This is a genomic window from Leisingera sp. ANG-Vp (assembly GCF_000813725.1).
Lineage (GTDB): Bacteria > Pseudomonadota > Alphaproteobacteria > Rhodobacterales > Rhodobacteraceae > Leisingera.
This window is the reverse complement of the sequence record NZ_JWLD01000085.1, coordinates 1-47,435: the sequence shown is the minus strand read 5'-3', so window position 1 is coordinate 47,435 and position 47,435 is coordinate 1. Positions and strand designations below refer to the sequence as shown.

Sequence of the window (47,435 nt, the reverse complement as noted above, 5' to 3'; positions counted from 1 at the left end):
CCGCCGCAACCTGCGCCGCGCAATGAAACTGCTGGATGAGGCGGGCTGGACCGTCGGCGATGACGGCTTGCGCCGCAACGCGGAGGGCGAGGTGTTCAAGCTGGAGTTTCTGGTCGATAGACCGACCATCGAACGCATCGTGCAGCCCTATGTCACCAATCTGAAAACCATGGGGCTGGATGCTGTGGTGAACCGGGTGGATTCTGCACAGTTCGCCAGCCGTCGCCGGGAAAAGCAGTTCGACATGATTTCTTCTGCATATCCGATGTCCCTGGAACCTTCGACCGGTCTCAAGCAGCAGTTTGGCTCCGAAGCGCATGAGTATTCAGTGTTCAACCCCGCAGGTCTGGCTGACCCGGCGGTCGACGCGTTGATCGACGGCGTCATTGAAGCCAAGACACTGGAAGATCTGCGCGCCAATGCCCGCGCCCTGGACCGTGTGCTGCGCGCCAAACGATTTGCGGTGCCGACTTGGTATCTGGACGTGAACTGGATCGCCTATTGGGACATGTACAGCCAGCCGGAGAACCTGCCGCCCTATAGCCCGGGCTTCCTGGACTTGTGGTGGATCGACCAGGCCCGCGAGGCTGAACTCAAAGCCTCCGGCGCGCTGCGGTAAGCCCGCCCGATGGCAGCCTATATCCTCCGCCGCCTGCTGCTGGTGATTCCGACGCTGTTCGGCATCCTGCTGGTGAACTTTGCCCTGGTGCAGTTTGTGCCCGGCGGCCCGGTTGAGCAGATCATCGCCCAGATCGAAGGCGGCGGCGACGTGTTCGAGGGCTTTGCCGGCGGCGGCGGCGACACCGGCACCGAGGCCATCAGCGCCAACGAAAGCTATGCCGGCCGCCAGGGCCTGCCGCCTGAGCTGATCGAGGAACTGCAGCAGCAGTTCGGCCTCGACAAGCCGCCGCTGGAGCGCTTTCTGACCATGCTGTGGAACTATCTGCAGTTCGATTTCGGCGAGAGCTACTTCCGCAAGATCGACGTGACCGATCTGGTGCTGGAGAAAATGCCGGTCTCGATCTCGCTCGGCCTTTGGTCGACGCTGATTGCCTATCTGATCTCAATCCCGATGGGCATCCGCAAGGCGTTGGGCGACGGCTCGCGTTTTGACACCTGGACCAGCGGCGTGATCATTGCGGCCTATGCGATCCCGTCTTTCCTGTTTGCCATCATGCTGCTGGTGCTGTTTGCCGGCGGCTCCTACTGGCAGATCTTCCCGCTCCGGGGGCTCACTTCGGACAATTGGGAGAACCTCAGCCTCCTGGGCAAGATCGGCGATTATTTCTGGCACATCGCGCTGCCGGTCGTGGCCTCGACCATCGGCGCCTTTGCAACGCTGACGCTTTTGACCAAGAACTCCTTCCTGGATGAGATCAAGAAGCACTATGTGATGACTGCCCGCGCTAAGGGCCTCAGCGAGAACCGGGTGCTTTACGGCCATGTGTTCCGCAACGCGATGCTGATCGTGATCGCGGGCTTCCCCTCGGTCTTCATCGGCATTTTCTTTTCCGGCTCGCTGATCATCGAGACGATCTTCTCGCTCGACGGCCTGGGCCGGCTGGGGTTTGAGGCCGCGGTGGCGCGCGACTACCCGGTGATCTTCGGCACTTTGTTCATCTTTGGCCTGATGAGCCTGGTGGTCGGCATCATCTCGGACCTGATGTATGTGCTGGTCGACCCGCGCATCGATTTTGAAAAGCGGGAGGGCTGAGGGATGTCCTTCATCATTGAGCGCAAAGGGTCGCAGAGACCCGCGGGGTGGCGCAATCGCGCCGCCCCATGGGGGCGGGTCGGCGCGGCCCGGCTTGCAGCCGGGCAGGACCTTATCAGGAGCTTGGACTGATGGCGCTTTCTCCTCTGAACCAGCGCCGCTGGAGCAATTTCCGCAAGAACAAGCGCGCCTTCTGGTCGCTGATCATCTTCTCAGTGCTGTTCACGCTGTCGCTGTTTGCCGAGTTCATCGCCAACGACAAGCCGATCCTGGTGAGCTACCGCGGCGAAATTTATGCGCCGGTGTTCAAGTTCTACCCGGAGACCAGATTCGGCGGCGATTTTCAGACCGAGGCGATCTACAGCGACCCCGAGGTGGAATGCCTGATCCGCTCCGGCGGCATTGAGGACTGCTTTGACGACCCCGAAGGCATCATCGGGGAGATCGACGCAGGTTCTTATACGGCGGAGGGGTTTGAGGAAGGCTGGACCCTCTGGCCGCCGATCCCCTACAGCTACAACACCACCGTCGACCGTCCAGGCGCGGCACCGCTGCCGCCCAACGGCCAGAACCTGCTGGGCACCGACGACACCAAGCGCGACGTGCTGGCGCGGGTGATCCACGGCTTCCGCCTGTCGATCCTGTTCACCCTGATCGTGACGGGGGCCGCTACGGTGCTGGGCATCCTGGCCGGCGCCGTGCAGGGCTATTTCGGCGGCTGGGTGGATCTGGTGTTCCAGCGCATCATCGAGATCTGGAGCTCGACGCCGACGCTTTATGTGATCATCATCATGTTTGCGATCCTGGGCCGCAGTTTCTGGCTCTTGGTGTTCCTGATGATCCTGTTCGGCTGGACGGCACTGGTCGGGGTGGTGCGGGCCGAGTTCCTGCGGGCCCGCAACCTGGAGTACGTCCGTGCGGCCAAGGCGCTTGGGGTCGGCAACATGACCATCATGTTCCGCCACATGCTGCCCAATGCGATGGTGGCGACCCTGACCATGCTGCCCTTCATTGTGACCGGCACCATTTCGGCGCTGGCGGGGCTGGATTTCCTGGGTTTCGGCCTGCCGTCCTCGGCGCCTTCGCTGGGCGAGCTGACCCTGCAGGCAAAGCAGAACCTTGAAGCGCCCTGGCTGGCCTTCACCGCCTTTTTCACTTTCGCCGTGATGCTGTCGCTTCTGGTTTTCATCTTTGAGGGCGTGCGCGATGCCTTTGATCCGAGGAAGACGTTTTCATGAGAGGGCTAGGCGATACTGAAGTGTTCCGCCTGGCCGCAGGCCAGGCAGCGCCCGGCCGCCCCCGTCAAACCGAAGGTTTGCCTCCGGCAAAACGGCGGGTGCTATGCTTCCGCCCGCGGCCGGGCGCTGCTCTCAGCAAGAGAACGCAAGGGAAAGAGTTATGACCGAGCTGATGGCCCCTCTCCTGGACGTCAAAAACCTCCGCGTCTCCTTCCGCCAGGACGGCAGGATCAGCCCGGCCGTGCGCGGCGTCTCCTTCTCCGTGGACCGCGGCGAGACGGTGGCGCTGGTAGGCGAGTCCGGCTCCGGCAAATCGGTCTCGGCGCTCTCCACCGTGTCCTTGCTGGGTGACAGCGCCATCGTCGAGGGCTCGGTCGCTTACAACGGCACCGAGATGGTCGGCGCCAGCGAAAAGCACCTGATGGAGGTGCGTGGCAATGACATCAGCTTCATCTTCCAGGAGCCGATGACCTCATTGAACCCGCTGCACACCATCGAACGCCAGCTGGCGGAATCGCTGGCGCTGCATCAGGGGCTGACCGGGCAGGCGGCGCAGGACCGGATCCTGGAGCTTTTGAACAAGGTCGGCATCCGCGACGCCGAAAACCGTCTGACCTCTTATCCGCATCAGCTGTCGGGCGGGCAGCGGCAGCGGGTGATGATCGCCATGGCGCTGGCCAACAAGCCGGACATCCTGATTGCGGACGAACCCACAACTGCGCTGGATGTGACGATCCAGGCGCAGATCCTCGATCTGCTGGCAGAGCTGAAGGCAAGCGAGGGCATGGGGCTCTTGTTCATCACCCATGACCTCGGCATCGTACGCCGCATCGCCGACCGGGTCTGCGTGATGAAAGACGGCGAGATTGTCGAGGAAGGCCCGGCGGCAGAGATTTTTGCCAATCCGCAGCACCCTTATACCCGGAAACTGCTGGCGGCAGAGCCTTCGGGCCAGCCCCAGCCGGTGGAGGCAGGCGCAGAAGAGCTGGTTGCGGCCAGGGACCTCAAGGTCTGGTTCCCGATCCAGCGCGGCCTCTTGAAACGCACCGTCGGCCATGTGAAGGCGGTAAACCCGATGTCGGTCTCTGTGCGGGCAGGGGAGACGCTGGGGATTGTGGGCGAGAGCGGCTCTGGCAAGACCACCCTGGCACTGGCCATCATGCGGCTGATCGCGTCTGAGGGCGAGGTCTCCTTCCGCGGACAGGACCTGCGCAAATGGTCCACGCGGGATCTGCGTGCCCTGCGCAAGGATATGCAGATCGTCTTTCAGGACCCCTTCGGCTCGCTCAGCCCTCGGATGACCTGCGCGCAGATCATTTCCGAAGGCCTGGCGATCCACAAGGTCGACCAGCACCGCGACACCCGCGAGTTGGTGGCGGAGGTGATGCAGGAGGTGGGGCTGGATCCCGCAGCGATGGACCGTTATCCGCATGAGTTCTCCGGCGGCCAGCGCCAGCGCATCGCCATCGCCCGCGCCATGGTGCTGCGCCCCAAACTGGTGGTGCTGGACGAGCCGACCTCGGCGCTGGACATGACGGTGCAGGTGCAGATCGTTGAGCTGCTGCGCGACCTGCAGGCGCGCTATGGGCTGGCCTATCTGTTCATTTCGCACGACCTCAACGTGGTGCGGGCGATGTCGCACCAGGTGGTGGTGATGAACCAGGGCGATGTGGTGGAAACGGGCGCAGCGGAGGATCTGTTTGCCCGGCCGCAGGCCGAGTATACCCGCAGGCTGCTGGCGGCCGCGGGGTAACCTGCTGCCAGGCTGTGCCGCATATAGACGTGCGCAGCCGGCGCACCACCCATAAGTTGCGGCAGTTCGACTGACCTGCCATTGCCCTCTTTCAAGACAGGCTGTCACATGCGCAGCCGGCGCACTCCCGCGCCCGCAGGACGCCCTGGCTGCGCCAGCGCACCCTTGGCGGCGCTGAGCCTGGCCCAACGGGAGCGATGCGCCTTGGCGCAGCGGCGACGGGCGGGAGCCCGGTTGCAGTGTGCAAGACTGCGGCACAAGGGTCAGATGGCGGTGCTGTGGCCTGCCTTGCTGAGGTCATACGCATCAAAGCTGCGGGCGATCATGCGGGTCAGCGGGCGGGCTTCCTTGCGGATTTCCAGACCTGCCGGTGACAGGGCAATCATTCCCGGAAAAGCAGCGCGGGTTTCGGCAAACATCGCATCCAGCGCCGTAGCGGACACCGGGAAGCACGACAGGATTTCATCGCGGCTGATCCGGAAGTCGCACATCAGAGCCTCGATCAGCCGGGCCCGCAGCAGGTCTTCACCGCCAAAGGCATGGCCGCGGGCGGTGGCGAACCTCCCGCCGCGGATTGCGCGGACATAGGCCGACGTGCCCGGCGCATTCTGCGCATAGCCCTGCGGGAACCGCGAAATCGCCGAGGCGCCGATGCCGATCAGCACCTCTGCCGGATCATCGGTGTAGCCTTGAAAGTTGCGCCGCAGCCGGGCTGTTCTCTGCGCGATGGCAAGCCCGTCTTCGGGCCGCGAAAAGTGATCGATGCCGATGTCCCTGTAGCCGTCCCACAGGAACAGCTGGCGTGCTGTCTCGAACAGTTCCAGCCGTGCTTCAGGCGTCGGCAGCGTGTCCGAGCGGATCATGCTTTGCCGCCCGGCCATCCAGGGCACATGGGCATAGCCGTAGACCGCCACCCTGTCCGGCGTCAGCGACAACAGCTTCTGCACGCTTTCGGTCATCCGCGCCGGCGTTTGATGCGGCAGGCCAAAGAGGATGTCGGCATTGAGGCTTTCGATCCCATGCGCCCGCAGCATCCCGATCGCCTGGCGGGTGGTCTCAAAGCTCTGGATCCGCCCGATCGACTGCTGAATGGTGCTGTCAAAATCCTGCACCCCGACCGAGGCACGGGTCATGCCTGCTTCGGCCAGCGCGTCCAGGCGGCGGTCGCCCACTTCGTTCGGGTCGATTTCGACCGAGAACTCGGCCCTGGGCGCCAGCGGCATGGCTTGGGTAATGGAGGATGCCAGATCCCGGATCAGGTCGGCACTCAGCAAGGTCGGTGTGCCGCCGCCCCAATGCAGGCGCGACAGGGTGATGCCGTCGGGCAATTGCCGCCGCAGCAAGGCGATTTCGGCTTTCAGAACCTCGACATACGCCTCGACCGGCGCGTCCGACTGGGTGCCTTGGGTCCGGCAGGCGCAGAACCAGCACAGCCTGCGGCAGAACGGCACATGCACATAAAGCGAGATGCTGCTGCCAGGGGAAATGTTTGAAATCCAACCCGAAAACACGGCAGAATCGGTGGTTTCACCGAAATGCGGTGCAGTCGGGTAACTGGTATAGCGCGGCACTTTGGCGTCAAACAAACCGAGTTTGGCCAATTGAGCTTTCTGATCCATTCAATTACCGTTATGGGAACGCGCGACCATCATCCTTGACCCAGATCAACCGGGAACGCTTAATGAACGCTCCAGCCCTTTCTCAAGCCAGATGCGGTGACTGCCCGATCCGCCACCGTGCCGTCTGTGCCCGCTGCAACGCAGATGAGCTGGAGGAGCTGGATGGGATCAAGTACTACCGGACCTATGAGGCCGGCCAGCCGATCATCTGGTCGGGCGATGTGATGAACTTCGTTGGCTCAGTGGTGTCCGGGATCGCTTCGCTGACCCAGACGATGGAGGACGGGCGCACCCAGATGGTGGGCCTCTTGCTGCCCAGCGACTTTGTCGGCCGCCCGGGCCGTGAAGGCGCGGCCTATGATGTGGCGGCGACCACCGATGTGGTGATGTGCTGCTTCCGCAAGAAGCCGTTCGAAGAACTGATGGAGCGCACTCCGCATATTGCCCACCGGCTGCTGGAAATGACTCTGGACGAGCTGGACGCGGCGCGCGAGTGGATGCTGGTGCTGGGCCGCAAGACAGCACGGGAGAAGATCGCGAGCCTTCTGGCCATCATTGCACGGCGCGATGCCACGCTGACGCCGGGCGGCGCCACCAACAGGATGGTCTTTGACCTGCCGCTGACCCGCGAAGCGATGGCGGATTACCTCGGCCTGACGCTTGAAACCGTGAGCCGCCAGATTTCTGCCTTGAAGAAGGACGGCATCATCGAGCTGGAAGGCAAGCGGCATGTGACGGTGCCCGATATGCGCCGCCTGATGGAAGAAGCCGGCGACGACAGCGACGGCGGCTTCCTGGGCTGATCCAGCCTCAGACACCTTTTTACTTGAACAATCCCCAAGAGTGCCGGGCCGCACCCTTGGGGATCTGCGCTGCGCTTTGCGTGTGGGGAAAAGCCGCTTAGGGCTTCGCTGCGCGCAGCACCGGGTAGAACTGGGTAAAGACAAAGTCATCTGCGGCATTGGCCTCGTGGCAGGCATTGCAGGCTTCTGTGGGGAAAGCCGCTGCGGTTTCCGCATAAGGCTCGCCGCTGTGGCCAAAGGAGAAGAAGGCCCAGCCGCCGGGTTCATCCGGGAAGCGGGCGGTATCCTTGACCAGCAGCTCCAGCCCCACGAAATCGCCCTGGAAATAGCCGATGCCCGAAACCTGCGCATTGGCGCCGGTCTCTTCATCGGTGCTGTCATCGGTCTGCACCATTACCAGCTCCTTGGCGATCTGAGTGCCCTCGGGCCAGGTGCCGGTGGCGGCATAGCGGTCAAAGGCGGTGGGCTCGACATAGACATTGTGAAACTCGGGGAAGGGCGCCTCGCCGCCGTTCAGCGCGTTGGGCGTGAGCGGGCTGCCCACGAAAACCCAGCGGCGGTAGCCCTCTGGGCGGACGGCGTCGCCCTGATCCGTGAAACCGGCCTGGCGGACCGCGCCGGACTGGGCAAAGACAGTGCCCCCGGCAATCGCGGCCATGATCAGGGCGGTCAACAGAATGAGGGCGGCGAGGAGGATGGATTTGGCGTTTTCGCGGGTCATCGGCATGTCCTTGGCTGTGTTCCGGAATGGGCTGGGACAAAGGTAGGAAAGCGCGGCCGGGCCTTGGGTTATGAAAATCATAACTGCACATTCGCCGGGAATTGCCGTTTACTGGCGGCAGGAGGACCCGCATGGATTTACGCCGCATCCGCCAGTTTCTGCTGCTGGCTGACACCCTGAACTTCTCCGAGGCCGCCCGGCGCAGCGGGGTCTCGCAGCCTGCGCTCAGCAAGGCGGTCCGCAAGCTGGAGGAGGAGCTGGGCGGAAGTTTGATCCGGCGCGAAGGCCGTCTGACGCATCTGACCCACTTGGGGCGGGCGATGGCGCTGCATCTGGCGGAGGTGGCCCGCAGCGCGGCTTCGGCTGAGGCCGAGGCGCGGCGGATCAGCAGCGGCAACGTGCAGCCGCTGGAAATTGCAGTGATGTGCACAGTGGGCCCCTACCGGCTGTCGCCGTTCATGCTGGATTATCTGGCCGAGCACCGGGATGTGGAGATCACTCTGCACGATGTGCCTGCCATGAAAATCGGCGAGGACCTGCTGAGCGGCCGGGTCGACCTGGCCATTCTGGGGGCGCCGGTCTCTGACGCCGGGCGGCTGCATCACATCGAGCTTTATACCGAGGACATGGTGATGGCCTGCGCCGCTGATCACCCTTACGCGGCGCGGCCGGAGGTGGATCTGGAGGATCTGTCCCGGCTCTCCTACCTGGACCGGCTGCATTGCGAGTTCCGCGACACCTTCCTGGCCACGGCGGTGCGGGAGAATGTGCCGATGCGGATCTCGGTCCGCAGCGAGCGGGAAGACTGGATCCAGTATCTGGTCAAGACCGGGCAGGGGGTGACCATCCTGCCGCGCCACTCGGTGGTGATGGATGGGATTGCGACAGTGCCGCTGGCGCGCGAGGACATGAAGCGCAGCGTGCTGCTGTCGGTGGCCGCCGGGCGGCAGGATTCGGAAGCGGTGCAGCAGTTCGTGGCCCAGGCGCGCAAATTTGCCTGGAGCGGCGGCGCAGACTGAGGCTTCCAGCCTTGCAAAACTGCCGGAAGCGCTCCCGCGCCCGCGCGTGCCCGGCTTTGCCGGACCCGCTGGCGGCCTTGGGCCAGGCTCAGCGCCTTTGGCGCTGAGCCTGGCCCAAGGGGCAGAGGTCATTTTTCATATGGCCGGAGCCGGGCGGGAGGGCATGGCCGCCGCCCGGGGGGCAGCAGATCAGTGGGCCATCAGCACCGGCACCGCAGCCTGTTCCAGCATGTTGCGGGTGGCGCCGCCAAGGATCGCTTCGCGGAACCGGGAATGGCCGTAGGCTCCCATCACGATCATATCTGCTGCGGTGTCGGTGGCATGGCGGTTGAGGATATCCGACACCCGGGTCAGCGTCTTGCTGAGCACGTCAATTTCGCAGGCCACCCCGTGACGCGCCAGCATCTGGGCGAGCAGGCCGCCGGGGTCGGAGCGTTCCGGCCCGTGCTGCGGCGGATCGATCACCGCAATGCGCACCAGATCGGCGCCTTTCAGAAACGGCATTGCCCGGCGGATTGCAGTCATCGCTTCGATGCTTTCGTTCCAGGCCACCAGAACCGTCTTCGGCCGCTGCATGGGCGTGCCCTTGTCCGGCACCACCAGCACCGGCGCGCGGCCTTCGAACAGAGCTGATTCGATGATCGGCTCGGCTTCCGCCCGTTTGCCCGGCCCATAGGGCTTGCCCAGCACCACCAGATCGGAGAACCGCGCCTGCTGGGCGACATGACGGCCCAGATCTGCGATCTGGGCAATGCCGCTGTCGGTGGCAAACGGCACACCCGACCGCTTGAGCGCCTCTTCGGCAAGCGCCTGGACTTCTTCGGCCTCTTCCTGCGCCCGGGCCAGGGTTTCCTGCAGCACCAAAGCATTGGCGCCGGCATAGTAATACCCGGTCTGCGTGCGGTCGACGCCGAGGCAAAGCGCATCGGCATGGGCACCGAACTCCTCGGCCAGCGCCGCAATCTGAGTCAAGGGCGCCGCTGCGGTTTCCGCAGAAGTTAGGACGGTAAGCAAGGACTTGTAGGACATGACACCTCCCGGCGTATCCGGCGCCGCGGACCCCCATGGCCCCGGCGCGGCGTTTTTCACTGCAGGGGAACAAGTGTCACATACCGCTTGGAAATGTCTTGATGCAGATCAAGGCAGCAACGGGGTGCCTTTTGCATGAAGGGCCCAGTCTAAAAACGCCTCTGCGATTCAAGATTCGCGCAGGCATGGCAAAGGGACGCAAGATGTCTAACTATATCAAGCTGATAGCGCTTGGTCTGGTCACGCTTTTCGCGATGATCGGCACCAATTACGCGCGGGATCTGGCTTACCAGGTGCATGCGGTCATCGTGATGATCGTGGCCGGCGGGCTGTTCCTCTATACTTTGCGCCACACCGATGAGCCGAAAAAAGCTGTTGCCGGGGTGGAAAACGAGTATTTCGACAGCGTCGTGCGCGCTGGTGCAATTGCAACCGCCTTCTGGGGCGTGGTCGGGTTCCTGGCGGGCACATTCATTGCGTTCCAGCTGGCCTTCCCGGTGCTGAACTTCGACTGGGCCCAAGGGTTCACCAACTTCGGCCGCCTGCGTCCGCTGCACACCTCGGCAGTGATTTTCGCCTTTGGCGGCAACGCGCTTCTGGCAACCTCCTTCTATGTGGTGCAGCGGACCTCGGCAGCCCGCCTTTGGGGCGGCAACCTGGCCTGGTTCGTGTTCTGGGGATACCAGCTGTTCATCGTTCTGGCGGCAACCGGCTATCTGCTGGGCGGCACCCAGTCCAAGGAATACGCCGAGCCGGAATGGTACGTCGACCTGTGGCTGACCATCGTCTGGGTCGCCTATCTGGCCGTGTTCCTGGGCACCGTTATCAAGCGCAAGGAACCCCACATCTACGTGGCAAACTGGTTCTACCTGGCGTTCATCGTCACCGTGGCAATGCTGCATGTGGTCAACAACCTGACCATTCCGGTGTCGATCTGGGGCTCCAAGTCCGTGATCGTCTGGCCGGGCGTGCAGGATGCGATGGTGCAGTGGTGGTACGGCCACAACGCCGTGGGCTTCTTCCTGACCGCAGGCTTCCTGGGCATGATGTATTATTTCATCCCGAAGCAGGCTGAGCGTCCCGTCTTCTCTTACAAGCTGTCGATCATCCACTTCTGGGCGCTGATCTTCCTTTATATCTGGGCAGGTCCCCACCACCTGCATTACACCGCGCTGCCGGACTGGGCCTCGACCCTCGGCATGGTGTTCTCAGTAATCCTGTGGATGCCCAGCTGGGGCGGCATGATCAACGGCCTGATGACTCTGTCGGGCGCCTGGGACAAGCTGCGCACCGACCCGGTGATCCGGATGATGGTGATCTCTGTCGGCTTCTACGGCATGTCCACCTTTGAAGGCCCGATGATGTCGATCCGCGCGGTGAACTCGCTGTCACACTACACCGACTGGACCATTGGCCACGTGCACTCCGGCGCGCTCGGCTGGAATGGCATGATCACCTTTGGCGCCCTCTACTACCTGGTGCCGGTGCTGTGGAAGCGTGAGCGCCTCTACTCGCTCAGCCTCGTCTCCTGGCACTTCTGGCTCGCCACCATCGGCATCGTCCTTTACGCGGCCTCGATGTGGGTGACCGGTATCATGGAAGGCCTGATGTGGCGCGAAGTGGACGCCAATGGCTTCCTGGTGAACTCCTTTGCCGACACTGTGGCAGCGAAGTTCCCGATGTATGTGGTGCGCGGTCTGGGCGGGGTCATGTTCCTCGCGGGGTCCATCATCATGTGCTACAACCTGTGGATGACCGTCCGCCGGGCCCCGGCCAAAGAGGCCAGCCTGTCGGTTCAGGTCCCGGCTGAATAAGGAGGGCCGGAGAGATGGCAATTCTCGACAAACATAAAATCCTCGAGACCAATGCGACCCTCCTGCTGATCTGCAGCTTCCTGGTCGTGACCATTGGCGGACTGGTGCAGATCGCACCGCTGTTCTACCTGGAGAACACCATCGAAGAGGTGGAGGGCATGCGTCCCTACACCCCGCTCGAACTTGCGGGCCGCGAGGTCTACATCCGGGAAGGCTGCTATGTCTGCCACAGCCAGATGATCCGTCCGATGCGCGACGAGGTCGAACGCTACGGCCACTACTCGCTGGCAGCGGAGTCGATGTACGACCGGCCGTTCCAGTGGGGCTCCAAGCGGACCGGGCCGGACCTGGCCCGCGTGGGCGGCCGCTACTCGGATGAGTGGCACGTCGACCACCTGCGCGACCCGCAGGCCGTGGTGCCGGAATCGGTGATGCCGAAATACGGCTTCCTCGAAGAGAAGAAGATCGACGGCAAATACATCGGCGAGATCATGGCCACCAACGCGCTGCTGGGCACCCCCTACAGCGACGAGATGGTCGAGCAGGCGCAGCGCGACTTCCGCGCCCAGGCCGATCCGGACAGCGACTATGACGGGCTGCTGGAGCGCTATGGCGAGAAGGTCAACGTGCGCAACTTCGACGGCCAGCCGGGTGTCTCCGAGGCCGACGCGCTGATCGCCTATCTGCAGATGCTGGGCACGCTGGTCGACTTCTCGACCTTCACCCCGGACGCAAGCCGCTAAGGAGGGAGAGGATGGAACTCTATACGCTCCTGAGGGAATTTGCAGACAGCTGGATGCTGCTGTTCCTGTTCACCGTCTTCGTTGGGATCATTGTCTGGGCATTCCGCCCGGGCAGCACCAAAGCCTACGAGGACACCGCGAACATCCCGTTCCGGCATGCAGACAAACCCGCCGCGACTAAGGAGGCGAGGCCATGAGCAAGAAATCGCAAAAGTTCGAGGGCGATCCGAACACCACCGGCCATGAGTGGGACGGGATCGAGGAATTCGACAACCCGATGCCCCGCTGGTGGCTGTGGACCTTCTACGCCACCATCATCTGGGGCGTGCTCTACACCATCGCCTATCCGGCCTGGCCGCTGGTCAACTCGGCCACCGCAGGCATCCTGGGCTGGTCGACCCGCGGCGACGTGGCGGCTGAAATCACTGCTGTGGAAGAAGCCAACGCGCCGGTCAACGCCAAGCTGGAGGCAACGGAACTGACTGCAATTGCTGCAGATCCGGAGCTGAACTCCTATGCTGTCTCGGCAGGCGATGCGGTGTTCAAGACCTGGTGCGCCCAGTGCCACGGGTCCGGTGCGGCCGGCGCCAAGGGCTATCCGAACCTGCTGGACGACGACTGGCTCTGGGGCGGTTCGGTGGAGGACATCCACGCCACCGTCGCCCACGGCATCCGCAACGAGGACAGCGACGATGCGCGCTACTCGGAGATGCCTGCCTTTGGCCGCGATGAACTGCTGGAGCGCGAAGAGATCTCCCAAGTGGTGAACTTCGTGATGTCGCTGTCGGGCGAAGCGCAGGATGCGTCCCAGGTGGAAGCGGGCGCGGTGCTCTTTGCCGACAACTGCGCCTCCTGCCACGCTGATGACGGCACCGGCGACCGCGAGCAGGGTGCGCCGAACCTGGCCGATGCGATCTGGCTCTACGGCGGCGACTATGCCAGCCTGACCGAGACCGTCAGAAACTCGCGCTATGGCGTGATGCCGGCCTGGAACACCCGCCTGACCGAGGCGCAGATCCGCGCGGTTTCCGCCTATGTCCACCAGCTGGGCGGCGGCGAATAAACCGGAACGGTTCAACTGGAACACAGGAGGGGCTGCCGTTTGGCGGCCCTTTTTCCTTTCCGCGGCTTGAGAACCCGGAGTGGCTGATTTAGCAATAAGGCACAGGCCTGGCCCGGGCCTCCGCCCTCCCGGATGGGGAAGCAAACGGCATGCGGGGCTTTTGATCATGAATCTGCTTTTGTTGGGCAGCGCATCAGGAGGGATTGCGGTTTCCGCCCGATAGAGGAGGTTCTCGCATGAGATTGTCATCCCCAGTGTTCCGCCTGAAACGCCGGGCCAAGGAGCTGGCGCGCAAGTCCGGCGTGCCGCTGCATGCGGCGCTGGACGGGATCGCCCGCAAGGAAGGGTTCCAGACCTGGAGCCATCTGGCCGCAGCTGCCGCTCCGGCAACAAAGGCCGGCAGGCTTTTGAACGAGCTGCCGCCTGGCGGCCTGGTGCTGCTGGCAGCCCGGCCCGGCCAGGGCAAAACCCTGCTGGGGCTCGAGCTGCTTCTTGAAACCGTGCGGGCTGGGCAGTCTGCCGCATTCTTTACGCTGGAGTACACAGAAGCCCAGGCCCGCGCCCGGCTTTCCGGTCTCGGCGGCACGGCAGAGGAAACCGCGCAAGTCGCAGTAGATGCTTCGGAGGGGATCTGCGCCGATCACATCATTGCCCGGCTGGCCGGAACGCGCAGCGGAACTGTTGCGGTTGTGGATTACCTGCAGATCATGGACCAGCAGCGCAGCAAGCCGGAACTGGCGGTGCAAGCTGAAGCCCTGAGCGCCTTTGCGCAGCGCTCCGGGGCGGTGATTGTGCTGATCTCGCAGATTACCCGTGCCTTTGATGACGGCGGCGCGCAGATGCCGGGCCTGGCGGACGTGAGGCTGCCCAATCCGCTGGATCTGTCGCTGTTCTCCAAAGCCTGTTTCCTGCACGGCGGAGACGTCCGGCTGGCAACACCGGGCTGACTGGCATCCGGCCGGGGCCGCCCGCGGGCGGCCCTGCTTCCGGGACCAGGGCAGGGCGTCTTGAAAGGTATTTGACAGGCCCGTGCAGCAGCCGGAGAGTGGCCGGATATTTTTGGAGAGTATTATGTCTGAAAAATCTGCTGAACTTGAAATGGCAGTGGCTGCCAACCGCGCCGCCTGGGACGCCTCGGCCCGGCTGCATCATGGCAATGCGCTGTGGCAGGAACTGGCTGAGGGGTTTGCAAAGCCCGGGTTTTCCACCTTTGACGCGACTATGACACGGACCCTGGACGGGCTGGAGCTGCAAGGGCTGTCCGGTGTGCAGGTCGGCTGCAACAACGGGCGCGAAACCCTGTCTCTTGCCGCCTTCGGGGCTGAGCGCTGCCTGGGTATTGATCAGTCGGCGGAGTTTCTCAAGCAGGCCGCTTTGCTGAAAGACATTGCCGGAGCCAGCTGCGACTTCCTGTGCGCCGACATTTACGCTTTGCCGGACGGCATCCGGCGCGATTTCGACTTTGCAGTGATCACCATCGGCGTGCTGGGCTGGATGCCGGACCTGGGCCGGTTCTTCCAGGCCGTGGCCGGGCTGCTGCGGCCAGGCGGGCGGCTGGTGATCTATGAAACCCATCCCTTTCTGGAAATGTTCGAACCGGAATCGGAGACCCCGCATCTGCCCGCTTATTCCTATTTCAGCACCGGGCCCTTTGTGGCAGAGCAGGCGATCACCTATGACGGCAGCGCAAAACAAGCTGCGCCGCCGTCTTACTGGCACAGTCATACGCTGAGCGGTATCGTCATGGCGCTGATCCGAGCAGGCCTGCAGGTTTCCCGCTTCGAGGAGCATGCCCATTCCAACCGGGAAACCTGTTTTGATGTTTATGAGAACCAGGAGGCGCAATTGCCGATGAGCTTTACCCTTGTAGCCCGCCGCGAGGACGGGTGAGCCGCGCAGCCGCGGGGCAGGCCTGCGTCATTCGCCAGGTCTGCGCAGGATTGGGATGCCTGCGGTTTCCGCGTTTATCCCCAGACCGTAGCGGTCATAGCGGCTGCTCCACAGGGCAATGCAGCTCCAGCTGATCACATAGAGGACACCGCAGGCAATCACCGCTGCGCCCGGCAGCGGTCCGATTTCGGCCCGGGCCAGCGCCTGATCGAAGGTTTCGATCGGTGCCGGATGCACCGCGATCTTGCCGGCATAAGCCAGAGACTGGATCAGCAGCACCCAAAGATAGTTGCGCTTGATCCGCCGTCCGACCGACTGCAGCATGCCGATATGGTAATCCGGTGCGGCGTAATCATGCGCCAGCACCTTTTGCCAGTTCTCTTCCAGATGCAGGTCACCGTCGTGCAGCATTGGCGCATAGAAGTGCTTTTCGAGCCAGCGGGCGCGGGCGCGGAACACGTTGTAGAACCGGTAGCGCCGCGCCTCCAGCATCAGGAAGAAGATGATCAGGATGCCGACCAGGATCAGCGGCAGCGGCGAGGCCTCGGGCGAGGAAAATGAGATCGACAGCGCCACCCCAAGCGTCACCACCGCCCAGTTGGTGGTAATGTCGAGCCGGGTGCGCCACATCACGCTGCGGTAGACCTCGCCGCGGTACAAATGCGCCAGCGCGCCAATCTCAGCTGCGGACAGCGGCGCGCGGTCGTCTGCCTGTCTCTCTCCATTCTCTCCCTTGGCCATAGAGTGAGAGTAGTTTTTTGCAGGAAACCGGCAAATTTCCGTGCCGGTTTGATCCGTGTCAAGTTCTTGCCCGCGCACAGGGGGTAAACACACAGATGAGAAGCATTGCTGCCTAGCCCTCCCCTTTTGGGCGGCAAGACATCCCGCAAGGCCTACGTGCAGGCTGCGCGGGTCATGCGCCGGTTTTCCGATCTGTTCGCGCGTTTCCTGGAAAACCGGCGCTTTTTTCTTCCTGGCAAATACCAAATCTCCCGGGCTCAGTAGCCGGCCTGGTTCAGCCCGTCCTTGCAGCTGCGGCGCCAGTGGGCGGGCGCTGCCCACCGGTGTTTGCGTCCCGAGGGCGCGGATTTTTCCCCGGGGATTCGGGGGGCGGTGATCCGGGTTGCGGTGAACATGCTGCGGGCAAAGATACCTAACATTGCGAGTGCCTCCTATTTGGGGTTTCTAAAACTGGGTCTTGTCGGGGCCGGTGGTCTTGCGGCGCGCCCGGTGATCCGGCGGCGTCCAGCGGGATTTGCCGCTGTGTCCGGGTGTATGTGTCGCGCGGAAGCGGGGCGGGTTGATCCGGGCTGCAAGGAACAGGCAGCGTGCAAAAACTCCTGACATTTCTTCGGCCTCCAATCTTGGCGTCTGCCTCGATACTTGCGTTCCGGCTGTGAATTTGCGAGTCAGGAAAAATCGCATTATGTAAGTAGGAATTACATATGGATTGGATGAGCATGCCGCCGATGGCGGCTCTCAGGGCCTTTGCAGCCTTTGCGGAGAGCGGCAATGTGGTGCAGGCGGGCGCGGCGCTGAATGTCAGCCATGCTGCCATCAGCCAGCAGCTGCGGGCGCTGGAGGGGCATCTGGGCACGGCGCTGCTGGACCGCAGCGGCCGGGCGCTGGCGCTGACGGCAGAGGGCGCGCATCTGGCACGGGCGCTGCAGCTGGGGTTCGGGGCGATACAGGCCGCGCTGCAGGAGATCTCCCAGGCCGGTGCGGCGCGGCCCCTGCACATCACGTGCACGCCGATGTTTGCCACCCATTGGCTGATGCCGCGGCTGCCGGGGTTCCAGGCAGAGAACCCGGGGTTTGAGCTGGTGCTTGATCCCGTTGGCGGCATTGTCGAGCTGAAGCCGGGCGGTGTGGACATCGCCCTGCGCTACGGCAACGGCAATTGGCCGGGGCTGGAGGCGGAGATGCTGCTGGCCTCGCCGATTGCGGTGATCGCCGCGCCGGAGCTGCTGGACGGGCGGCAGGTGGCCTCGCCTGCGGACCTGCTGGATTATCCCTGGCTGGAGGAGCTGGGCACCTCCGAGGCCTCGCACTGGCTGCAGATGCACGGGGTGCAGGAGGCTTTGCGCGGGCCGCGCACGCAGATGCCGGGCAATCTGCTGATGCAGGCGGTCTATGCCGGGCAGGGGGTGGCGGTCACAGTGCGCCACTTTGTCGAGGCGGACCTGGCCAGCGGGCGGCTGGTGGAGCTGTTCAACGAGGCCGACGGCCGCGGCTACCACATCGCCACCCGTCAGGGGGTGCTGCGGCCGGAGGCCAGGAAATTCATTGCCTGGCTCCGGCGGGAGCGGGATGCCGGCTAGGCGGAACGAACCCCGCGCACTGCCGGCAGTTCAGAACATAAAGTCGCCCCGGTTCAGGTCATCCATGCTGATGCCGCGCAAGATGATCACCGTTCCGGCGCCATCGTCGATTACGGTATGGCCGCCGCGCTCTGAGACATGGTTGTCCATCAGATCGCCAAAGCCCTTGATCCGGCTCACCCACCGCAAGGAGATTTTCTCGCCCGGGAGATGCAGGTTGAAATCCTCGATGACATCTATGCCGCCGTTGTCCTCGAAGCCGTAACGATCCTTGCCGCCGCCGCCGATGAGGGTGTCGTTGCCTGCGCCGCCAATCAGATGATCGCCGCCGCGGCCGCCCTCGATCCTGTCGTCGCCGTCCCCTCCCCACATCGAGTCGCTGCCGTGGCCGCCGAATATGAAATCGTCGCCTTCCAGCCCAATGGCCATGTCATGACCGTCACCGCCATGGATAGTGTCCGCCTGATCGCCGCCGTTGATGCGGTCGTCGCCGCGGCCGCCGGACAACTGGTTGTTGCCGGTAAGGCCATACAGATCGTCGTTGCCGCTGCCGCCGCGCAAGGTGTCATTGCTGCCGTAGCCGTTCAGCTCATCATCACCGCTGCCGCCATAGATCAGGTCAGCGGTGTCAGAGGCGTTTATCGTGTCGTCGCCCGCGCCCAGCCGGATTGCGCCTGGATTCTCTGCGGTGGTGTAGTCCAGGAAAACAAAGTCGTCCTGTCTTGACCCCCTGATGATGAAGCCATTGAAATCGAACACATCAGCTTCGACTTCATTCCAGCCGTTCCAGCTGCCTTCGAATTTGGACAGCTGAATGTCACTGCCAAGCCGGATCGTGTCCTGCCCGAGGCCGCCATCGATTTTGAGTTGGCCCGGCAACTGCCCTGACAAAAGGATCAGGTCATCCCCTGCGCCGCCCTGGATTTCCAGATCGATTAGCGTGCTGCCGCCCGTGAAGCTGGCGGCGATCGTGTCATTTCCGGCGCCGCCGTAAACGCCTGCGAACCCAGAACTGCCAGTCACGTCTGTCACTGTCAGGTGGTCATCCCCATCGCCGCCGTCAACCAGGACCGGCTGGCCCGGGCCCGCGATGATCGTATCGTTGCCTTCGCCGCCTTCCAGCGTATCGGCACCGCCGCCACCGGTGATGTGGTCGTCTCCGCTGCCGCCGGTCAGCGAATCGTCTCCTGCGGTGCCGGTCAGCACCAGCCCGGCTGCGGCAAGGGGAGCCAGCTTTTCCAGAGGGTCCAGCAATGGCGCAATAGCCTGCGGTGCTTGGGCAATTGGCATGGGGTATCCTTTGAACAATCAGATTTATTGCAAAACAGAAGGCGCGCAACGGCAATGCGATGCGCAGACCGTTAGCATTCTATTTATAATTGTGTTCAAAGCGTGACCGCCCCGGTGTTTCCGTGCCTTTGGCAGCGGCTGCCACCGCGGCAACTTGCCTCTGGCGGCGCCGGCGGCGCCAGCATAAGTGGCGCATTGCCGCCCGGTGCCGGAGGCTCCGGCTGGAAAACATGATTGTGTGATACGCTTTTTGATCCACGTCAAAGTTCCCGGCCGCCGCTTCTGTGACAAGGGCGCGAGACAGCCACAAGACGGAGAGAGTCCGTGAGCGAATCCGAACCCGCCCCCAGCCTGTACGCCGCCAGGGAGCCGATCTTCCCGCGCCGCGTGTCCGGGCCCTTCCGGAACCTGAAATGGTACATCATGGCGGTGACGCTGGGGATCTACTACCTGACCCCCTGGATCCGCTGGGACCGCGGGCCCAGCCTGCCGGATCAGGCGGTGCTGCTCGATCTGGCAGGGCGCCGGTTCTATTTCTTCTGGATCGAAATCTGGCCGCATGAGTTCTACTTTGTGGCGGGCCTCTTGATCATGGCGGGGCTGGGGCTGTTCCTGTTCACCTCGGCGCTGGGCCGGGTCTGGTGCGGCTATGCCTGCCCGCAGACCGTCTGGACCGACCTGTTCATCCTGGTGGAGCGCTGGATCGAGGGCGACCGCAACGCGCGCCTGCGCCTGCACCGGCAGAAGAAGATGGACTTCCGCAAGGCGCGCCTGCGCATGACCAAGTGGGTGGCCTGGTTCCTGATCGGCCTCGCCACCGGCGGCGCCTGGGTGTTCTACTTTGCCGACGCGCCGACGCTGGCCTATGACCTGGTGACGCTGAACGCGCATCCCATCGCCTATTCCACCATGCTGGTGCTGACGGCGACCACCTTCCTGTTCGGCGGCTTCGCGCGCGAGCAGATCTGCATCTATGCCTGCCCCTGGCCGCGCATTCAGGCCGCGATGATGGATGAGGACACGCTGACCGTCGGCTACCGCGAATGGCGGGGCGAGCCGCGCGGCAAGGCGCGTAAAACCGATGCGCCGGGCACCCAGCACGGCGACTGCATCGATTGCATGGCCTGCGTCAACGTCTGCCCGATGGGCATCGACATCCGAGACGGCCAGCAGATGGAATGCATCACCTGCGCCCTGTGCATCGACGCCTGCGACGACGTGATGGCCAAGATCGGCAAGCCGCGCGGGCTGATCGACTATATGGCGGCCTCGGATGAGGCGGCGGAGCGCGAGGGCAAACCGTCCAAGAACGTCTGGAAACACATCTTCCGGCCGCGCACCATCATGTACACCAGCCTGTGGTCGCTGGTCGGCGTCGGGCTGCTGTTTGCCCTGTTCATCCGCGCGGACATCGAGCTGACGGTGGCGCCCGAACGCAACCCGACCTATGTGACCCTGTCCGACGGCTCGATCCGCAACACTTATGACGTGCGCCTGCGCAACAAGCACGGCGAAGACCGGGTGTTCAAACTGTCGATCAAAGGCGACCCGGCGATGCGGCTGCAACTGGAAGGCACCGTCTACCACTCAGTCAACGTGCCTGCCGATACGGCACTGCTGCAGCGGGTCTATATCGTCTCCTCCAAGGGCTCGGCACCGTCGCACACAGACAGCACCCCGGTTCGCATCTGGGTCGAGGATCTGATAAACGGGGAACGGGCCTACAAGGACACCAGCTTTAACGGCAAGGGGAACTGAACCATGGCCAAGCGCGAACGTGAGTTTACCGGCAAGCATATGCTGATGGTCTTTGGCGGGGCCTTTGCCATCATCATCAGTGTCAACATCGCCCTGGCGGTGAACGCGGTGAAGACCTTCCCGGGGCTGGAGGTGAAGAATTCCTATATCGCCAGCCAGGAGTTTGACGTGCGCCGTTCTGCGCAGGAGGCGCTGGGCTGGTCGGTCTATGCCTCCTCGGCGGGCGATCAGGTGAAGCTGGAGATCACCGATGCGGATGGAAACCCGGTAGAGGTCGCCAAGCTGAGCGCCACCCTGGGCCGGGCCACCCATGTGCAGGACGACCAGCAGCCAGCGTTCACCTTTGACGGCCAGGCCTATGTCGCTCCGGCGGAACTTGGTCCGGGCAACTGGAACATCCGCATGGTGGCGCGGGCCAAGAACGGCACCGAGTTCACCCAGCGCGTGATCCTGCACGTAAGAGGATAACGCCGATGACTGCCCAGCTCCGCCCGTCTCTGGCTGCCTGCCCGGCCTGCGTCGCCGCCCCCGAAGGCGGCGTCGAGCAAGCGCCAACCGAGGCCCGGCTGGCGCTGTCCTTGCCGGGCATCCACTGCCAGGCCTGCATCTCGTCGGTGGAGCGCGAGCTGAACGCGCATCCCGGCATCCATTCGGCGCGGGTGAATCTGACGCTGAAACGCGCATTGATCGAAGCAGATCCCGAAGTGCGCGCCGCAGATCTGATCCCGGTGCTGGAGAAGGCAGGCTACGAGGCGCATGAGCTGGATCTGGCAGCGCTGGCCGCGACCCAGAACGACAAGGCTGGGCGTGACCTGCTGATGCGGCTGGCGGTAGCCGGCTTTGCCTCGATGAACGTGATGCTGTTGTCGGTGTCGGTTTGGTCCGGCGCCTCGGACGCGACCCGGGATATGTTCCATTGGATTTCGGCCGCGATCACCTTCCCGGCGATCATTTTTGCTGCGCAGCCGTTTTTTGCAAGTGCCTGGACGGCCTTGCGGATCGGACGGCTAAACATGGATGTGCCGATTGTGCTGGCGCTGGTGCTGGCGCTGGTGACGTCCCTGTGGGAAACCTCTCTGTCTGGCGAGCATGCCTATTTCGATGCGGCGCTGACGCTCACCTTCTTCCTGCTGGCAGGCCGCTACCTCGACTACCGCACCCGCGCCGTGGCACGCTCCGCGGCTGAGGAACTGGCGGCGCTGGAGGTGCCACGGGCGATCCGGCTGCTGGATGGCGATGAATACGAGGTGCCGGTGGCAGATCTGGCTATCGGCGATCTGATCCTGGTGCGTCCCGGCGGGCGGATGCCGGTGGATGGCGAGATCGTCGAGGGCCAGTCGGAACTGGACCGTTCGCTGCTGACCGGAGAAACCCTGCCTGTGTTCGCAGAACCCGGACTGGCAGTCTCCGCCGGCGAAGTGAACCTGACCGGCCCGCTGACCATCCGCGCCACGGCGGTGGGCGAGGACACCTCGCTGCACCGGATGGCCGATCTGGTGGCCATCGCTGAATCGGGCCGCTCCCGCTACACGTCGCTGGCCGACAGTGCGGCCAAGCTTTATGCGCCCGGCGTGCATATCCTGTCGGCTTTGGCCTTTGCAGGCTGGTATCTCTACACTTTCGACATCCGCATGGCGCTGAACATCGCGGCTGCGGTGCTGATCATCACCTGCCCCTGCGCCTTGGGTCTTGCGGTGCCCGCAGTGACCACCGCCGCCTCGGGGCGGCTGTTCAAGAAGGGCATGCTGATCAAACACGCGACCGCGCTGGAGCGGCTGGCGGAGGTGGACACGGTTGTCTTTGACAAGACGGGCACGCTGACGGCAGGCACGCCGGAGGTCACCAACCTCGGCGATCATGCCCGCGCGGAATTGGAGATTGCCCTGGCGCTGGCCGAGGGGTCCTCGCACCCGCTGTCCTTGGCTCTGACCCGGGCCGCACGGGAGGCCGGAGTTAAGCCTGCCAGTGTTCAGGATATCACCGAGGTGCCGGGCTATGGCGCTGAGGGCATCTTCCGCGGCAGCTGTGTGCGGCTGGGCCGTGCGGCCTGGGTCGGTGCCAAGCAAGGCAGCCAGACAGCAGCCTGGCTGGACAGCGGGGCAGGGGAGGCGAAAGCGTTCCTTTTCACTGATGCGCTGCGCCCTGGTGCCGCCGAGGCCGTCAAGGCACTGAAGGAGGCAGGCAAGGATGTGCTGCTGATCTCTGGTGACACCACCGGAGCGGTCGAGGGCCTGGCCGGGCGGCTGGGCATCGCCAAATGGGTGGCGGAAGCGCTGCCCGCGGATAAATCCGCCCGGGTGCAAATGCTGGGGGAACAGGGCAAGAAGGTGCTGATGGTGGGCGACGGTCTGAATGACACCGCGGCGCTGGCAGCGGCGCATGTCTCGGTCTCGCCCGCCTCGGCGCTGGATGCGGCGCGGGTGGCCTCGGATATCGTGCTTCTGGGTCAGGACCTTGGGCCCATTGCCGAGGCCTGCGGGGTCGCGCAGAAGGCCACCCGCCGCATCCGCGAGAATTTCCGCATTGCCACGCTTTACAACGTGATTGCGGTGCCGCTGGCGATTGCCGGACTGGCCACGCCCTTGATTGCAGCGCTGGCGATGTCTACCTCTTCCATAACCGTTTCCCTCAACGCGCTGCGCCTGCGCTGAACCTGATCTGCCGGACTTGAGCCCATGAGTGTTCTCACCTATCTGATCCCGATTTCGCTGATCCTTGGCTCGGTGGGGCTGGCTGCTTTTGTCTACACGGTGCGCAGCAACCAGTATGACGACCCTGAAGGCGACGCCCGCCGGATCCTCAGCGATGAATGGGACGACAAGCCCAAGCCCTGATTCGTCCTCCGGCCGCTGACAGCAAACAGTCTCTCCCGCCCCCGCAGGAGCCCTCGCGGGCGCCAGAGCCCCTTGGCGGCGTTGGGCGTGGCACCGCGCAAGGCGCGGTGCCACGCCCAACGGGCGGCGGTCTTTTCGCAGAAAAGGCCGGCGGCGGGCGGGAGAGGCCGCTTGGTTCTGTGGGAGGCGGCAAGAAAGAATGGCGCCCGGCTGAGGCGCCAATCCAGGTGTCCAGCGGTTGTTCGGTCAGGACGGCCCGATCGGCTTGCAGGCCACGTTGCGCGCATTCAGGCGGCGGCAGGCGCGTTCGGCGCGCTCCTGGGACATGCCAAGGAAATTCGCCTCGAACCCGCGCCGGGTCTTGGCCACTTTGCGCAAGGAGCCATCCAGCGTTTCCAGTTCGGAAAGAGCGGTGCGCAGCAGCACCTTCTCGGCCTGGTAGCGGCTGGTGTAGAGGCCGACGTTGATACCCCAGTAGCGGCCGCCCGAAGTGGACAGGCGGGTCACAACCACCGGCTCCGGTTCGGAAGCCGCGGCCGCCAGAGCCAGGCTGGCGGGGCGCGCAACCGGGCGCAGGGTATTGGCGGAGGCCTTTTGAACCGCGGGAAGAACGGAAGCCTGAACCGCTGCCGGGGCGGGCTCCGGCTCCGCTTCGGCTTCGGCCAAGGCAACGGCAATGCTGTTGCGCAGCGCATCGCCCTGCAGGGCGCCTTCGGCGCTGACGGCCTGGACGTTTTCGATCTGCTCTGCCGGCAGTTCAGGCTCCGCGGCCGCTTTCGCAGGGTCCGCCGGAGGCGTCTGCAAGGCTTCCTCAAGTGCCGCAACCAGAACCGGCTCTGTGCTGCTGCCTGGCCGTGCCTTCGGGCGCAGGCTGGTATTGACCTGGCCGCTTACCCGGATGGTCTTGCCGGCGGCTTCCTGGCTGCTGTCCTCTCCGGCGTCGGCAATCACCACGCCTGCCCCCTGGTAGGCGGGGCGCTGCGGGCGGCGCAGCTTGGCGCGGGTCGGCGCCCGGCGGAAGCCGAGGTCCAGCAGTTCCGCCACCTTGGCGTTGCGCGAGGTGGTGGATTTGCCGCCGAACACCGTGGCGATGATCCGTTCGTTGCCGCGTTTGGCCGAGGCCACCAGGTTGAAGCCCGCCGCGCGGGTGTAGCCGGTTTTGATGCCGTCGGCGCCGCGGTAATTGGCCAGCAGGCGGCGGTTGGTATTGGGCACTTCGCGGATGCCTGCATGGGTCGAACGGCGCGAGAACAGGTTGTAATACTCGGGATAATCATAAAGCAGATGCCGCCCCAGGGTGGTCATGTCGCGCGCCGTCGACAGATGTCCGCTGGCTGTCAGGCCATGGGCGTTCTTGAAGGTGGTGCGGCTCATCCCCAGCGCCTTGGCGGTGCGGTTCATGCGGCGGGCAAAGGCGGCCTCTGAACCCGACAGCGTTTCGCCGATGGCGGTGGCGGCGTCATTGGCGGACTTTACGGCTGCGGCACGGATCAAATAGCGGAAGGCAATCCGCTGGCCGGATTTCAGACCCAGTTTCGAGGGCGGCTCAGCCGCGGCGTTGCGGGAGATCCGGACCTTGGTGTCCAGGGTGATCTCGCCGTTCCGGACCGCTTCAAAGGCGATGTAAAGCGTCATCATCTTGGTCAGCGAGGCCGGGTGTAGCCGTGTGTCGGCATTGCGGGAGTGCAGCACCTCGCCGGTGCGGGAGTCGATCACCATCGCCGCATAAGGCGCAGCTGCCGCATGCTGCGGCGCCAGCCCCAGCATCAGAATCGCAAGGAAGAAACCCGCCGCGGCCCATGAGAAAAGGACCCTTGGAAGACGGGTACAGATATGCCGGTCTTGCGCCGGTCCGACCTGCGTGATCACTGCCATGTTTGCCTCATGCCGCCGGTTTTCCGGCTGACGTTTTTGCCTGTTGACGAAAGCCTAACACAGGGTTTCCGCGGAATAAACAGCGGTGAAAACGGCCGGATTGGCCTGCTGCCTTTATCAGGCCGGCATCTTGTAGGTGGATCTAGCTTGGCCGCTAGATGCGGCAAGTCCTAACAAATGGTTATCAAAAAAAGTTGCACTGCAGGCGTGCGGAATAAGCCTTTTACGGGTCTAAAGGGGCTGTCAGGCGGCCTGAAAAGGTTAAGGCGTGTGGGAATTGGTCACATAAAACGGCGTCGAGTAGCTGAGACCGAGGGAGAATTCGCAAGGCTGTTTCAGAAGCGCCTTGATGCGGGTCTCCAGGTCGCTCAGCAGTGCCTGGGAAAAGGCCGCGTCCCGGTGCGGCTTGGTCAGCAGCGCCACATTGATGGCGATATGGGTGTGGTGGAACTGAGCCGTGGGATAGGCCCGCCCTTTGCAGGCGCCGGCGCCGCTGTCGTGCTCCAGAATGATGGCTTCGATTCCGGCGAGGATCGCCCCCGCATCAATGTCCAGGTCGCTGGAGTACTTCAATTCGGCGTGCGGCATGTCCCGGGGCTCCCGATTGGTTTGGCAAAGGGATAGCGGCCCGGGACCGGGCCGTCCAGCACCGGTTAGCCCAGGCTCTTCACCAGTGCCGCCAGACCGCTCAGGTCTGCGATTTCTGTGTACCGCGGGCTGTGGTCCGGCGCTTCGGCGTGCTCTACTTCCCAGACCAGCCCGTGCGGCACATAAGTGCCCCAGCCGCCGGCCTCGATCACCGGCACAACGTCGGAACGCATGGAGTTGCCCACCATCATCGCCTTTTCCGGGCCGTCGCCGTGGCGGTTGAAGATATCGATGTACACGTCCGGCGTTTTCTCCGAGACCACCTCGACCCCGTCAAAAAGATCGCCAAGGCCCGATTGCGCCAGCTTGCGTTCCTGGTCCAGCAGGTCGCCCTTGGTGATCAGCACCACCTTGTAGCGCCCGGCCACCGCCTCCACCGCTTCGCGGGCGTGGGGCAGGAGCTCGATCGGGTAGGAGAGCATCATCTGGCCGGCAGTAATCAGCTCCTTGACCACTGAAGCCGGCACCCGTTCGCCGGTCACCTCGATCGCGGTTTCGATCATCGACAGGGTAAAGCCCTTCACCCCGTAGCCATAGCGCCCGAGGTTGCGTTTTTCGGCGTCCAGAAGCTGGCGTTCCAGCTGCTCGGGGCCGATGTCCGCGGGGGTGTGATCCATCAGCAATTCGGCGAATCTCTCCTGCGTGACGCGGAAGAAACGCTCGTTGTGCCAAAGGGTGTCGTCGGCATCAAAGCCGATTGTCGTCAAATTTCCTGTCAATCTGCGCGTCTCAGTCTCTTTTCCTAAACACTATAGAGGCTATATAAGCGTCACAGTTAATTCCACGTATCTTTGGATCAAACCGCCCATGCTGCTGCAGCCCGTAATGATGACGGATCATTCCGACGACGATACCGACGCCGGCGTCCTGACCAAGACGAAGCCGAAAACCAAGCGCCCGCCGCGCTACAAGGTGCTGCTCTTGAACGACGACTACACGCCGATGGAGTTTGTCGTGATGGTGCTGGAGCGGTTCTTTGGCATGACCCATGCGCAGGCGTTTGAGATCATGCTGACGGTGCACAAAAAGGGCGTTGCCGTGGTTGGCGTGTTCAGCCATGAGATCGCGGAGACCAAAGTGGGCCAGGTGATGGATTTCGCCCGCCGCCACCAGCATCCGCTGCAATGCACCATGGAAAAAGAAGAATAAAGAGGCTCTTAGATGTCCGTCCGCTTGTCACTGGCCGCCCAATCGGGCGGCTTTGCCGTTCCGGCTGAGGGCCGTATCGCCGTGTTCCACCCGCGCGCAGACCATGACCTGTCAGCGCTGCCCAAGGATCAGGTTCTGGTGATCCAGCCGTTCCGCCCGGATCACGATCATTTTGCCGCCATGGGCTATGCCTGTGTGCCTGCGCCGGAGGCGGACGGGGAGTTTGCCGCTGCCGTGGTGTTCCTGCCGCGGGCCAAGGCGCTGGCGCGGATGCTGGTGGCACAGGCCGCCGCCAGCACGCAAGGGCAGGTGCTGATCGACGGCGCCAAGACCGAGGGCGTTGATTCGGTTCTGAAGGCGCTGCGCCAGCGCTGCAAACCCTCGGCGCCGGTCTCCAAGGCGCATGGCAAGGTGTTCTGGATCGACGGCGGCACTGATCTGGCGGACTGGCTGCCGGGTGAAAATCAGCCGGTTGAGGGTTTCGTGACCGCTCCGGGTGTGTTCTCGGCAGACGGGATCGACCCGGCCTCCAGAATGCTGGCAGAGATGCTGCCGGCGAAACTGGGCCGCTGTGTTGCAGATCTGGGCGCGGGCTGGGGTTATCTGTCAGCGCAGGTGCTGCAGCGCGAGGGCGTTGAGGAGCTGCATCTGGCCGAGGCGGACTACCACGCGCTGGCGTGCGCGCGGCAGAACGTTGCGGATGCCCGGGCGCATTTCCACTGGGCCGATGCCCGCAGCTGGAAGGCGCCGGGGATGGTGAACACCGTGGTGATGAACCCGCCGTTCCACACGGGCCGCGCGGCAGAGCCGTCGCTGGGCCAGGCCTTCATCGGTGCGGCGGCGTCCATGCTGGCCGCGAATGGCAGCCTGTGGATGGTGGCCAACCGGCATCTGCCGTACGAGACCTTGCTGGCGGAGCGCTTTGCCCAGGTGCGCGAGGAGGGTGGCGACAACCGCTTCAAGATCCTGCATGCGGCCAGGCCCAAAAGGGCGCGCAAGTAACGGCGCATACCGTGGAATGCCGGTTTTCAAACCGGCAGGCGCGGTCTAACGTGCCAGAAAAACGCCCTCAGGGAGTGTCTGCACATGTCCTTTTCCATCTCCGGCAAGACTGCCATTGTGACCGGCTCTGCCAGCGGCATCGGCCTGGCCATTGGCAAGCAGTTTGCCGATGCCGGCGCCAATGTGATGTTCGCCGATGCCAGCGAGGCGCAGCTGGTGGCCGAGCTGGGCGAACAGGCCGAGGAAAGCAACATCCGCTATTTTGCGGGCGACCTGCGCGAGCGGCTGACGATTGCGAACCTCCTCTCCGCAACCATCGATGCCTTTGACGGCGTGGATATCCTGGTCAACGGCGCCCGCCAGATGGTAGCCACCGATCCGCTGGATCCAGGCGATGACACGCTGGACCAGCTGCTGACCCAGAGCCTGCTGCCCACTGTGCGCCTGTCGCAGCAAGTGGCCAAGCGGATGATCAAGCAAGGCGAGGAAGACGAGGACAGTGATGGCCCGCTGGGCAGCATCATCAATCTGTCGTCCATCGCCGCGCGCCGCACCCACCCGGAGCTGATGGCCTATTCCATTGCCTCTGCCGCGCTGGATCAGGCGACCCGTTCCCTTTCGGTGGCGCTGGCGCCGCACCGGATCCGGGTCAATTCGATTGCCTTTGGTTCGGTGATGAGCGCGTCGATGCAGGCCACCCTTAAGGACAACCGCAGCTATCGCCAGAACATCGAGGAGCATACGCCGTTGGGCCGGCTGGCCTCGCCGACCGAACTCACTGAGACGGCGCAGTACCTGGCCTCGGATGCCTCTGGCTTCATGACCGGCCAGGTGGTGACTCTGGACGGCGGCCGCACGCTGCTGGATCCGGTCTCTGCACCGGTCCACTGATTGGCCGGCCTAAGTAATTGGAAAGACTTCATATGACTGCTGAGATGAAAGCCGAAAAGGCTCAGGCTGCCGCCTGGTTCCGGGAATTGCGCGACCAGATCGTTGCCGCCTTTGAGGGGCTGGAGGACAGCCACAGCGAAGGCCCTTTCTCGGACATGGAGCCGGGCCGGTTTGAGGTGACGAAAACCAAGCGGACCTCGGACGATGGCTCGGATGCGGGCGGCGGGCTGATGAGCGTGATGCGCGGCGGCCGGGTGTTCGAGAAGGTCGGCGTCAATATCTCCGAGGTCTACGGCACCCTGGGCGAGCGGGCCCAGAATGCGATGGCCGCGCGCAAAGGCATTCCGGGGATGAAGGACGATCCGCGGTTCTGGGCCTCGGGCATTTCGCTGGTCGCCCATATGCGCAACCCGCATGTGCCTGCGGTCCACATGAACACGCGCATGTTCTGGACACCGCATGCCTGGTGGTTCGGCGGCGGTTCGGACCTGAACCCCTGCATCGAATACGATGAGGACACGGCGCATTTCCACGCCACCCAGAAGCAGCATCTGGACCCGCATGGGGAAGACCAGTATCCGCGGCTGAAGGAATGGGCAGATGAGTATTTTTACATCCCCCACCGCAAGCGTGCCCGCGGGGTGGGGGGCATCTTCATGGACGACCAGAACTCAGGCGATTGGGCGGCGGATTTTGCCCTGACCCAGGATATCGGCCGCGCCTTTCTGCCGGCCTATGTGCCGCTGGTCGAGAAACGCCGGGTGCAGGCGTTTGACGAAGCGGACAAGGACGCGCAGCTCATTCACCGCGGCCTCTATGCCGAATACAATCTGGTCTATGACCGCGGCACCAAGTTCGGGCTGGAGACAGGCCATGACGCCAACGCGGTGCTGATGAGCCTGCCGCCGCTGGCCAAATGGGTCTGATCCCTTGCCGTTTGAATGATCGGGAAACGCGCCGCCCCCAAGCGGCGCGTTTTTTCTTGCGGCGGATTTATGCTGATTTGCCGGCGCCGCCCGCGACATTGCGTCCGGCTGCGCTACAGTGAAGGGGAACAGGCAAAGAAAAGAGCAGCCATCACACAAAGCAAGGCAGGGGGCATTTCACATGCGCGGACTGGTTCTGGGGGTATTGGCATTGGCATTGGCATTGGCACTGGCTGCGGGATGCGGACGGCCGCCGGACAGAGCCGTGAGCGCCCCCGAAGTCACCCGGCTGGAGCCTGCCAATGCAAGAACCGCTTCGCTGCGGACCTATCCCCGCTTCGGCGACAGCGACCCGTTTGACTGGGAGGGCCGCAAACCCTGGTCTTACCCGGTGCACGGCATTGATGTTTCGCGTTACCAAGGCGAGGTGGACTGGCGCCAGGTGCGCCGCGCCGGCGTGGCTTTTGCCTATATCAAGGCAACCGAGGGCGGCGACCATACCGACCCGCGTTTCCGCGAGAACTGGCAAGGCGCCCGCAGCGCAGGCCTGCCGCGGGGCGCCTATCACTATTACTATTTCTGCCGCCCGGCAGCGGAACAGGCGCGATGGTTCATCAAACATGTGCCGCGCGATGCAAATGCGCTGCCGCCGGTGCTGGACATGGAATGGAACCACCGCTCGCGTACCTGCAAGCTGCGCCCCGATGGCGCCACGGTCAGAGCCGAAGCACGCAAGTTCCTGAACATCCTGGAGCGCCACTACGGCAAACGCCCGGTGATTTATACGACTGTGGATTTCTACCGCGACACCGGCATCGGCCGGCTCAGCGGCACCGAGTTCTGGCTGCGCTCAGTGGCAGGCCATCCGCGCGAAGTTTACCCGGGCAAAAGCTGGAGCCTGTGGCAATATACTGGCACTGGCCAGGTGCCGGGCGTGGAAGGCGATGTGGACCTCAACACCTTCCGCGGCAGCCCGGACAGCTGGCTGAGGTGGTCCGGGCAGATCTGACGCGTTCCGGGCGCAGACCGGGCAGGGGGCTTTGCCCCCTCGCGCCCTGGGCGCTCACCCCCAGGGTATTTTAGACCAGAAAGAAGCAGGTTTCTGTGTCTGGCAGGCAATGTCCCGGAGCGCGGGGCAGAGCCTCGCTTCACGTTTTCCAGTCGAAGAAGCCCTTGCCCGCTTTGTTCAGAAGTTTTGCTGCCATCTCCCGGCCGAGCTCTGCGCCGTCTTCCACCGGGCAGCTTTGATCATCGCTGATCGCTTCCGAACCATCCGGGCGCAGCACCTCGCCGCGCAGGCGCAGGGTGGCGCCGTCCAGTTCGGCAAGACCCGCAATCGGGGTTTCGCAGGAGCCGTCGAGCGCGGCCAAGAAGGCGCGTTCCGCGGCCAGGCGCCGGCCCGTCTCATGATCGTGGATCGCAGCCAGCATTTCGCCTGCGCGGCTGTCATCTGCGCGGCGCTCGATGCCGATCGCGCCCTGGGCCACTGCGGGCAGCATGTCGCTGGTCTCGATCGCAGTGGCCGGCACATCATCCATTGCCAGCCGGTTCAAGCCCGCCATCGCCAGGAAGGTGCATTCCGCCACGCCCTCGGAGAGCTTGCGCAGGCGGGTCTGAACATTGCCGCGGAACTCAACCACATTCAGGTCCGGGCGGCGGTTCAGAAGCTGGGCCCGGCGGCGCAGCGAGGAGGTGCCGACCACGGCGCCTTCGGCCAGATCATGCAGCGATGCCAGCGACGGCGAGATAAACGCATCGCGCACATCCTCGCGCGGCAGGTATGTGTCCAGCGCCAGCCCCTCCGGCTGCAGCACCGGCATGTCCTTCATCGAATGCACCGCGATGTCGATGGCTCCCGACAGCAGGTCCTCTTCGATCTCCTTGGTGAACAGCCCCTTGCCGCCCAGCTCCTTCAGCGGCTTGTCCGCCGCGATCAGCGCCTGATTGTCGCCGGTGGTCTTGATCACCACGATCTCGAACGCCTCTTGCGGCAGATCGAAAGCGGCAGCCAGGCGGCCGCGGGTCTCATAAGCCTGGGCCAGCGCCAGCGGCGATCCGCGGGTGCCGATTTTCAGGGGCGAAGCGGGGGAGGGCAGGGTCAGTGTCATGGAAGAAGCCTTAAATCAGTTTGCGCCCCGGTGGAAACCGGTTTTTGCCTTTCTCATGCGCCAGTTTCCTGGGCTTTGATCTGGAGCAAAGCGCGGAGGCACCGGGCGCGGCACATCGCCCCTGCTCTTGACATTCGGGCCCGCAGGCCTGACCTCAGGAGCCGAGCGACAAAGAGGATGATCATGGCCGGACAAAAGAAGCTGCTGCGCGCATTGGCGGGTGAGAAACAGGATGTGCCGCCGATCTGGATGATGCGCCAGGCGGGCCGCTATCTGCCGGAATACCGCGCAACCCGCGCCCAGGCCGGGGATTTCCTGTCGCTGTGCTATAACTCCGAACTGGCTGCCGAAGTGACGCTGCAGCCGATCCGCCGCTATGGGTTCGATGCGGCAATTCTGTTTGCCGACATCCTGCTGATCCCGCAGGCGCTGGGGGCAGACCTGTGGTTTGTGACCGGCGAAGGCCCGCGGCTGTCGACCATCACCTCGGATGCCGATTTTGCCAAGCTGGGCCCGGCCTCCGACATCCATGAAACGCTGAACCCGATCTATGAAACCGTGCGCATCCTGTCGCGCGAGCTGCCCCAGGAAACTGCGCTGATCGGTTTCGCCGGCGCTCCCTGGACCGTCGCGACCTATATGATCGCAGGCCGCGGCACTCCGGACCAGGGGCCGGCCCATGCCCTGCGCGAGGAAAACACAGCGCTGTTCGAGGCGCTGCTGGCGCGGATCACCGAAGCGACCATCGATTACCTGTCCAAACAGATCGAAGCGGGCGCCGAAGCGGTGAAGATCTTTGACAGCTGGGCGGGCTCGCTGAAGGGCGAAGCGTTCCAAAAGTATGCGTTGGAGCCCTGCCGCCAGATCACCGCGGCCTTGAAAGAGCGGCATCCGGATATTCCCGTGATCGGTTTTCCGCGCGAGGCAGGCGAGAAATATGTGGGCTTTGCCAAAGCCACCGGCGTCGACTGCGTGGCGCTGGACAACTCCGTCGATCCAAGCTGGGCCGCCGCCAATATCCAGGTGGACGGCTGCGTGCAGGGCAACCTTGCCTCGCGCCATATGGTGACCGGCGGCCAGGAACTGGTGGATGACACCCGCCGCATTGTCGAGGCGTTCCGGAACGGTGCGCATATCTTCAACTTGGGCCATGGCATCACACCCGACGCCGACCCCGGCAATGTGCAGCTGATGATCGATACGGTCCGGAACGGCTGATCTTGTGTTAGCTTCAAAGATGCGGCAATAGCCGCGTCTTTGGGCACAGCCAGAGGGCTTACGATGGACTACAGCAGAATGGGCGGCGTCAAGCCGGGCCAGAACAAGCCGCGCCACGCGGAGCACAATGCCAAAGGCACCAAGAAGAACCCCTTTGGCAAGCAGCAGGATAAGGCCGCGCTGCTGAAGCGGATGAAGGCGGCGGCGGACAAGACCAAGACCGAAGACTGACCCTACGTCCGGTCCAGCTCGGCCAGGATTTCTTTGGTGTGCTGGCCGCGCTGCGGGATATGCGGCGGTGTCCATTCCGTTTGGTTTGAAAACCGCGGGGCGGGGGCAGCCTGCAGCACGCCTGCATCTTCAACCCAGGTGCCGCGGCTGTTCATCGGGTGCGCCAGGGCCTCCTCGGGGTTCAGCACCGGCGCCACGCAGGCATCGCTTCCCTCGAACAGTGCGGACCAGTGATCGCGCGGCTGGCTGGCGAAGATTCCGGCGAGGCGGCCGGTCAGTGCAGGCCACAGCGCCTTGTTGAACTGCTGCTGAAAATCAGGGTCCTCCGCCAGACCCAGCTTTTCCAGAAACAGCGCATAGAATTTCGGTTCCAGGCACTGCACCGAGACAAAGCCGCCGTCCGAGCAGGCATAGGTGCGGCTCCAGTGCGGGCCGTCGAGCAGGTTTGCGCCGCGTTCCACGCCGAAGTTCCCGGCCTGCCGGATGCTCATCAGCAGGTTCATCATATGGGCGGAACCGTCATAGATCGCTGCATCGACCACACAGCCTTTGCCAGTAGTTCGCGCTTTGAGAATGCCTGCCAGCATCCCCGCCACCAGATACATTGCGCCGCCGCCAATGTCGCCGACCAGCGTTGCGGGTGTCAGCGGCGCGTCGCCAGGGCTGGACGCATACCACAACGCACCTGACAGCGAGATGTAATTGAGGTCATGCCCGGCCGTATGGGCCAGCGGGCTGTCCTGTCCCCAGCCTGTCATCCGGCCATAGACGAGGCCCGGGTTCACCGCATGGCATTGGTCCGGCCCGAGGCCCAGCCGCTCCATCACGCCGGGGCGGAAGCCCTCGATCAGGCCTTGTGCGGTTCCGGCAAGTTTCAGGAAAGTCTCCGCATCGGCGGGGTCTTTCAGGTCCAGCGTGATCGAACGCTTGCCGCGGTCCAGAAGCGAGTTTTCCGGCATTCCCGGTGTACGCCCGGTGTACGGCCGGTGCACGCAGATCACCTCCGCCCCGAGGTCGGCCAATGTCATCGCGGCAAAGGGGCCGGGGCCCAGGCCTTCGACCTCCAGAATGCGGATCTCCTGCAGCATTGACCTCTCCTAAGTGCGCCGTGACTGAAGTCAGTCTGCGGCGGCTCAGGGGCTTCCGGCAAGCTTCTGGCGGAATTTCCGTGGCGGCATTCCGGTGCCCTTGGCAAAGACACGGCTGAAATGGGCCGGATCGTTGAAGCCGAGTTCATAAGCGATCTGGGCGGCAGTCAGATTGGTGTAGATCAGCAATCTGCGGGCCTCCCGCAGCATGCGGGCAGTGACCAGGCCAGAGGCCGGCTGGCCGGTGGCCTGATGTGTAATCCGGTTCAGGTGGGTGGCGGAAACCGCCAGCTCGGAGGCGTAATCCGCCAGCGGGCGGCGCAGGCGGAAGTCGCGCTCGACCAGTGCCTCAAAGCGCGCAAAAAGCGGGCCGCCGCCGCTGCGGGGCTGCGCGCCGCGCGGCTCGGCAATGGCCCGTGCGGCCAGTGCCGTGGCCGCCAGCGCCAGCCCGCGCAGCAATTGGGCCCTGCCAAACTCGCGGCGGCTGTACTCGGAAAAGAGCTGTTGGGCCAGATCCTGCAGCCCGGCAGGCAGCGGCAGCACGGCAGGCTGGTCCAGCAGCGCCCGGACCCCTTCGCCCGCGGTCAGGTTCTGGTCCAGCAGGTCCGAGGCCAGGGTGATCACCCAGCCGCCGGTGCCGCTGTCGAAACGGAAGCCATGCACCACGCTGCGCGGCACATTGACCAGGCAGGGTGGCGCCAGAGGATGGGTGAAACCGTCAATTTCTGCCGCGCCGCCTCCGCCTGACAGAACCAGGATTTGATGCAGCCGCGCGTGCCGGTGCGGCCGCAATTCCCAGTCATGCAGCTCGGATCGTGCCCGGATTGTCTCCACATGCAGCACGTCGGCCAGTTCGGCGGTCTCGCCGAACAGATTGTAGCTGTCAATGCGGGGCGCGGCTTTCATGTATGAAAAGTACAAGAAATGGCACGCTTGGTCCATTCGCAAAAGGGGCTGGGCCGCGCATTATTCCGGGTGCACGCAGATTTTGAACGGACAGGGGAACGCGCATGCCCTCGCATCAGACACAAGTCGTCATCATCGGCGGCGGCCCTTCCGGGCTGCTGCTGTCGCAGCTTTTGCACCGCAAGGGCATCAGTTCGATCGTGCTGGAGAAGCACTCCCGTGCGCATGTTCTGGGACGGATCCGGGCCGGTGTGCTGGAGCATGGGTTCGTCAATCTGATGCGCGAGGCGGGCTGCGGCGCGCGGATGGACCGCGAAGGCGAGATTCACGAGGGTTTTCATATTGCTCATCAGGGGCAGCTGGACCGGATCGACCTGGCGGGGAGCACCGGCGGGGAAACGGTGATGGTTTACGGCCAGACCGAAGTGACCCGCGACCTCTATGAAGCGCGCGATGCGATGGGCGGGGTTGTGATCCACGGCGCGCAAAACGTGCAGCCGCAGGCGCTGACCGAAGCGCGCCCTTTCGTGACCTGGGACCAGGACGGCAAGGCGCAGCGGGCCGACTGTGACTTTATCGTTGGCGCTGACGGGTTTCACGGGGTCAGCCGCAAATCGATTCCCGCGGATGTTCTGAAGGAATATGAGAAGGTCTATCCCTTCGGCTGGCTGGGCGTTCTGTCGGAAACGCCGCCGGTCTCGGACGAGCTGATCTATGCCCTCCACGAGCGCGGCTTTGCCCTGTGCTCGCTGCGCAGCCGGGTGCTGAGCCGATATTACATTCAGGTGCCCCTGACCGACCGGGTGGAGGATTGGAGCGATGCGGCCTTCTGGGATGAGCTGAAACGCCGCCTGCCGGATGAGGTGGCGGCAGGCTTGCAGACTGGGCCGTCTGTTGAGAAATCCATCGCGCCCTTGCGCAGCTTTGTGGCGGAACCGATGCGCTACGGCAATCTGTTCCTGGCCGGGGATGCCGCCCATATTGTGCCGCCGACCGGTGCCAAGGGGCTGAACCTGGCGGCGTCGGATATCCACTACCTCTATCACGGCCTGCTGGACCACTACCTGAACGGCGACAGCTCCGGGCTGAACAGCTATTCGGAAAAGGCCCTGGCCCGGGTCTGGAAGGCGGAGCGGTTCAGCTGGTGGATGACCAATCTGCTGCACCGCGCGCCGGAGGGCAGTGAAACGGATCTGCGGCTGCAGCGGGCGGATCTCGACTATTTGTTCTCTTCGGAAGCGGCGCAGGCGTCATTGGCGGAGAACTATGTGGGGCTGCCCTATTGACCCGGTTGATCAGGCGGCCGGACTGGGGCGATGCAGATGCGCCGCAAGATGGCGGCGTGGCGGAATAGGCTGCTCCAAGCTGAAGCCGCCTTCTAACGGAAAGGGCGGGCTCCCGCGCTTTTTCCAGGCATCAAAGATGCCCGGCAAAGCCTTGGGCCTGGCGCCGCGCGGTGCGCGGCGCGGGTGCGGAGCCGGATGGGAGCGGCCAGCGAAGCCTCCCCGGCGGGCAGCCGCAGGTTGCAGCGCGCAAAGCGCGTTGCCAGGCCCAACGCCGCCGCAGGCCCGGCGTCAGCCGGCCGCCATGGCGGGGGCGGGAGTGCCCCAGGCGACTGTCAGCCGCCTGTTGGTGCTGCGCGGGTTTTCAGCCAGGTCCAGCAGCGCGGCGCCGAAATCTGCAAAGGAAATCTGTGAAACTCCGCCAGTGTCCGCCAGCAGCGTATCCGTGCCGAACTGGTATTGGCCGGTCAGCGGACCCTCTGTCAGCAGTGCGGGCGGGCGCAGGCAGGTCCACTGCACTCCGGCTTCCTGCTCCAGCATGGCGTCCTGCGCGGCGCAGGCCTCTGCAATCAGGCGCGAGCCTTCGGGAAGGAAGCCTGGCGCGCTGAGAACAGTGTGGCCGCTGCCGTCCGGCAGCTTCAGCAAGGCCGCGCCGCCAGTGACAAGGGCGGGAATGCCGGCGTTGCGTGCCGCCTGCACAGCCGTGCGTGTCAAAGGGACCAGATCGGTTTCACGGCCTGCGGGCGGGCGCAGGGCGCTGATGACCAGATCGTGGTTCTCAGCTGCCCGGACAGCGGCTTGCGGGCTGTGCAGCAAATCCAGCGGCAGCGGGGTTGCCAGCGGGCTGATTGCCGCAAGCGCCGACGGGTTGCGCGAGACTGCAGTGACTTGATGGCCCCGCTGGGTTGCAGCCTGTACGGCGGCGCTGCCAACATCGCCGGTTGCGCCGAAAATTATGATCTTCATTGTGTGTCTCCGTGTTTGTCTTGATATCGAGATATTGTGCGCATGTCTCGATATCAAGATAAATTCTTCGATCCTGACGCAACGGCAATGGCATCCGCTCGCCTGTCTGAACAATTGGGGTTGGGGGTGCCGGCCGATGCGGGCTTGGCAGCGCGCGGCATGGCAGCTAGGTCTGGGAACAACCGGACCAGAGAGACAGGGAGGCTCCGACATGCAGATGAGCGACCAGAAGGAGATCGCCGCCGATCCCGCAACCGTCTATGCCGCACTGCTGACACCGGATGTGCTGAAGGCCTGCGTGCCAGGTGCGCAGGAGGTGGCGGGCACGCCTGAGACAGGGTTTGAGGCCACTGTCACCCAAAAGGTCGGCCCGGTAAAAGCCACGTTCAAGGGCCAGGTTACGTTGTCGGATTTGGCCGAGAACGAAAAGCTGACCATTTCCGGCGAGGGCAAGGGCGGTGCCGCAGGTTTTGCCAAGGGCGGTGCCATAGTGACTCTGGCGCCATCGGAAACCGGCACGCTGCTGTCCTACGAGGTCGAGGCCAAGGTCGGCGGCAAGCTGGCGCAGCTGGGCAGCCGGATCATTGATGGCTTTGCCAAGAAAATGGCGGATCAGTTCTTTGCCAACCTGCAGGCGCATCTGGCGCCGGAAGACGAGGCGGGTGAAGAAGGCGATGCCTCTCAGGACGGTGAAAAGAAGGGCTGGTTCAGCAAGGTGACCGGCCGCGGCTGAGGCCCTGCGCTGGTGCACAGGCGCGTCTGCACGGCAGGGGCTGGCAGATGCGGCAAACCGCCGCTAGGTTGGCCGGGAATTGAGAATTGCCCGGAGGCACCATGGCGGCCATCCTGTCCATCCGCGACCTGCGGAAAATCTATGACGGCGGTTTCGAGGCGCTGAAAGGCGTCTCGCTTGATATCGAAGAAGGCGAAATCCTGGCTTTGCTCGGGCCCAATGGCGCGGGAAAGACCACTCTGATTTCAACCATTTGCGGCATCACGACGGCCTCGTCCGGCAGCGTCAGTGTTGGCGGGTTCGACAACGTCACCGAATTCCGGGCGGCGCGCTCGCTGATCGGTCTGGTGCCGCAGGAGATCACCCTGGAGCCCTTTGCCAAAGTGCATGACACCGTCAGCTTTTCCCGCGGGCTGTTCGGCAAACCGGCCGACCCGGCGCGGATCGAGGAAGTGCTGCGCAAGCTGTCGCTTTGGGACAAGCGGGACGCCAAGATCATGGAGCTGTCGGGCGGCATGAAGCGGCGGGTGCTGATTGCCAAGGCGCTGGCGCATGATCCGCGCATCCTGTTCCTGGATGAGCCTACCGCGGGCGTCGATGTGGAGCTGCGCAAGGACATGTGGGAGATCGTGGCAGAGCTGAAAGCCAGCGGCGTCACCATCATCCTCACCACCCACTACATCGAAGAGGCGGAGGCGATTGCCGACCGGGTCGGGGTGATCACGGGAGGCGAGCTTTTGCTGGTCGAGAAGAAAGAGCAGCTGATGGCCCGGATGGGGCAGAAGCAGCTTGAGGTGCAGCTGACCGCGCCGGTGTCCGAAATCCCCGCAGCGCTGTCGCAGCACAATCTGCAGCTGGTCAACGGCGGTGATGCCCTGCTTTACACCTATGACACCCGGGCCGAACGGACCGGGATCACCACGCTTCTGAATGATGTGGCGCAGGCCGGGCTGGTGCTGGCGGACGTGCAAACGCGGGAATCCAGCCTGGAGGATATCTTTGTCGGCCTGGTGTCGCAGGGGGCGGCTTCCGACGGCGCGGTTTCGGGAGATGCGGCATGAACTGGACAGCGGTAGCCACCATCTACAGGGCGGAAATGGCGCGGTTCTGGCGAACCTTCATGCAAAGCTTCATCTCGCCGGTACTGTCGACCTCGCTTTATTTCGTGGTCTTCGGCAGCGCCATCGGCAGCCGGATCCAAGAGGTCGACGGGGTTGAATACGGCGCCTTCATCGTGCCGGGGCTGATCATGCTGTCGGTGATCACTCAGAGCATTTCAAACGCGTCCTTTGGCATCTATTTCCCGAAATTCATCGGCAACATCTACGAGATCCTCTCGGCGCCGATCAATTTCCTAGAGGTGGTTGCGGGATTTGTGGGGGCCGCGGCCACCAAGTCGCTGTTCATCGGGGTGGTGATCCTGGCCACGGCCTCGCTGTTTGTGGATCTGTCGATCCAGCATCCGATTGCGATGGTGGCGTTTCTGGTTTTGACCTGTCTCAGCTTTTCGCTGATGGGGTTCATCATCGGGATCTGGGCGGGGAATTTCGAGCAGCTTCAGCTGGTGCCCCTGCTGGTGGTGACGCCGTTGGTGTTCCTGGGCGGGTCGTTCTATTCCATTTCGATGCTGCCGCCGGTCTGGCAGGCGGTCACCCTGTTCAACCCGGTGGTCTATCTGGTGTCGGGCTTCCGCTGGGCGTTCTTCGGCCAGGCGGACGTGCCGGTGCTGCTGAGCCTCTGCGCCATTGGCGGATTTACCCTGGCCTGCATAGGCGTGATCTGGTGGATCTTCAAAACCGGCTGGCGGATCCGGGCCTGAAACGGGCCGCAACGCGCAGGGTGGGGGCTCCCGCCCGCTCCGGACGCCCGCAGGGCGTCCTTCCCGGTTGGGCTTGGCACGCTCCGCGTGCCGGATGGTGCGCACAGAGTTTCAGGGATGCGCCCCGCCGCGCCTGAGCGCGGCGCCGGGCCCAACGGGAAGGCGGCAGCTGCAAGCTGCTGTCCTGACGGGCGGGAGTGGCTTGGCTTGCGGCGGGTGCCGGCGTTGCAAATTTGCCCGCGGCTGTGCGGTTTTTGCATTTCGCGGCATTTCCGCCGGGCGCGCACCTTGTTTCACTGCGGGCGGCCCTCTACATCGGCGCCATGAGATTTCGCCTGCCTTTCCTGAAAAGACAGCCGCTGGTGGCGGTGGTCCGCCTCAACGGCGCCATTGGCATGCCGGGCCGCGGCTCGATGAGCGATGCCGCCCTGACGCCGGTGCTGGAGCGCGCCTTTCGCAAGGGCAAACCCGCCGCGGTGGCGCTGGAGATCAATTCGCCCGGCGGCTCACCGGTGCAAAGCTCGCTGATCGGCGCCCGTATCCGCCGCCTGGCGGAAGAGCTGAACATCCCCGTCTACGCCTTCGTCGAAGATGTGGCCGCTTCGGGCGGCTACTGGCTGGCGGCCGCCGCGGATGAAATCTGGGCCGATGCCAGCTCGGTGCTGGGCTCGGTCGGGGTGATCTCGGCCGGTTTCGGCGCCCATGTGCTGCTGGCCCGCCAGGGCGTCGAGCGCCGGGTCTATACCGCGGGGGAGAGCAAATCGATGCTGGACCCGTTCCGCCCGGAAAACCCCGAGGATGTGCAGCGCCTCAAGGTGATCCTGAACGACATCCACGCCAATTTCATCGACCATGTTACCGAACGCCGCGGCCCCAAGCTGAAATCGGACGAGAACCTGTTCACCGGTGAGATCTGGCTGGCGCGCCGGGCGGTGGAGCTGGGGCTGATCGACGGCATTGGCCACCTGAAGCCCAAAATGCAGGAGCTTTTCGGCGAGAAGGTCCGCTTCCGCCGCTACGGCCTCAAGAAGCCGCTGCTCAGCCGCTTTGGCATGCGCATTGCCCAGGATGCCCTGGCCGGAATTGAGGAGCGCGCGGAGTATGCGCGTTTCGGGCTCTGACGTGCTGTTCAAGATCGTTGCAATCTTCCTGGTGGTGATGGCGGTGCTGGCGATGTTCGGCAAGCTGCGCTTTCCCGGCCAGAAACATCTCAATTCCAAGCGCTGCCCGTCCTGCGGCCGCTTCAAGATCGGCAAGGGCCCCTGCGGCTGCCAAAAAGGAGGGCGTGGCAAATGATGCCATGGCTGTATTCGGCCCTGGGGCTGGTGATCCTGCTGCTGGCAGGCGACGCGCTGGTCCGCGGTGCTGTGAACCTCAGCCTGCGGCTGGGGGTGCCTGCGCTGATCGTCAGCCTGACCATCGTCGCCTTCGGCACCTCGGCACCGGAGCTGCTGATCGCCATCAGCGCCGTGCATGAGGGGGCGGACGGCATCGCGCTGGGCAATGTGGTCGGCTCCAACACTGCCAATATCCTGCTGGTGCTCGGTATCCCCGCCCTGATGAGGGCGCTTCACACCAGCGAATGCAGCACCCGCAAGAACTATATGTTCATGCTGGGCGCCTCTTTCCTGTTCATCGGCCTCGCATTTTGCGGCACCTTCACCATCTTGTCCGGTCTGATCCTGCTGGCGGCGCTGTCGGGTGTGCTGGGCGTGGCCTTCTACGAGGCGCGGGTCCACCGCCGCAACGGCAAGGATTGCGCCTGCGAGGACGACCTGGAAGAGATTGAGGAAGCCGACCCTGACATGCCTTACTGGCGGGTCTGCACCTATCTGCTTCTGGGCTTGATCGGTCTGCCGCTGGGCGCGGATCTGCTGGTCGACAACGCCACCATCATTGCCCGCATGTACGGCATCAGCGAAACCGTGATCGGCCTGACCCTGGTCGCGGTCGGCACCTCGCTGCCTGAGCTTGCCACTACGGTGATGGCGGCGCTGCGCCGCCAGGCGGATGTGGCGCTGGGCAATGTGATCGGCTCCAACATGTTCAACCTGCTGGCCATCATCGGCATCGCCACCTTTGTCGGTCCGATCAGCGTCGATCCGGAATTTCTGGAGTTCGACCTGTGGGTGATGCTGGCGGCCTCGCTTCTGCTGATCCCCTTTGTCTTCTTCAAGCAGGATATCACCCGCATCTGGGGCGTCATACTCAGCGCGCTCTATCTGGCGTATATGGCTGTCCTGTTCTAACACATCTCTTGCAATAGCTGCAGGAGGGTTCAGATGCGGGCACTGGTTACCGGAGCAGGCAGGCGGCTGGGCCGTGCTATGGCACTGGAGCTGGCGGAGCAGGGCTACAGCGTTGCGGTGCATTTCGCCTCCTCTGCGGACGGAGCGGAAGAGACCGCCGGCGCAGTCCGCAAGCTGGGCTGCCAGGCGGAAGTGCTGCAGGCCGACTTGCTGGAGGAGGCCCAGTCCCAAGCACTGCTGCCGCGTGCGGCCAAGGCGCTGGGCGGGCCCATCACCTGCCTGATCAACAATGCCTCAGTGTTTGAGCATGACCGGCTGGAGACTGCGACGCGGGACAGCTGGGACCGGCATCTGAACAGCAACCTGCGGGCGCCTTTCCTGCTGCTGCAGGCGATGGCCGCTCAGGATGTACCGCAGCCTGAGGAGGGCGGTGAGCCCTCTGCCTGGGGGCTGGCCGTCAATATGATCGACCAGCGGGTGCGCAAGCTGACGCCCGAGTTCATGACCTATACTCTGGCGAAGTCCGCGCTCTGGACGCTGACGCAAACCGCTGCCCAGTCGCTGGCGCCGCAGATCCGGGTCAATGCCATCGGCCCGGGGCCGACCCTGCCGGGGCGGCGGCAAAGCGAGGAACAGTTTTCCCGCCAGCGCAAGGCGACAATCCTGCAGCGCGGCGCGGACACGGAAGACATCACCGCAGCGCTTGGCTACCTGCTGCATGCCAAGGCGGTAACCGGCCAGATGATCTGTGTCGACGGCGGCCAGCACCTGGGCTGGCAGACCCCGGATACCGACGGGCTGGAGTGACGCAAACCGGTGCAAAACCGTCCCATACCCGGCAAGTTGTGCACCGGTTCACATGCCGTCACGGAAGCGTTACAAAAGTGCCTTTGTTTTCAAAACCTTGACAGGGCCATGGAAAAGTTTTGTTTGAAAGCAACACCTTAATAAACTGCCTAAAAATTAGGCATTCGCCCAAAATGGCCATGAAATAAGGAAAAAGGCGGGATAGCCCAAAGATATCTCCGTAGTTATCCACAGTTTGCGTGGATTTTCCCGCTCTTGATCCGGACAGGCAAACATTGCAGCCGAAGGCGGGGAATCATATGTCTGGGCGCATGAACGATCAGCCTTCCGACACCTCTCAGGATTCGTCCCCCCGTACCGGGTATGCCGTGATCCAGGACTATGTGAAAACGCTCGACAGCTCGCCGGGTGTTTACCGGATGCTGGATGCGGACAGCCGGGTGCTTTATGTCGGCAAGGCGCGCAATCTGAAGGCGCGGGTGTCGAATTACACCCGCCCGGGCAATAGCCCGCGGATCGAGCGGATGATCGCGCTTACTGCCTCGATGATGTTCCTGACCACGCGGACCGAAACCGAGGCGCTGCTCTTGGAGCAGAACCTGATCAAGCAGCTGAAGCCCAAGTACAATGTGCTGCTGCGCGATGACAAAAGCTTCCCGAATATTCTGGTCGCCAAGGACCATGCCTTCCCGCAGATCAAGAAGCACCGCGGCGCTCGCAAACAGAAGGGCAGCTACTTCGGTCCTTTCGCAAGTGCAGGCGCGGTGAACCGGACGCTCAATCAGCTGCAAAAGGCGTTCCTGCTGCGCAATTGCTCGGATTCGATGTTCGAGACCCGTACGCGCCCCTGCCTGCAGTATCAGATCAAACGCTGCACAGCGCCCTGCACCGGACTGATCAGCGAGGAGGATTACGCCGCCAGCGTGCGCGACGCCGAACGCTTTCTGTCGGGCCGTTCCACCAAGGTGCAGGAGGAGCTGGCGGAACAGATGATGGCCGCCTCGGAGGAGATGGAGTTTGAACGCGCCGCCGCCCTGCGCGACCGGATCAAGGCGCTGACCCAGGTGCAGTCGAGCCAGGGTATCAATCCCCGCGGCGTGGCGGAAGCGGATGTGGTCGGCCTGCATCTTGAGTCCGGCCAGGCCTGCGTGCAGGTCTTCTTCATCCGCGCCAATCAGAACTGGGGCAATCAGGACTTCTACCCTAGGGTGGATGCCGATATGAGCCCGGCGGAGATCATGGAGGCCTTCCTGGGCCAGTTTTACAGCAACAAGGAGCCGCCGCGGCAGCTGATCCTGTCAGACGCAATTGAAAACGCTGACCTGATGGAACAGGCACTCAGTGAAAAGGCTGATCGCAAGGTGGAGCTGCTGGTGCCCCAGCGCGGCGAGAAGACCGAGTTGGTGGCCTTTGCCGTGCGCAATGCCCGCGAAAGCCTGGCCCGCCGCATGGCCGAAAGCGCGACCCAGACGAAACTGTTGCGGGGGCTGGCTGAAGCCTTCAGTCTGGACGGCCCGCCGCAGCGGATCGAGGTCTACGACAACTCCCACATTCAAGGCACCAATGCGGTGGGGGGCATGATCGTGATGGGGCCGGACGGTTTCATGAAAAACGCCTACCGCAAGTTCAACATCAAGGGTGATGATCTGGTGCCGGGCGATGACTTCGGGATGATGAAAGAGGTGCTGAACCGCCGCTTCTCGCGCTTGCTGAAGGAGGACCCGGACCGGGAAAAGGGGCTGTGGCCGGACCTTCTGCTGATCGACGGCGGGGCCGGGCAGGTCTCCGCCGTGGCAGAGATCATGGAAGAGCACGGGGTGCAGGACATTCCCATGGTGGGCGTGGCCAAGGGGGTCGACCGGGACCACGGCAAGGAAGAGTTCTACCGCCCCGGTGCAAATGTCTTTGCCCTGCAGCGCAATGACCCGGTGCTCTACTTCATTCAGCGGATGCGGGACGAGGCGCACCGGTTTGCCATCGGCACCCACCGCGCCAAACGCGCCAAGGCGCTGAGCGCGACACCGCTGGATGAGGTGCCCGGCGTCGGCGCCTCGCGCAAGCGCGCGCTGCTGGCCCATTTCGGCAGCGCCAAGGCGGTAAGCCGGGCCAACCTCGCTGACCTCAAGGCGGTGGAGGGGATCTCGGAAGCCCTGGCCGAGCGGATTTACGACCACTTCCACGCGCAAGGATAGGCCGGAAATTTTGGGGTAGGCGGCGATCGTGCTACGATTTGCGGGCAGCCATTTACTGCCCGGAGGAATTATGCCCGTATCCCTGACCGTAAAGACCGTTGTCTACGACACCTATTCCGTGTCGGGAAAGACGCTGCCCGACATCGCCAAGAGCATCAAAAGCAAGGGGCCGAAAGACCCCAATGACAACAAGAAAGTCGCCTTTCTGACCACCACCGAATTGGAATGCCTGACTGCCAAAGGGAAATACGCGGCAGACGGCAAACCCAGGATCGACAAGAAGACCGGCTGGTTCGAGATGACCGCCAAGGTCTCGGCGCTGAAGCTGGTTCTGCATCCATCCGTCCGCTGCCCGAAACGCTCTGTCAGCGGGCTGTCGCCCCGGGCATTGATCGAGTGGTACCGCTTTTATGCCTGCTGCCTGGCCCATGAGGCGCAGCATGTGGATAAGGCCAAAAAGGAATGCGAGAAGATTGCCAAGGAGCTGAACAAGCTGAAGGGCAAGGGGCTGGCGGATACCGAAGCGGAGGCCTTGAAGCTGGCCAAGGAAGACCTGGTTCGGGTGATCCACAACCATATTTTCCTGGACCGGGACCGGCTGAACGAGGTGCACCGGAAATTCGACCATTCCAGCCATCACGGCGAAAGGTACGGGGCGCTGCTGGACACCTCCATCGCCTGAAGACCGGCTTTCTGAGCGGCGGGGCGGATCACGAAGGCGCGATCCGGGTTTGCGGTATTTTCACGCGCCCGGCAGCAGAGGGCTGAAATTTGCGCGGGGCCGCTTTCCACTTTCGAAACAGCCGGATAATGTGCCCGCATGAAATGGACCCTGCCAAATATCCTCACCCTGCTGCGGCTGGTGGCTGCGCCCGGCCTCGCGGTGATGTTCCTCTACTTCTCGCGGCCCTATGCGGACTGGTTTGCGCTGCTCTTGTTCATCAGCGCCGCAGTCACCGACTGGTTCGACGGCTACCTGGCGCGGGCCTGGGGGCAGGAGACCAAGATGGGCGCGATGCTGGACCCGATTGCCGACAAGGCGATGGTGGTGATCGCGCTGATGATCCTGGTCGGCTATGCGGCTGAGCACTGGACCCCCTGGCTGGTGCTGCCCGCCACGGTGATCCTGTTCCGCGAAGTCTTTGTCTCGGGCCTGCGCGAATATCTTGGCGATACCGCCGGCACGCTGAAGGTGACCAAGCTTGCCAAGTGGAAAACCACGGCCCAGATGATCGCCATTGCCACGCTGTTCTCGCAGGGGATTTTCGAGCACCACGCAGTGATGTCCTCATTGGGCATGGATGAGCTTCTGCGCCAGCAAATTCTAGAAGGGTTGGTAAGCGATGAAGTAGGCCTGAGGTGGAAAGTTGCTGCTATCAGCTGGTCCGGGCTTCTTGGGCTCATCCTGCTGTGGATTGCAGCTGCGCTGACCGTGATCACTGGTATCGACTATATGCGCAAGGCGATGCCGCATCTGAAGGAGGCGCACTGATGGATATTCTCTATTTTGCCTGGGTGCGCGAGCGCATCGGCCTGCCGCGTGAGCGGGTTGAGACCTCAGCCGCAACAGTGAATGATCTGATCGAGGAACTGCGGGCACGTGAAGAGCGCTATGCCGCGGCCTTTGCCGATCTGACGGCGCTGCGGGTGGCGCTGGACCAGGATCTTGCCGATTTCGACGCCTCCCTGGAAGGGGTGCGGGAAGTGGCCTTTTTCCCGCCGATGACCGGGGGCT

General features: G+C 63.7%; 49 protein-coding genes. 36 read left to right on the top strand and 13 right to left on the bottom strand.

What is annotated here, in order from left to right:
- The 4 genes from RA20_RS22205 to RA20_RS22190 form a co-directional block, all read left to right on the top strand.
- On the top strand, nucleotides 1-619 hold a 619-nt coding region (locus RA20_RS22205; protein WP_241482315.1), incomplete at its 5' end, for an ABC transporter substrate-binding protein.
- A 9-nt stretch (nucleotides 620-628) separates the two neighbouring features.
- Complete coding sequence (locus tag RA20_RS22200; protein ID WP_039134062.1) at nucleotides 629-1,714, top strand: microcin C ABC transporter permease YejB; 1,086 nt, start codon at nucleotides 629-631, stop codon at nucleotides 1,712-1,714.
- A 131-nt stretch (nucleotides 1,715-1,845) separates the two neighbouring features.
- The gene (locus RA20_RS22195) at nucleotides 1,846-2,952 is read left to right on the top strand and encodes an ABC transporter permease (RefSeq protein ID WP_039134060.1); all 1,107 of its coding nucleotides are present in this window, start codon (nucleotides 1,846-1,848) and stop codon (nucleotides 2,950-2,952) included.
- Nucleotides 2,953-3,124: 172 nt separating this feature from the next.
- Nucleotides 3,125-4,705, top strand: coding sequence for an ABC transporter ATP-binding protein (locus RA20_RS22190; RefSeq protein WP_446720163.1), 1,581 nt, complete (start codon nucleotides 3,125-3,127; stop codon nucleotides 4,703-4,705).
- 263 nt (nucleotides 4,706-4,968) lie between these two features.
- Here the strand turns inward: RA20_RS22190 and hemN are convergent, their stop codons facing one another.
- Nucleotides 4,969-6,324 carry an oxygen-independent coproporphyrinogen III oxidase gene (gene hemN, locus RA20_RS22185; protein WP_039134055.1) on the bottom strand — a complete coding sequence of 452 codons (1,356 nt, stop codon included), beginning with the start codon at nucleotides 6,322-6,324 and terminating at the stop codon, nucleotides 4,969-4,971.
- A gap of 62 nt (nucleotides 6,325-6,386) precedes the next feature.
- On the opposite strand from hemN, the gene fnrL reads away from it, so the two are divergent.
- Nucleotides 6,387-7,127 (top strand): transcriptional regulator FnrL, encoded by a 741-nt coding sequence (gene fnrL, locus RA20_RS22180; RefSeq protein WP_039134052.1) that lies wholly within the window; start codon nucleotides 6,387-6,389, stop codon nucleotides 7,125-7,127.
- Nucleotides 7,128-7,224: 97 nt separating this feature from the next.
- Here fnrL and RA20_RS22175 read toward each other — a convergent pair whose 3' ends face one another.
- On the bottom strand, nucleotides 7,225-7,848 hold the full coding sequence (locus RA20_RS22175; protein ID WP_241482314.1) for a cytochrome P460 family protein: 624 nt from the start codon (nucleotides 7,846-7,848) through the stop codon (nucleotides 7,225-7,227).
- Nucleotides 7,849-7,979: 131 nt separating this feature from the next.
- Here RA20_RS22175 and RA20_RS22170 point away from each other — a divergent pair, with 131 nt between their 5' ends.
- Nucleotides 7,980-8,867: a LysR family transcriptional regulator gene (locus RA20_RS22170; protein WP_039134049.1), complete on the top strand. Its 888-nt coding sequence runs from the start codon at nucleotides 7,980-7,982 to the stop codon at nucleotides 8,865-8,867.
- A 189-nt stretch (nucleotides 8,868-9,056) separates the two neighbouring features.
- Here the strand turns inward: RA20_RS22170 and RA20_RS22165 are convergent, their stop codons facing one another.
- Nucleotides 9,057-9,896, bottom strand: coding sequence for a universal stress protein (locus RA20_RS22165; RefSeq protein WP_039134046.1), 840 nt, complete (start codon nucleotides 9,894-9,896; stop codon nucleotides 9,057-9,059).
- A gap of 203 nt (nucleotides 9,897-10,099) precedes the next feature.
- Here RA20_RS22165 and ccoN point away from each other — a divergent pair, with 203 nt between their 5' ends.
- The 6 genes from ccoN (at nucleotide 10,100) to RA20_RS22135 (ending at nucleotide 15,406) form a co-directional block, all read left to right on the top strand.
- The gene (ccoN, locus tag RA20_RS22160) at nucleotides 10,100-11,710 is read left to right on the top strand and encodes a cytochrome-c oxidase, cbb3-type subunit I (RefSeq protein WP_039134083.1); all 1,611 of its coding nucleotides are present in this window, start codon (nucleotides 10,100-10,102) and stop codon (nucleotides 11,708-11,710) included.
- Between the two features lie 14 nt (nucleotides 11,711-11,724).
- Entirely contained in the window at nucleotides 11,725-12,453 is a 729-nt protein-coding gene (ccoO, locus tag RA20_RS22155) for a cytochrome-c oxidase, cbb3-type subunit II (protein WP_039134043.1), read from the top strand.
- Nucleotides 12,454-12,464: 11 nt separating this feature from the next.
- Nucleotides 12,465-12,650, top strand: coding sequence for a CcoQ/FixQ family Cbb3-type cytochrome c oxidase assembly chaperone (locus RA20_RS22150; RefSeq protein ID WP_039134039.1), 186 nt, complete (start codon nucleotides 12,465-12,467; stop codon nucleotides 12,648-12,650).
- Nucleotides 12,647-13,516, top strand: coding sequence for a cytochrome-c oxidase, cbb3-type subunit III (ccoP, locus tag RA20_RS22145; protein ID WP_039134036.1), 870 nt, complete (start codon nucleotides 12,647-12,649; stop codon nucleotides 13,514-13,516). The genes RA20_RS22150 and ccoP overlap by 4 nt, the downstream gene beginning before the upstream one ends.
- Nucleotides 13,517-13,752: 236 nt before the next feature.
- Nucleotides 13,753-14,463, top strand: a complete 711-nt coding sequence (locus tag RA20_RS22140; protein ID WP_039134033.1) for a DNA helicase — start codon at nucleotides 13,753-13,755, stop codon at nucleotides 14,461-14,463.
- 124 nt (nucleotides 14,464-14,587) lie between these two features.
- On the top strand, nucleotides 14,588-15,406 hold the full coding sequence (locus RA20_RS22135) for a class I SAM-dependent methyltransferase (RefSeq protein ID WP_039134030.1): 819 nt from the start codon (nucleotides 14,588-14,590) through the stop codon (nucleotides 15,404-15,406).
- A gap of 27 nt (nucleotides 15,407-15,433) precedes the next feature.
- Here RA20_RS22135 and RA20_RS22130 read toward each other — a convergent pair whose 3' ends face one another.
- Together RA20_RS22130 and RA20_RS25915 are read right to left on the bottom strand one after the other, a co-directional pair.
- Nucleotides 15,434-16,147 carry a DUF2270 domain-containing protein gene (locus RA20_RS22130; RefSeq protein ID WP_052249129.1) on the bottom strand — a complete coding sequence of 238 codons (714 nt, stop codon included), beginning with the start codon at nucleotides 16,145-16,147 and terminating at the stop codon, nucleotides 15,434-15,436.
- Between the two features lie 444 nt (nucleotides 16,148-16,591).
- Nucleotides 16,592-16,753: a hypothetical protein gene (locus RA20_RS25915; RefSeq protein ID WP_193748900.1), complete on the bottom strand. Its 162-nt coding sequence runs from the start codon at nucleotides 16,751-16,753 to the stop codon at nucleotides 16,592-16,594.
- Between the two features lie 98 nt (nucleotides 16,754-16,851).
- Here RA20_RS25915 and RA20_RS22125 point away from each other — a divergent pair, with 98 nt between their 5' ends.
- Nucleotides 16,852-17,727: a LysR family transcriptional regulator gene (locus RA20_RS22125; protein ID WP_039134027.1), complete on the top strand. Its 876-nt coding sequence runs from the start codon at nucleotides 16,852-16,854 to the stop codon at nucleotides 17,725-17,727.
- A 30-nt stretch (nucleotides 17,728-17,757) separates the two neighbouring features.
- Here the strand turns inward: RA20_RS22125 and RA20_RS22120 are convergent, their stop codons facing one another.
- The gene (locus RA20_RS22120; RefSeq protein ID WP_052249128.1) at nucleotides 17,758-19,017 is read right to left on the bottom strand and encodes a calcium-binding protein; all 1,260 of its coding nucleotides are present in this window, start codon (nucleotides 19,015-19,017) and stop codon (nucleotides 17,758-17,760) included.
- Between the two features lie 324 nt (nucleotides 19,018-19,341).
- Here RA20_RS22120 and ccoG point away from each other — a divergent pair, with 324 nt between their 5' ends.
- From ccoG to ccoS, 4 genes are read left to right on the top strand one after another with little or no spacing between them, the layout of a single operon-like run.
- A complete protein-coding gene (ccoG, locus tag RA20_RS22115; protein ID WP_039134024.1) occupies nucleotides 19,342-20,775 on the top strand; it encodes a cytochrome c oxidase accessory protein CcoG in 1,434 nt (477 codons plus the stop codon).
- Nucleotides 20,776-20,778: 3 nt separating this feature from the next.
- Nucleotides 20,779-21,243, top strand: coding sequence for a FixH family protein (locus RA20_RS22110; protein ID WP_039134021.1), 465 nt, complete (start codon nucleotides 20,779-20,781; stop codon nucleotides 21,241-21,243).
- Between the two features lie 5 nt (nucleotides 21,244-21,248).
- Nucleotides 21,249-23,426: a heavy metal translocating P-type ATPase gene (locus RA20_RS22105; RefSeq protein ID WP_039134018.1), complete on the top strand. Its 2,178-nt coding sequence runs from the start codon at nucleotides 21,249-21,251 to the stop codon at nucleotides 23,424-23,426.
- 24 nt (nucleotides 23,427-23,450) lie between these two features.
- On the top strand, nucleotides 23,451-23,609 hold the full coding sequence (gene ccoS, locus RA20_RS22100; protein ID WP_039134015.1) for a cbb3-type cytochrome oxidase assembly protein CcoS: 159 nt from the start codon (nucleotides 23,451-23,453) through the stop codon (nucleotides 23,607-23,609).
- Between the two features lie 246 nt (nucleotides 23,610-23,855).
- On the opposite strand, the gene RA20_RS22095 is transcribed toward ccoS, so the two are convergent.
- The 3 genes from RA20_RS22095 to RA20_RS22085 all read right to left on the bottom strand — a co-directional run bounded on the left by RA20_RS22095 (nucleotide 23,856) and on the right by RA20_RS22085 (nucleotide 26,851).
- Nucleotides 23,856-25,484 carry a D-alanyl-D-alanine carboxypeptidase family protein gene (locus RA20_RS22095; RefSeq protein ID WP_039134012.1) on the bottom strand — a complete coding sequence of 543 codons (1,629 nt, stop codon included), beginning with the start codon at nucleotides 25,482-25,484 and terminating at the stop codon, nucleotides 23,856-23,858.
- A 261-nt stretch (nucleotides 25,485-25,745) separates the two neighbouring features.
- Nucleotides 25,746-26,072, bottom strand: a complete 327-nt coding sequence (locus RA20_RS22090; RefSeq protein WP_039134009.1) for a hypothetical protein — start codon at nucleotides 26,070-26,072, stop codon at nucleotides 25,746-25,748.
- Nucleotides 26,073-26,137: 65 nt separating this feature from the next.
- Complete coding sequence (locus tag RA20_RS22085; RefSeq protein ID WP_039134004.1) at nucleotides 26,138-26,851, bottom strand: HAD family hydrolase; 714 nt, start codon at nucleotides 26,849-26,851, stop codon at nucleotides 26,138-26,140.
- 88 nt (nucleotides 26,852-26,939) lie between these two features.
- Here RA20_RS22085 and clpS point away from each other — a divergent pair, with 88 nt between their 5' ends.
- The 5 genes from clpS to RA20_RS22060 all read left to right on the top strand — a co-directional run bounded on the left by clpS (nucleotide 26,940) and on the right by RA20_RS22060 (nucleotide 31,109).
- A complete protein-coding gene (gene clpS, locus RA20_RS22080) occupies nucleotides 26,940-27,281 on the top strand; it encodes an ATP-dependent Clp protease adapter ClpS (RefSeq protein ID WP_039134002.1) in 342 nt (113 codons plus the stop codon).
- Between the two features lie 12 nt (nucleotides 27,282-27,293).
- Nucleotides 27,294-28,283, top strand: coding sequence for a class I SAM-dependent methyltransferase (locus RA20_RS22075; protein WP_039133999.1), 990 nt, complete (start codon nucleotides 27,294-27,296; stop codon nucleotides 28,281-28,283).
- An 84-nt stretch (nucleotides 28,284-28,367) separates the two neighbouring features.
- Complete coding sequence (locus RA20_RS22070; protein WP_039133996.1) at nucleotides 28,368-29,174, top strand: SDR family NAD(P)-dependent oxidoreductase; 807 nt, start codon at nucleotides 28,368-28,370, stop codon at nucleotides 29,172-29,174.
- Between the two features lie 32 nt (nucleotides 29,175-29,206).
- The gene (gene hemF, locus RA20_RS22065; protein WP_039133993.1) at nucleotides 29,207-30,100 is read left to right on the top strand and encodes an oxygen-dependent coproporphyrinogen oxidase; all 894 of its coding nucleotides are present in this window, start codon (nucleotides 29,207-29,209) and stop codon (nucleotides 30,098-30,100) included.
- A 181-nt stretch (nucleotides 30,101-30,281) separates the two neighbouring features.
- Entirely contained in the window at nucleotides 30,282-31,109 is an 828-nt protein-coding gene (locus tag RA20_RS22060) for a glycoside hydrolase family 25 protein (RefSeq protein ID WP_039133990.1), read from the top strand.
- 139 nt (nucleotides 31,110-31,248) lie between these two features.
- On the opposite strand, the gene hemC is transcribed toward RA20_RS22060, so the two are convergent.
- Nucleotides 31,249-32,208, bottom strand: coding sequence for a hydroxymethylbilane synthase (hemC, locus tag RA20_RS22055; protein ID WP_039133986.1), 960 nt, complete (start codon nucleotides 32,206-32,208; stop codon nucleotides 31,249-31,251).
- A 183-nt stretch (nucleotides 32,209-32,391) separates the two neighbouring features.
- Between hemC and hemE the strand changes: the two genes are divergently transcribed.
- Nucleotides 32,392-33,426, top strand: coding sequence for a uroporphyrinogen decarboxylase (hemE, locus tag RA20_RS22050; protein WP_039134074.1), 1,035 nt, complete (start codon nucleotides 32,392-32,394; stop codon nucleotides 33,424-33,426).
- 63 nt (nucleotides 33,427-33,489) lie between these two features.
- A complete protein-coding gene (locus RA20_RS25910; RefSeq protein WP_039133984.1) occupies nucleotides 33,490-33,657 on the top strand; it encodes a hypothetical protein in 168 nt (55 codons plus the stop codon).
- A gap of 2 nt (nucleotides 33,658-33,659) precedes the next feature.
- On the opposite strand, the gene RA20_RS22040 is transcribed toward RA20_RS25910, so the two are convergent.
- The gene (locus tag RA20_RS22040) at nucleotides 33,660-34,745 is read right to left on the bottom strand and encodes a CaiB/BaiF CoA transferase family protein (protein ID WP_039133980.1); all 1,086 of its coding nucleotides are present in this window, start codon (nucleotides 34,743-34,745) and stop codon (nucleotides 33,660-33,662) included.
- A gap of 45 nt (nucleotides 34,746-34,790) precedes the next feature.
- Nucleotides 34,791-35,651, bottom strand: a complete 861-nt coding sequence (locus tag RA20_RS22035) for a helix-turn-helix domain-containing protein (protein ID WP_039134071.1) — start codon at nucleotides 35,649-35,651, stop codon at nucleotides 34,791-34,793.
- A gap of 104 nt (nucleotides 35,652-35,755) precedes the next feature.
- Here RA20_RS22035 and pobA point away from each other — a divergent pair, with 104 nt between their 5' ends.
- A complete protein-coding gene (pobA, locus tag RA20_RS22030) occupies nucleotides 35,756-36,937 on the top strand; it encodes a 4-hydroxybenzoate 3-monooxygenase (protein WP_039133977.1) in 1,182 nt (393 codons plus the stop codon).
- Nucleotides 36,938-37,225: 288 nt separating this feature from the next.
- On the opposite strand, the gene RA20_RS22025 is transcribed toward pobA, so the two are convergent.
- Entirely contained in the window at nucleotides 37,226-37,900 is a 675-nt protein-coding gene (locus tag RA20_RS22025; protein ID WP_039133975.1) for an NAD(P)-dependent oxidoreductase, read from the bottom strand.
- Nucleotides 37,901-38,111: 211 nt separating this feature from the next.
- Between RA20_RS22025 and RA20_RS22020 the strand changes: the two genes are divergently transcribed.
- From RA20_RS22020 to moaD, 11 genes are all read left to right on the top strand, one after another.
- On the top strand, nucleotides 38,112-38,633 hold the full coding sequence (locus tag RA20_RS22020) for a CoxG family protein (protein ID WP_039133973.1): 522 nt from the start codon (nucleotides 38,112-38,114) through the stop codon (nucleotides 38,631-38,633).
- Nucleotides 38,634-38,734: 101 nt separating this feature from the next.
- Complete coding sequence (locus RA20_RS22015; RefSeq protein WP_039133970.1) at nucleotides 38,735-39,694, top strand: ABC transporter ATP-binding protein; 960 nt, start codon at nucleotides 38,735-38,737, stop codon at nucleotides 39,692-39,694.
- Entirely contained in the window at nucleotides 39,691-40,452 is a 762-nt protein-coding gene (locus tag RA20_RS22010; protein ID WP_039133967.1) for an ABC transporter permease, read from the top strand. The genes RA20_RS22015 and RA20_RS22010 overlap by 4 nt, the downstream gene beginning before the upstream one ends.
- Before the next feature lie 323 nt (nucleotides 40,453-40,775).
- Entirely contained in the window at nucleotides 40,776-41,573 is a 798-nt protein-coding gene (locus RA20_RS22005; RefSeq protein WP_039134068.1) for a S49 family peptidase, read from the top strand.
- On the top strand, nucleotides 41,554-41,748 hold the full coding sequence (locus RA20_RS22000; RefSeq protein WP_039133964.1) for a hypothetical protein: 195 nt from the start codon (nucleotides 41,554-41,556) through the stop codon (nucleotides 41,746-41,748). Before RA20_RS22005 ends, RA20_RS22000 begins: the two co-directional genes overlap by 20 nt.
- Nucleotides 41,745-42,701, top strand: a complete 957-nt coding sequence (locus RA20_RS21995; RefSeq protein ID WP_039133961.1) for a calcium/sodium antiporter — start codon at nucleotides 41,745-41,747, stop codon at nucleotides 42,699-42,701. The genes RA20_RS22000 and RA20_RS21995 overlap by 4 nt, the downstream gene beginning before the upstream one ends.
- A gap of 33 nt (nucleotides 42,702-42,734) precedes the next feature.
- The gene (locus RA20_RS21990; RefSeq protein ID WP_039133958.1) at nucleotides 42,735-43,508 is read left to right on the top strand and encodes an SDR family oxidoreductase; all 774 of its coding nucleotides are present in this window, start codon (nucleotides 42,735-42,737) and stop codon (nucleotides 43,506-43,508) included.
- A gap of 299 nt (nucleotides 43,509-43,807) precedes the next feature.
- Nucleotides 43,808-45,700 (top strand): excinuclease ABC subunit UvrC, encoded by a 1,893-nt coding sequence (gene uvrC / locus RA20_RS21985; RefSeq protein ID WP_193748899.1) that lies wholly within the window; start codon nucleotides 43,808-43,810, stop codon nucleotides 45,698-45,700.
- Nucleotides 45,701-45,770: 70 nt separating this feature from the next.
- A complete protein-coding gene (locus tag RA20_RS21980) occupies nucleotides 45,771-46,382 on the top strand; it encodes a DUF922 domain-containing protein (protein WP_039133953.1) in 612 nt (203 codons plus the stop codon).
- Nucleotides 46,383-46,520: 138 nt separating this feature from the next.
- Entirely contained in the window at nucleotides 46,521-47,192 is a 672-nt protein-coding gene (gene pgsA / locus RA20_RS21975) for a CDP-diacylglycerol--glycerol-3-phosphate 3-phosphatidyltransferase (RefSeq protein WP_039133951.1), read from the top strand.
- Nucleotides 47,192-47,435, top strand: a 244-nt coding sequence (gene moaD, locus RA20_RS21970) for a molybdopterin converting factor subunit 1 (RefSeq protein WP_039133948.1), incomplete at its 3' end; no start/stop codon positions are given. The genes pgsA and moaD, both read left to right, overlap by 1 nt.

Coding starts and splice junctions, on each gene's coding strand:
- RA20_RS25915 (WP_193748900.1), bottom strand. CDS start 16,753: ATGTCAGGAGTTTTTGCACGCTGCCTGTTCCTTGCAGCCCGGATCAAC.
- hemC (WP_039133986.1), bottom strand. CDS start 32,208: ATGACACTGACCCTGCCCTCCCCCGCTTCGCCCCTGAAAATCGGCACC.
- uvrC (WP_193748899.1), top strand. CDS start 43,808: ATGTCTGGGCGCATGAACGATCAGCCTTCCGACACCTCTCAGGATTCG.
- RA20_RS22020 (WP_039133973.1), top strand. CDS start 38,112: ATGCAGATGAGCGACCAGAAGGAGATCGCCGCCGATCCCGCAACCGTC.
- RA20_RS22035 (WP_039134071.1), bottom strand. CDS start 35,651: ATGAAAGCCGCGCCCCGCATTGACAGCTACAATCTGTTCGGCGAGACC.
- ccoO (WP_039134043.1), top strand. CDS start 11,725: ATGGCAATTCTCGACAAACATAAAATCCTCGAGACCAATGCGACCCTC.
- RA20_RS22175 (WP_241482314.1), bottom strand. CDS start 7,848: ATGACCCGCGAAAACGCCAAATCCATCCTCCTCGCCGCCCTCATTCTG.
- RA20_RS22200 (WP_039134062.1), top strand. CDS start 629: ATGGCAGCCTATATCCTCCGCCGCCTGCTGCTGGTGATTCCGACGCTG.
- RA20_RS22090 (WP_039134009.1), bottom strand. CDS start 26,072: ATGCCGCACGCCGAATTGAAGTACTCCAGCGACCTGGACATTGATGCG.
- RA20_RS22015 (WP_039133970.1), top strand. CDS start 38,735: ATGGCGGCCATCCTGTCCATCCGCGACCTGCGGAAAATCTATGACGGC.
- RA20_RS22165 (WP_039134046.1), bottom strand. CDS start 9,896: ATGTCCTACAAGTCCTTGCTTACCGTCCTAACTTCTGCGGAAACCGCA.
- RA20_RS22010 (WP_039133967.1), top strand. CDS start 39,691: ATGAACTGGACAGCGGTAGCCACCATCTACAGGGCGGAAATGGCGCGG.
- RA20_RS21990 (WP_039133958.1), top strand. CDS start 42,735: ATGCGGGCACTGGTTACCGGAGCAGGCAGGCGGCTGGGCCGTGCTATG.
- RA20_RS22005 (WP_039134068.1), top strand. CDS start 40,776: ATGAGATTTCGCCTGCCTTTCCTGAAAAGACAGCCGCTGGTGGCGGTG.
- pgsA (WP_039133951.1), top strand. CDS start 46,521: ATGAAATGGACCCTGCCAAATATCCTCACCCTGCTGCGGCTGGTGGCT.
- RA20_RS22170 (WP_039134049.1), top strand. CDS start 7,980: ATGGATTTACGCCGCATCCGCCAGTTTCTGCTGCTGGCTGACACCCTG.
- RA20_RS22110 (WP_039134021.1), top strand. CDS start 20,779: ATGGCCAAGCGCGAACGTGAGTTTACCGGCAAGCATATGCTGATGGTC.
- hemE (WP_039134074.1), top strand. CDS start 32,392: ATGGCCGGACAAAAGAAGCTGCTGCGCGCATTGGCGGGTGAGAAACAG.
- RA20_RS22140 (WP_039134033.1), top strand. CDS start 13,753: ATGAGATTGTCATCCCCAGTGTTCCGCCTGAAACGCCGGGCCAAGGAG.
- RA20_RS21980 (WP_039133953.1), top strand. CDS start 45,771: ATGCCCGTATCCCTGACCGTAAAGACCGTTGTCTACGACACCTATTCC.
- RA20_RS25910 (WP_039133984.1), top strand. CDS start 33,490: ATGGACTACAGCAGAATGGGCGGCGTCAAGCCGGGCCAGAACAAGCCG.
- RA20_RS22070 (WP_039133996.1), top strand. CDS start 28,368: ATGTCCTTTTCCATCTCCGGCAAGACTGCCATTGTGACCGGCTCTGCC.
- ccoP (WP_039134036.1), top strand. CDS start 12,647: ATGAGCAAGAAATCGCAAAAGTTCGAGGGCGATCCGAACACCACCGGC.
- RA20_RS22105 (WP_039134018.1), top strand. CDS start 21,249: ATGACTGCCCAGCTCCGCCCGTCTCTGGCTGCCTGCCCGGCCTGCGTC.
- RA20_RS22060 (WP_039133990.1), top strand. CDS start 30,282: ATGCGCGGACTGGTTCTGGGGGTATTGGCATTGGCATTGGCATTGGCA.
- RA20_RS22075 (WP_039133999.1), top strand. CDS start 27,294: ATGTCCGTCCGCTTGTCACTGGCCGCCCAATCGGGCGGCTTTGCCGTT.
- hemN (WP_039134055.1), bottom strand. CDS start 6,324: ATGGATCAGAAAGCTCAATTGGCCAAACTCGGTTTGTTTGACGCCAAA.
- hemF (WP_039133993.1), top strand. CDS start 29,207: ATGACTGCTGAGATGAAAGCCGAAAAGGCTCAGGCTGCCGCCTGGTTC.
- RA20_RS22040 (WP_039133980.1), bottom strand. CDS start 34,745: ATGCTGCAGGAGATCCGCATTCTGGAGGTCGAAGGCCTGGGCCCCGGC.
- RA20_RS22120 (WP_052249128.1), bottom strand. CDS start 19,017: ATGCCAATTGCCCAAGCACCGCAGGCTATTGCGCCATTGCTGGACCCT.
- RA20_RS22150 (WP_039134039.1), top strand. CDS start 12,465: ATGGAACTCTATACGCTCCTGAGGGAATTTGCAGACAGCTGGATGCTG.
- RA20_RS21995 (WP_039133961.1), top strand. CDS start 41,745: ATGATGCCATGGCTGTATTCGGCCCTGGGGCTGGTGATCCTGCTGCTG.
- ccoS (WP_039134015.1), top strand. CDS start 23,451: ATGAGTGTTCTCACCTATCTGATCCCGATTTCGCTGATCCTTGGCTCG.
- RA20_RS22095 (WP_039134012.1), bottom strand. CDS start 25,484: ATGGCAGTGATCACGCAGGTCGGACCGGCGCAAGACCGGCATATCTGT.
- RA20_RS22130 (WP_052249129.1), bottom strand. CDS start 16,147: ATGGCCAAGGGAGAGAATGGAGAGAGACAGGCAGACGACCGCGCGCCG.
- RA20_RS22025 (WP_039133975.1), bottom strand. CDS start 37,900: ATGAAGATCATAATTTTCGGCGCAACCGGCGATGTTGGCAGCGCCGCC.
- fnrL (WP_039134052.1), top strand. CDS start 6,387: ATGAACGCTCCAGCCCTTTCTCAAGCCAGATGCGGTGACTGCCCGATC.
- RA20_RS22135 (WP_039134030.1), top strand. CDS start 14,588: ATGTCTGAAAAATCTGCTGAACTTGAAATGGCAGTGGCTGCCAACCGC.
- RA20_RS22195 (WP_039134060.1), top strand. CDS start 1,846: ATGGCGCTTTCTCCTCTGAACCAGCGCCGCTGGAGCAATTTCCGCAAG.
- clpS (WP_039134002.1), top strand. CDS start 26,940: ATGCTGCTGCAGCCCGTAATGATGACGGATCATTCCGACGACGATACC.
- ccoN (WP_039134083.1), top strand. CDS start 10,100: ATGTCTAACTATATCAAGCTGATAGCGCTTGGTCTGGTCACGCTTTTC.
- RA20_RS22190 (WP_446720163.1), top strand. CDS start 3,125: ATGGCCCCTCTCCTGGACGTCAAAAACCTCCGCGTCTCCTTCCGCCAG.
- RA20_RS22000 (WP_039133964.1), top strand. CDS start 41,554: ATGCGCGTTTCGGGCTCTGACGTGCTGTTCAAGATCGTTGCAATCTTC.
- pobA (WP_039133977.1), top strand. CDS start 35,756: ATGCCCTCGCATCAGACACAAGTCGTCATCATCGGCGGCGGCCCTTCC.
- RA20_RS22125 (WP_039134027.1), top strand. CDS start 16,852: ATGGATTGGATGAGCATGCCGCCGATGGCGGCTCTCAGGGCCTTTGCA.